The 57,006-nt window shown below is 61.7% G+C and carries 52 protein-coding genes (2 of these 52 cut by a window edge); 22 read left to right on the top strand and 30 right to left on the bottom strand.

Going from position 1 to position 57,006, the window contains the following annotated elements; all coding sequences use genetic code 11:
• Positions 1 to 520: the 3' portion of an aminomethyl-transferring glycine dehydrogenase gene (gene gcvP / locus ASC86_RS21750; protein WP_056326250.1), read on the top strand. It extends 2,351 nt beyond the left edge of the window; 520 of the gene's 2,871 nt are visible here — the last part of the coding sequence; its start codon lies off the left edge, out of view; its stop codon occupies positions 518 to 520.
• A 41-nt stretch (positions 521 to 561) separates the two neighbouring features.
• Here gcvP and ASC86_RS21755 read toward each other — a convergent pair whose 3' ends face one another.
• The 8 genes from ASC86_RS21755 to ASC86_RS21790 all read right to left on the bottom strand — a co-directional run bounded on the left by ASC86_RS21755 (position 562) and on the right by ASC86_RS21790 (position 9,171).
• The gene (locus ASC86_RS21755) at positions 562 to 2,061 is read right to left on the bottom strand and encodes an ATP-binding protein (protein WP_056326253.1); all 1,500 of its coding nucleotides are present in this window, start codon (positions 2,059 to 2,061) and stop codon (positions 562 to 564) included.
• 100 nt (positions 2,062 to 2,161) lie between these two features.
• Complete coding sequence (sufA, locus tag ASC86_RS21760; protein ID WP_056326255.1) at positions 2,162 to 2,554, bottom strand: Fe-S cluster assembly scaffold SufA; 393 nt, start codon at positions 2,552 to 2,554, stop codon at positions 2,162 to 2,164.
• A gap of 82 nt (positions 2,555 to 2,636) precedes the next feature.
• On the bottom strand, positions 2,637 to 3,017 hold the full coding sequence (locus ASC86_RS21765; protein WP_056326257.1) for an SUF system Fe-S cluster assembly protein: 381 nt from the start codon (positions 3,015 to 3,017) through the stop codon (positions 2,637 to 2,639).
• An 11-nt stretch (positions 3,018 to 3,028) separates the two neighbouring features.
• Positions 3,029 to 4,270 carry a cysteine desulfurase gene (locus tag ASC86_RS21770; protein WP_056326259.1) on the bottom strand — a complete coding sequence of 414 codons (1,242 nt, stop codon included), beginning with the start codon at positions 4,268 to 4,270 and terminating at the stop codon, positions 3,029 to 3,031.
• Between the two features lie 14 nt (positions 4,271 to 4,284).
• The gene (sufD, locus tag ASC86_RS21775) at positions 4,285 to 5,559 is read right to left on the bottom strand and encodes a Fe-S cluster assembly protein SufD (protein ID WP_056326262.1); all 1,275 of its coding nucleotides are present in this window, start codon (positions 5,557 to 5,559) and stop codon (positions 4,285 to 4,287) included.
• Between the two features lie 10 nt (positions 5,560 to 5,569).
• Positions 5,570 to 6,325 carry a Fe-S cluster assembly ATPase SufC gene (sufC, locus tag ASC86_RS21780; RefSeq protein ID WP_056326263.1) on the bottom strand — a complete coding sequence of 252 codons (756 nt, stop codon included), beginning with the start codon at positions 6,323 to 6,325 and terminating at the stop codon, positions 5,570 to 5,572.
• A 69-nt stretch (positions 6,326 to 6,394) separates the two neighbouring features.
• Positions 6,395 to 7,864, bottom strand: coding sequence for a Fe-S cluster assembly protein SufB (sufB, locus tag ASC86_RS21785; RefSeq protein WP_056326265.1), 1,470 nt, complete (start codon positions 7,862 to 7,864; stop codon positions 6,395 to 6,397).
• Positions 7,865 to 8,004: 140 nt separating this feature from the next.
• Entirely contained in the window at positions 8,005 to 9,171 is a 1,167-nt protein-coding gene (locus ASC86_RS21790) for a cysteine desulfurase family protein (RefSeq protein ID WP_056326269.1), read from the bottom strand.
• 222 nt (positions 9,172 to 9,393) lie between these two features.
• On the opposite strand from ASC86_RS21790, the gene ASC86_RS21795 reads away from it, so the two are divergent.
• From ASC86_RS21795 to ASC86_RS21805, 3 genes are all read left to right on the top strand, one after another.
• Positions 9,394 to 10,071: an alpha/beta hydrolase gene (locus ASC86_RS21795; RefSeq protein WP_056326272.1), complete on the top strand. Its 678-nt coding sequence runs from the start codon at positions 9,394 to 9,396 to the stop codon at positions 10,069 to 10,071.
• Between the two features lie 216 nt (positions 10,072 to 10,287).
• Positions 10,288 to 10,530 (top strand): DUF2188 domain-containing protein, encoded by a 243-nt coding sequence (locus ASC86_RS21800; RefSeq protein WP_056326275.1) that lies wholly within the window; start codon positions 10,288 to 10,290, stop codon positions 10,528 to 10,530.
• Positions 10,531 to 10,851: 321 nt separating this feature from the next.
• Positions 10,852 to 11,271, top strand: coding sequence for a DUF4864 domain-containing protein (locus ASC86_RS21805; protein ID WP_056326276.1), 420 nt, complete (start codon positions 10,852 to 10,854; stop codon positions 11,269 to 11,271).
• Between the two features lie 24 nt (positions 11,272 to 11,295).
• Here ASC86_RS21805 and tgt read toward each other — a convergent pair whose 3' ends face one another.
• From tgt to coaD, 5 genes are all read right to left on the bottom strand, one after another.
• Complete coding sequence (gene tgt / locus ASC86_RS21810; protein WP_056326278.1) at positions 11,296 to 12,429, bottom strand: tRNA guanosine(34) transglycosylase Tgt; 1,134 nt, start codon at positions 12,427 to 12,429, stop codon at positions 11,296 to 11,298.
• The gene (gene queA / locus ASC86_RS21815) at positions 12,426 to 13,514 is read right to left on the bottom strand and encodes a tRNA preQ1(34) S-adenosylmethionine ribosyltransferase-isomerase QueA (RefSeq protein WP_056326281.1); all 1,089 of its coding nucleotides are present in this window, start codon (positions 13,512 to 13,514) and stop codon (positions 12,426 to 12,428) included. Before queA ends, tgt begins: the two co-directional genes overlap by 4 nt.
• Positions 13,515 to 13,586: 72 nt before the next feature.
• Positions 13,587 to 14,096 (bottom strand): peptidylprolyl isomerase, encoded by a 510-nt coding sequence (locus tag ASC86_RS21820; RefSeq protein WP_056326284.1) that lies wholly within the window; start codon positions 14,094 to 14,096, stop codon positions 13,587 to 13,589.
• A gap of 25 nt (positions 14,097 to 14,121) precedes the next feature.
• The gene (locus ASC86_RS21825; RefSeq protein WP_056326286.1) at positions 14,122 to 14,691 is read right to left on the bottom strand and encodes a peptidylprolyl isomerase; all 570 of its coding nucleotides are present in this window, start codon (positions 14,689 to 14,691) and stop codon (positions 14,122 to 14,124) included.
• Positions 14,692 to 14,722: 31 nt separating this feature from the next.
• Positions 14,723 to 15,217 carry a pantetheine-phosphate adenylyltransferase gene (coaD, locus tag ASC86_RS21830; protein WP_056326290.1) on the bottom strand — a complete coding sequence of 165 codons (495 nt, stop codon included), beginning with the start codon at positions 15,215 to 15,217 and terminating at the stop codon, positions 14,723 to 14,725.
• Positions 15,218 to 15,438: 221 nt separating this feature from the next.
• On the opposite strand from coaD, the gene ASC86_RS26955 reads away from it, so the two are divergent.
• Together ASC86_RS26955 and ASC86_RS26960 are read left to right on the top strand one after the other, a co-directional pair.
• Complete coding sequence (locus ASC86_RS26955) at positions 15,439 to 15,561, top strand: hypothetical protein (protein ID WP_280136991.1); 123 nt, start codon at positions 15,439 to 15,441, stop codon at positions 15,559 to 15,561.
• A gap of 12 nt (positions 15,562 to 15,573) precedes the next feature.
• A complete protein-coding gene (locus ASC86_RS26960) occupies positions 15,574 to 15,705 on the top strand; it encodes a hypothetical protein (RefSeq protein ID WP_280136992.1) in 132 nt (43 codons plus the stop codon).
• A 104-nt stretch (positions 15,706 to 15,809) separates the two neighbouring features.
• Here ASC86_RS26960 and ASC86_RS21835 read toward each other — a convergent pair whose 3' ends face one another.
• The 4 genes from ASC86_RS21835 to gyrA form a co-directional block, all read right to left on the bottom strand.
• Complete coding sequence (locus tag ASC86_RS21835; protein ID WP_056326293.1) at positions 15,810 to 16,226, bottom strand: GFA family protein; 417 nt, start codon at positions 16,224 to 16,226, stop codon at positions 15,810 to 15,812.
• A gap of 17 nt (positions 16,227 to 16,243) precedes the next feature.
• Entirely contained in the window at positions 16,244 to 16,714 is a 471-nt protein-coding gene (locus ASC86_RS21840) for an SRPBCC domain-containing protein (RefSeq protein ID WP_056326295.1), read from the bottom strand.
• A complete protein-coding gene (locus ASC86_RS21845) occupies positions 16,711 to 17,040 on the bottom strand; it encodes a metalloregulator ArsR/SmtB family transcription factor (RefSeq protein ID WP_056326298.1) in 330 nt (109 codons plus the stop codon). Before ASC86_RS21845 ends, ASC86_RS21840 begins: the two co-directional genes overlap by 4 nt.
• A 124-nt stretch (positions 17,041 to 17,164) precedes the next feature.
• Positions 17,165 to 19,951, bottom strand: a complete 2,787-nt coding sequence (gyrA, locus tag ASC86_RS21850; protein WP_056326300.1) for a DNA gyrase subunit A — start codon at positions 19,949 to 19,951, stop codon at positions 17,165 to 17,167.
• Positions 19,952 to 20,179: 228 nt separating this feature from the next.
• Between gyrA and ASC86_RS21855 the strand changes: the two genes are divergently transcribed.
• Positions 20,180 to 20,809 carry a MarC family protein gene (locus tag ASC86_RS21855; protein WP_056326302.1) on the top strand — a complete coding sequence of 210 codons (630 nt, stop codon included), beginning with the start codon at positions 20,180 to 20,182 and terminating at the stop codon, positions 20,807 to 20,809.
• Positions 20,810 to 20,906: 97 nt separating this feature from the next.
• On the opposite strand, the gene ASC86_RS21860 is transcribed toward ASC86_RS21855, so the two are convergent.
• Positions 20,907 to 21,437 (bottom strand): single-stranded DNA-binding protein, encoded by a 531-nt coding sequence (locus tag ASC86_RS21860; protein ID WP_056326305.1) that lies wholly within the window; start codon positions 21,435 to 21,437, stop codon positions 20,907 to 20,909.
• Positions 21,438 to 21,694: 257 nt separating this feature from the next.
• On the opposite strand from ASC86_RS21860, the gene uvrA reads away from it, so the two are divergent.
• Genes uvrA through ASC86_RS21875 form a run of 3 tightly spaced genes read left to right on the top strand, consistent with a single transcriptional unit; the run spans position 21,695 to position 26,092 of the window.
• Positions 21,695 to 24,613 (top strand): excinuclease ABC subunit UvrA, encoded by a 2,919-nt coding sequence (uvrA, locus tag ASC86_RS21865; protein WP_056326307.1) that lies wholly within the window; start codon positions 21,695 to 21,697, stop codon positions 24,611 to 24,613.
• 5 nt (positions 24,614 to 24,618) lie between these two features.
• Positions 24,619 to 25,248, top strand: a complete 630-nt coding sequence (locus tag ASC86_RS21870; RefSeq protein WP_056326309.1) for a glutathione S-transferase family protein — start codon at positions 24,619 to 24,621, stop codon at positions 25,246 to 25,248.
• Between the two features lie 37 nt (positions 25,249 to 25,285).
• Positions 25,286 to 26,092, top strand: coding sequence for a DUF72 domain-containing protein (locus ASC86_RS21875; protein ID WP_056326312.1), 807 nt, complete (start codon positions 25,286 to 25,288; stop codon positions 26,090 to 26,092).
• Positions 26,093 to 26,122: 30 nt separating this feature from the next.
• Here ASC86_RS21875 and ASC86_RS21880 read toward each other — a convergent pair whose 3' ends face one another.
• Positions 26,123 to 27,604, bottom strand: coding sequence for a bifunctional ADP-dependent NAD(P)H-hydrate dehydratase/NAD(P)H-hydrate epimerase (locus tag ASC86_RS21880; RefSeq protein WP_056326562.1), 1,482 nt, complete (start codon positions 27,602 to 27,604; stop codon positions 26,123 to 26,125).
• A 337-nt stretch (positions 27,605 to 27,941) separates the two neighbouring features.
• Here ASC86_RS21880 and ASC86_RS21885 point away from each other — a divergent pair, with 337 nt between their 5' ends.
• Positions 27,942 to 28,280: a P-II family nitrogen regulator gene (locus tag ASC86_RS21885; RefSeq protein ID WP_056326314.1), complete on the top strand. Its 339-nt coding sequence runs from the start codon at positions 27,942 to 27,944 to the stop codon at positions 28,278 to 28,280.
• Between the two features lie 82 nt (positions 28,281 to 28,362).
• Positions 28,363 to 29,772, top strand: a complete 1,410-nt coding sequence (gene glnA / locus ASC86_RS21890) for a type I glutamate--ammonia ligase (RefSeq protein WP_056326317.1) — start codon at positions 28,363 to 28,365, stop codon at positions 29,770 to 29,772.
• 89 nt (positions 29,773 to 29,861) lie between these two features.
• On the opposite strand, the gene ASC86_RS21895 is transcribed toward glnA, so the two are convergent.
• Positions 29,862 to 30,893: a TAXI family TRAP transporter solute-binding subunit gene (locus ASC86_RS21895; RefSeq protein ID WP_056326319.1), complete on the bottom strand. Its 1,032-nt coding sequence runs from the start codon at positions 30,891 to 30,893 to the stop codon at positions 29,862 to 29,864.
• A 33-nt stretch (positions 30,894 to 30,926) separates the two neighbouring features.
• Positions 30,927 to 31,904 carry a hypothetical protein gene (locus ASC86_RS21900; RefSeq protein ID WP_056326322.1) on the bottom strand — a complete coding sequence of 326 codons (978 nt, stop codon included), beginning with the start codon at positions 31,902 to 31,904 and terminating at the stop codon, positions 30,927 to 30,929.
• Positions 31,905 to 32,045: 141 nt separating this feature from the next.
• On the opposite strand from ASC86_RS21900, the gene hspQ reads away from it, so the two are divergent.
• Positions 32,046 to 32,375: a heat shock protein HspQ gene (hspQ, locus tag ASC86_RS21905; protein ID WP_056326565.1), complete on the top strand. Its 330-nt coding sequence runs from the start codon at positions 32,046 to 32,048 to the stop codon at positions 32,373 to 32,375.
• A gap of 42 nt (positions 32,376 to 32,417) precedes the next feature.
• On the opposite strand, the gene ASC86_RS21910 is transcribed toward hspQ, so the two are convergent.
• Positions 32,418 to 33,212, bottom strand: coding sequence for an IS110 family transposase (locus tag ASC86_RS21910; RefSeq protein WP_082510378.1), 795 nt, complete (start codon positions 33,210 to 33,212; stop codon positions 32,418 to 32,420).
• Between the two features lie 266 nt (positions 33,213 to 33,478).
• Positions 33,479 to 34,108, bottom strand: a complete 630-nt coding sequence (locus ASC86_RS21915) for an invasion associated locus B family protein (protein ID WP_056326568.1) — start codon at positions 34,106 to 34,108, stop codon at positions 33,479 to 33,481.
• Between the two features lie 252 nt (positions 34,109 to 34,360).
• Between ASC86_RS21915 and ASC86_RS21920 the strand changes: the two genes are divergently transcribed.
• Entirely contained in the window at positions 34,361 to 36,175 is a 1,815-nt protein-coding gene (locus tag ASC86_RS21920; RefSeq protein ID WP_056326327.1) for an extracellular solute-binding protein, read from the top strand.
• A gap of 85 nt (positions 36,176 to 36,260) precedes the next feature.
• Positions 36,261 to 36,920 (top strand): DsbA family oxidoreductase, encoded by a 660-nt coding sequence (locus ASC86_RS21925; protein ID WP_056326329.1) that lies wholly within the window; start codon positions 36,261 to 36,263, stop codon positions 36,918 to 36,920.
• 145 nt (positions 36,921 to 37,065) lie between these two features.
• On the opposite strand, the gene mfd is transcribed toward ASC86_RS21925, so the two are convergent.
• Positions 37,066 to 40,581 carry a transcription-repair coupling factor gene (gene mfd, locus ASC86_RS21930; RefSeq protein ID WP_056326332.1) on the bottom strand — a complete coding sequence of 1,172 codons (3,516 nt, stop codon included), beginning with the start codon at positions 40,579 to 40,581 and terminating at the stop codon, positions 37,066 to 37,068.
• A complete protein-coding gene (locus ASC86_RS21935) occupies positions 40,581 to 40,889 on the bottom strand; it encodes a succinate dehydrogenase assembly factor 2 (protein ID WP_056326335.1) in 309 nt (102 codons plus the stop codon). The genes mfd and ASC86_RS21935 overlap by 1 nt, the downstream gene beginning before the upstream one ends.
• A 134-nt stretch (positions 40,890 to 41,023) precedes the next feature.
• Here ASC86_RS21935 and recG point away from each other — a divergent pair, with 134 nt between their 5' ends.
• Positions 41,024 to 43,129, top strand: coding sequence for an ATP-dependent DNA helicase RecG (gene recG / locus ASC86_RS21940; RefSeq protein WP_056326571.1), 2,106 nt, complete (start codon positions 41,024 to 41,026; stop codon positions 43,127 to 43,129).
• Here the strand turns inward: recG and ASC86_RS21945 are convergent.
• The 4 genes from ASC86_RS21945 to glmU form a co-directional block, all read right to left on the bottom strand.
• Positions 43,116 to 43,817: a DUF502 domain-containing protein gene (locus ASC86_RS21945; RefSeq protein ID WP_056326338.1), complete on the bottom strand. Its 702-nt coding sequence runs from the start codon at positions 43,815 to 43,817 to the stop codon at positions 43,116 to 43,118. The genes recG and ASC86_RS21945 overlap by 14 nt on opposite strands.
• A complete protein-coding gene (locus ASC86_RS21950; protein WP_056326340.1) occupies positions 43,814 to 44,323 on the bottom strand; it encodes an N-acetyltransferase in 510 nt (169 codons plus the stop codon). Before ASC86_RS21950 ends, ASC86_RS21945 begins: the two co-directional genes overlap by 4 nt.
• Positions 44,320 to 46,146 carry a glutamine--fructose-6-phosphate transaminase (isomerizing) gene (gene glmS / locus ASC86_RS21955; protein WP_056326344.1) on the bottom strand — a complete coding sequence of 609 codons (1,827 nt, stop codon included), beginning with the start codon at positions 46,144 to 46,146 and terminating at the stop codon, positions 44,320 to 44,322. Before glmS ends, ASC86_RS21950 begins: the two co-directional genes overlap by 4 nt.
• 216 nt (positions 46,147 to 46,362) lie before the next feature.
• Positions 46,363 to 47,730, bottom strand: a complete 1,368-nt coding sequence (gene glmU / locus ASC86_RS21960; RefSeq protein WP_056326347.1) for a bifunctional UDP-N-acetylglucosamine diphosphorylase/glucosamine-1-phosphate N-acetyltransferase GlmU — start codon at positions 47,728 to 47,730, stop codon at positions 46,363 to 46,365.
• A 221-nt stretch (positions 47,731 to 47,951) separates the two neighbouring features.
• Between glmU and ASC86_RS21965 the strand changes: the two genes are divergently transcribed.
• Entirely contained in the window at positions 47,952 to 49,700 is a 1,749-nt protein-coding gene (locus ASC86_RS21965) for a hypothetical protein (protein WP_244477672.1), read from the top strand.
• 3 nt (positions 49,701 to 49,703) lie between these two features.
• Here ASC86_RS21965 and ASC86_RS21970 read toward each other — a convergent pair whose 3' ends face one another.
• Positions 49,704 to 51,347 (bottom strand): Na/Pi cotransporter family protein, encoded by a 1,644-nt coding sequence (locus ASC86_RS21970; protein ID WP_056326350.1) that lies wholly within the window; start codon positions 51,345 to 51,347, stop codon positions 49,704 to 49,706.
• Positions 51,348 to 51,680: 333 nt separating this feature from the next.
• On the opposite strand from ASC86_RS21970, the gene ASC86_RS21975 reads away from it, so the two are divergent.
• The 5 genes in view from ASC86_RS21975 to glp are tightly spaced (at most 12 nt apart) and all read left to right on the top strand, a layout consistent with a single transcriptional unit that may run on beyond the window.
• Positions 51,681 to 53,570, top strand: coding sequence for a peptidylprolyl isomerase (locus tag ASC86_RS21975; protein ID WP_056326352.1), 1,890 nt, complete (start codon positions 51,681 to 51,683; stop codon positions 53,568 to 53,570).
• 12 nt (positions 53,571 to 53,582) lie between these two features.
• On the top strand, positions 53,583 to 54,611 hold the full coding sequence (gene trpD / locus ASC86_RS21980; RefSeq protein WP_056326354.1) for an anthranilate phosphoribosyltransferase: 1,029 nt from the start codon (positions 53,583 to 53,585) through the stop codon (positions 54,609 to 54,611).
• On the top strand, positions 54,608 to 55,423 hold the full coding sequence (gene trpC, locus ASC86_RS21985) for an indole-3-glycerol phosphate synthase TrpC (protein ID WP_056326357.1): 816 nt from the start codon (positions 54,608 to 54,610) through the stop codon (positions 55,421 to 55,423). The genes trpD and trpC overlap by 4 nt, the downstream gene beginning before the upstream one ends.
• The gene (gene moaC / locus ASC86_RS21990) at positions 55,420 to 55,905 is read left to right on the top strand and encodes a cyclic pyranopterin monophosphate synthase MoaC (protein WP_056326360.1); all 486 of its coding nucleotides are present in this window, start codon (positions 55,420 to 55,422) and stop codon (positions 55,903 to 55,905) included. Before trpC ends, moaC begins: the two co-directional genes overlap by 4 nt.
• A 3-nt stretch (positions 55,906 to 55,908) precedes the next feature.
• A protein-coding gene (glp, locus tag ASC86_RS21995; RefSeq protein ID WP_056326362.1) for a gephyrin-like molybdotransferase Glp crosses the window boundary here: on the top strand, positions 55,909 to 57,006 show its 5' portion. It continues 114 nt past the right edge of the window; the window shows 1,098 of its 1,212 coding nt (coding positions 1-1,098); its start codon is at positions 55,909 to 55,911; its stop codon lies beyond the right edge, outside the window.

A 57,006-nucleotide genomic window follows, 5' to 3' on the forward strand; every position in this document is an offset into this window, starting at 1 on the left:
CATCGCCGCCCGCCTGAAGGGCGCCTATGACGTGCTCTACAAGTCGGCCAAGGGCCGTGTCGCGCACGAGTGCATCATCGATACCCGCCCGCTGGTCGACAGCGCCGGCGTCACCGTTGATGACGTCGCCAAGCGCCTGATCGACTGCGGCTTCCACGCCCCGACCATGAGCTGGCCGGTGGCCGGCACACTGATGATCGAGCCGACGGAATCCGAAACCAAGGCGGAACTCGACCGATTCTGCGATGCGATGCTGGCAATCCGCGAGGAAGCCCGCGACATCGAGGAAGGCCGGATGGACCGGGAGAACAACCCGCTCAAGAATGCGCCGCATACGGTGGAAGACCTGGTCGGCGAGTGGGATCGTCCCTACAGCCGCGAACAGGCCTGCTTCCCGCCGGGTGCCTTCCGCGTCGACAAGTACTGGTCGTCGGTCAACCGCGTCGACAATGTCTACGGCGATCGCAACCTCGTCTGCACCTGCCCGCCGCTCGAAGAATATGCGGAAGCGGCAGAGTAAAGCATGAAATTTTGGCGCGCGGCTCTGTCGCGCGCCATCTCCTAGCCGCCCTGCTTGGGAGAGGCCGGGAGCGTCACGACGAAGCGGGCGCCATCCTCGAAGCTTGCATCAAGCTCGATCGAGCCCTTGTGGCTCTCGGCGATACGCTTGGCCAGCGAAAGGCCGATCCCCGTTCCCGGATAATGCGAATCGTCGCGGTGCAGCCGCTGGAAAACATCGAAAATCTTGGCGGCATAACGCGGATCGACGCCAATGCCGTTGTCCTCGACAACAAGTGTGGCGATGCCTTTCCTCGCCTCGCCATAGATCTTGACGATCGGCACCACGCCCTCGCGGCGATATTTCACGGCATTGCCGATCAGGTTCTGGCAAAGGCACTTCAACAGTTCGACATCGCCCCGAACCCGCGGCAGCGCGCCGATATCGATGATCGCACCGGCTTCACTGATGAAGCTGTCGAGATTGGCGATCGCCTCGCGCACCACCTCGGCTAGGCTCACCTGCTGCCAGTTGGTGATCTGATCGACGATCCGGGCATATTCGAGCAGACTGTTGATCAGCTGGTCCATGCGCCGCGCGCTCTGGCCTAAGTGCTGTGCATAGACTGGCAGCTCGTCCAGCTGGCCGGCGGCGACGTCCTCGGCGATCATGTCCGAAAACATCGACAGGTGCCGGAGCGGCGCTTTCAGGTCGTGCGAGACGGTCGCGGTGAACTGGTTCAGGGCTTCGTTCTTGCGTTGCAGCTCCGTGGTCTGCTCCGCAAGCCGGTCCTGCTGCGCCTTCAGGTCCGTAACATCGATGCGCAGGCTGACGATGTGGCCGTTGGGGGTCTTGAGGCTTTCTGACCTGATCCAGCGGTCGTCGCCGTGTCGGAAGACATCGGGGCCGGAAGGCGTGCGGTTATTTTGCCGCCGCCGCTCCAGCCATTCCGCCGCCGCCGGGCTTTCCGGCGGACAATCGAGATAGTTTCCGGCCGCCATGTTTGCTGACAGAATGTCGTTCAGCGTCGCCCCGACGAAGATGCTGTCGGCGGCCGCGCCGCACATCTCGCGATAGGCGCGGTTATAGAGGATCAGGGTCTCATTTTCGTCGAAGATGGCAAAGCCGACCGGAACGGCATCGAGCGCCGCATCCGTGGCTAGGGTCAGTGCCCTGCGCCGGCTGTCGCGAGTCAGGATGTGGGTGACATCGCGGATGACGCCGATATAGCCCTCCGGCATCCCGTCTTCGCCGATCACGCGGCTTCCGGTCAGCTGGCCGTGAAACTCGCTTCGATCCTTGCGGCAATAACGAAAAACGAGGTCATGGATCGTTTTCGGCGATTGCGACAGGAAGCCGTGTTCCAGAGCAAACCGGTATTCCGCCGCATCGGCATGGAGCAGGGAAAGATGCTGGCCGACGATCTCGCCGCCGTCATAACCGAACGCCTGGCAACCCGCCGCATTGAGGCCGCGGATCACGCCGTCGCCGTCGCAGAAGACTACCGTCTCGGGGTAGGCCTCATAGAGTGCGCGCGTAAAATTTTCTTTCGAATACGGCATATGACCAGCCTGCCCGGAAGAGGAAGACGCTGATCATACACAGGTCCTGAAAATTGCAATACCGCGCGACCGGCAGCCTCGCCGTAGCCGGAAAAACCGGTTATTCGGCGCGAACCGTAGCGCCGCCGGCAGCGGCAAGCGCCGCAAGATCGGCCGGTTTCAGCTCAACCGATTCGCCGCAGCCGCAGGCCGACGTCTGGTTCGGATTGTTGAAGGTGAAGCCCGAACGCATCTTCGTGACTTCGAAATCCATGTTGGTTCCAAGGAGGTAGAGCACGGCTTCCGGGGCGACCCAGACCTGCGCGCCATCGCGCTCGATCAGGTCGTCCTTGGGATTGGGCTCAGTCACCAGATCGACGGCATATTCCATGCCGGCGCAGCCGCCCTTCTTGACGGAAACACGGATGCCCCTGGCATCGCCGCCAGCATTTTCGACGATCGCCTTGACGCGGCCGGCAGCCGCATCGCTCAAGCTCATTATTGCAAAGCCCATCGGCTCATTCTCCTTACACAATCGGGTTCAAGGCCCGATGCTTCCAGAATCAAATGTAGTACCGGTCAGTTAACGGATCAACTCAGTACCAGCCGATCGCCACCTGCGCCTCTTCCGACATGCGGTCCGGGCTCCACGGCGGATCGAAGGTCATGGAGACCTCGACGCCCGAAACGCCCTCGACGGCGCCGACGGCATTTTCCACCCAGCCCGGCATTTCGCCGGCGACGGGGCAGCCCGGAGCGGTCAGCGTCATGGCGATCTTCACCATGCGGTCGTCTTCGATATCGATCTTGTAGATCAGCCCGAGTTCGAAGATGTCGGCCGGAATTTCCGGGTCGTAGACGGTTTTCAGCGCCGAGATGATGTCGTCGCTGAGTCGCGCCAGTTCATCGGCAGGAATGGCGGAATGCACGATGCCTTCGCGCACGTCGATCTTGTCTTGCGTCGTATCAAGGCTCATTGCAGTCTTCCTTACCCAAAGAATTTCCGGGCCTGATCGAGCGCTTCGACCAGAATGTCTACTTCGGCGCGGGTATTGTAGAGGCCGAAGGATGCACGGCATGTGGAGGTGACGCCGAAGCGTTTCAAGAGCGGCATGGCGCAATGGGTGCCGGCGCGCACCGCCACCCCTGCCCGATCGATCACCATGGAGACGTCATGGGCATGGATGCCTTCGAGTTCGAAGGAGAAGATGCCGCCCTTGCCCGGCGCATTGCCGATGACCCGCAGCGAATTGATGGTGGACAGCCGCTCATGGGCATAGGCGGCCAGATCGGCTTCATGGGCTGCGATTGCGGCGCGGCCGATGTTTTCCATATAGTCCAGCGCATAGCCGAGACCGATCGCCTGAACGATCGGTGGCGTGCCGGCCTCGAAACGATGCGGCGGCTCATTATAGGTGACCATATCCTCGGTCACTTCGAGGATCATTTCGCCGCCGCCCATGAAGGGCCGCATTTCCTTGAGGCGATCGGCCTTGCCGTAGAGGACGCCGATGCCGGAGGGGCCATAAAGCTTGTGGCCGGTCATCACATACCAGTCGCAGTCGATGTCCTGCACATCGACCGGCATATGGACGGCGCCCTGGCTGCCATCGACCAAGACCGGAATGCCACGCTCATGGGCGATACGGCAGATTTCCTTGACCGGAACGACCGTACCCAGTGCATTCGACATATGGGTGATGGCGACGAGCTTCGTCTTGTCCGTCAGGCATTTGACGAAATCGTCGATATGGAAGGTGCCCTCGTCATCGACTGGCGCCCAGACGATCTTCGCGCCCTGCCGCTCGCGGATGAAATGCCACGGCACGATGTTGGAGTGATGCTCCATGATCGAGATGACGATCTCGTCGCCCTCGCCGATCTTCGGCGTGCCGTAGCCGTAAGCGACCGTGTTGATCGCCTCCGTCGAGGATTTCGTGAAGACGATGTTGTCGACCGACGGCGCATTCAGGAAGCGGCGCACCTTTTCACGTGCGGCTTCATAGGCGTCCGTCGCGGCATTCGAGAGGAAATGCAGGCCGCGATGGACGTTGGCATATTCATTGGAATAGGCATGGGACACGGCATCGATGACCGCCTGCGGCTTCTGGGCCGAGGCGCCGTTGTCGAGATAGACGAGCGGCTTGCCGTAGACGGTCCGCGAAAGGATCGGAAAATCCTTGCGGATCGCTTCAACGTCGTAGGCAGGCGCCGGTACCGTGTGTTCCATGACAAATGTCCAAATCAGGCGTGTTTTTCAAGCCAGGCGGCGATGATCGCTTCGAGCGGCTCGATGATGGCCTCGTCTTCCAGTTCCTCGACGATCTCGTCGACAAAGGCGTTGACCAGCATGGTGCGCGCCTTAGCCTCGGGAATGCCGCGCGCCATCAGGTAGTAGAGGTGCATCGGGTTGAGGTCGATCACGGTCGCGCCGTGGCCGCACTGAACGTCGTCGGCGAAGATTTCCAGCTCCGGCTTTGCCGAGAAATCGGCGTCGTCGGAAAGCAGCAGCGTGTTGCAGGCCATGCGCGCATCGGTCTTCTGGGCATCCGGGGCAACCCGGATCTGGCCCTGGAAGACGCCCTTGGCACGGTTCAGCACGACGTTGCGGATGATCTCCGTCGAGGTCGTATGCGGAACGTCGTGGCCGAGCGTGAAGGTCACGTCCGTATGGCTTTCGTCGCCCAGCAGGTTGATGCCGCGCATCTGGAAGTCGGCGCCCTCACCGGTCGTCACGCCATGGACTTCCTGGCGCACCAGCTTGCCGCCGGCATTGATGACGAAGATACGCAGCTTGGCATCCGCGCCGAGGTCGAAATTGACTTGACCGAAATGGCTGTCGGCGGAACCCTGCTGCTGCAGGATAATCCAGGTGATCTCGGCGCCTTCGTCGATGATCAGGTCGCTGACGACGCTGACGAGGCTCGGCGCATCGTTGACCGAGAGGTGACGTTCGATAACGACGGCCTTGGACTTCGCACCGAAGGTCACCGGGAAGCGGCTGTGGCTCTGGCCGGCGCTCTGTACCAGCTGCAGTTCGAGCGGCTGTTCCAGCACTGTTTCTGCCGGGATTTCGATCTCGAAACCGTCGCGGACGAAGGTGCCGTTGATGCGGCCGATGGCGTCATCGGTCCCCCGCTCGACGAGGTCGGCAGCAGCCACGCCTTCGACAAGGCTTTCGCCGTAACGGCGAATATGGATGCCTTCCGGCGCACCGGAAACATCGGCCTTGCCGTTCAGGACCCGCACGACGGATGAGCCGGCAGCAAGCGGCTCGACACCTTCGGCAAAGGCCGCGGTATCGAAGGCCGGAACGCTGCGCAGCAGAGCGCGCAGGTCGCTATAGTGCCAGGATTCGATGCGGCGCGTCGGCAGACCTTCGGTCTTCAGGGCGTTGAGCAGCGCGTCGCGGGCCGAAAGCACCGCGCCGTCGCCCGGCAGTTCGCCAAGCTGGGCGGTATAGGCATCGACGAGAGCCGTCTCTGAGGCCGTCATCGTGATTGCCGTCTGGATGTTCATGGAAAACTCCTCAGGCAGCGGCGCCGATGATGTCGGCGTAACCATTGGCTTCGAGGTCGAGCGCCAGCGACTTGTCGCCGGACTTGATGACTTGGCCCTTGTAGAGCACGTGGACCGAATCCGGGACGATGTATTCGAGCAGGCGCTGGTAGTGGGTGATGACGATCACGGCGCGGTCGGGCGAACGCAGCGCATTGACGCCATCGGCAACGATCTTCAGCGCGTCGATGTCGAGGCCGCTATCGGTTTCGTCGAGCACGCAAAGCTGCGGCTGCAGCAGCGCCATCTGCAGGATTTCGGCGCGCTTCTTCTCACCGCCGGAGAACCCGACGTTCAGCGGGCGCTTCAGCATCTCCGGCGAAATCTTCAGCTCGGCGGCGGCTTCCTTGACGCGGCGCATGAATTCCGGCGTCGTCAGCTCTTCTTCGCCGCGATACTTGCGCTGCTCGTTCATCGCCACCTTCAGGAATTGCATGGTGGCGACACCCGGAATTTCGACCGGATACTGGAAGGCAAGGAAAATACCCTTGGCGGCACGCTCGGACGCGTCGAGTTCGAGGATGCTTTCGCCGTTGTAGAGGATATCGCCTTCGGTGACTTCGTAGTCTTCGCGGCCGGACAGGATGTAGGAGAGCGTCGACTTGCCGGAGCCGTTCGGGCCCATGATGGCCGCGACTTCGCCAGCCTTCACGGTGAGGTTCAGGCCACGGATGATCTCGGTGCCGTCTTCGGCGATGCGAGCGTGCAGGTTCTTGATTTCAAGCATTTCTATCGTCCCTTTGGAACAAACGGGGATGCGCGCCGGTGCGCGCCGGTTCAAATTCGGTAGCGGCGCTTAGCCCACGGAGCCTTCGAGCGAGATGCCGATCAGCTTCTGCGCCTCGACGGCGAATTCCATCGGCAGCTCCTGGATGACTTCCTTGACAAAGCCGTTGACGATCAAGGCGATCGCCGCTTCGGTGGGAATGCCGCGTTGCAGGCAGTAGAACAGCTGGTCTTCGGAAATCTTCGACGTCGTGGCTTCGTGCTCGAACTGTGCCGTCGAGTTCTTCGCCTCGATGTAGGGCACGGTATGGGCGCCGCACTTGTCGCCGATCAGCAGACTATCGCACTGGGTGAAGTTGCGGGCGTTCGATGCCTTGCGGTGGGTCGAGACCTGGCCGCGATAGGTGTTCTGGCTGAAGCCGGCGGCGATGCCCTTGGAGACGATACGGCTCGACGTGTTCTTGCCGAGGTGGATCATCTTGGTGCCGCTGTCGATCTGCTGATGGCCGTTGGAAACGGCGATCGAGTAGAATTCGCCGCGGCTGTCGTCGCCGCGCAGGATGCAGCTCGGATATTTCCAGGTGATCGCCGAGCCGGTTTCGACTTGCGTCCACGAAATCTTCGAGCGCGCACCACGGCAATCGCCGCGCTTGGTAACGAAATTGTAGATGCCGCCCTTGCCGTTCTTGTCGCCCGGATACCAGTTCTGGACGGTGGAATACTTGATTTCGGCATCGTCAAGAGCAACGAGTTCGACCACGGCGGCGTGCAGTTGGTTTTCATCGCGCTGCGGCGCGGTGCAGCCTTCAAGGTAGGAGACGTAGGCGCCCTCTTCCGCGATAATCAGGGTGCGCTCGAACTGGCCGGTGTCCTTCTCGTTGATGCGGAAATAAGTCGACAACTCCATCGGGCAACGCACGCCCTTCGGCACGAAGACGAAGGAGCCGTCGGTGAAGACAGCCGAGTTCAGCGTCGCATAATAGTTATCGGTGGTCGGGACGACCGAGCCCAGATACTTTTTCACGAGATCTGGATGCTCGCGGATGGCTTCCGAGATCGACATGAAGATCACGCCGGCCTTCTTCAGCTCTTCCTTGAAGGTGGTGACGACGGAGACCGAATCGAAAACGGCATCGACGGCGATCTTCGAGGTCTTCACGCCGGCCAGCATTTCCTGTTCGCGGAGCGGAATGCCGAGCTTCTCGTAAACCTTCAGGAGTTCCGGATCGACTTCGTCGAGCGACTTCGGGCCGGTCTGGCCCTTCGGTGCCGCGTAGTAGTAGATGTCGTTGAAGTCGATCTTCGGATATTCGACGCGCGCCCACTTCGGCTCTTCCAGAGTCAGCCAGCGGCGATAGGCGTCAAGGCGCCATTCGAGCATCCATTCCGGCTCCTGCTTCTTGTCCGAAATGAAGCGGATGATATCTTCGGAAAGGCCCTTGGGCGCCTTGTCCATCTCGATCTTGGTTTCAAAACCGTATTTGTACTGGTCCACATCGATCAGCGCGACCTGATCGATCGTTTCCTGGACAGCTGGCATGTCGTTCTCCAATCTTGCCGGATACAAGGTCCGGTAGCTTGTCATTCCGATACGTTTCTGCGTATCGCTTATGTAATGGCTAAAGGGCGATTTTCACCCCGTTTGCCAAGCGGAAAATTCCATTTCCGCAGCTTTTCTGATCAGGCGGCCGCGACCGGAAGCCGTCGCCGCCCGGAAATCTTCGCAAAGACCGCCGCGCAGCGGTCGATCTCGGCATCCGTGGTGCCCGGCCCGATGGAAATTCGAAGCGCGCCCTGCCCTGCATCATGGCCCATGGCCGTCAGCACGTAGCTCTGCCCGACCTTGCCCGAGGAGCAGGCCGAGCCGGCTGACAGTGCGACGCCTTCAAGATCGAAGGCGATCTGCCCGGTCTCCGCCTTCAGGCATGGAAGCGTGAAGAAAGAGGTATTGCCGATGCGCCGATCACCCTTGCCATGGATCAGCACGTCAGGGGCTGCCGCAAGCATGGCTGCTTCCAGCCGATCGCGCTTAGCAGCAATCGCAGCCATACGCTCATCGATGCCTTTGGCCGCAACATCTGCTGCAGCGCCAAAGCCAGCGATGGCCATCGGGTTTTCCGTTCCCGAACGATGGCCCTTCTCCTGCCCGCCGCCGCGGATCAAGGCGGATGGCATCAAGATTTCACCGCGGGCGACAAGTGCGCCCGCACCCTTCGGGCCGCCGATCTTATGGGACGAGACGACCATGAAATCCGCCCCAATCACTTCGATCGACAGCGGCACGCGGCCCGCAGCCTGCACCGCATCGACCACGAAGATACCGCCGACCTCTTTCACCAGCGCCGCCGCAGCCTCGACCGGCTGGATGATGCCGGTCTCGTTGTTGGCGAGCATCACGGCGACCATCGGCAAGCCACCCGCGCGGTCATGCGAGGCAAGGGCCGCCTTCAGCGCATCGAGATCGATCATGCCGGCGGGCGTGACCGGAACCTCCTGCACGTCATTTTTGGCGAAACGTCCGCCTTCGCGCAACGCTGGATGCTCGATTGCGGAAACATAAAGCCGGCCGATCTTCAGCGGCGTCTTGCCCATGCGGAAATCCGGGGTGAGCACCAGATTGGCGGCTTCGGTCGCGCCGCTCGTAAAGATCACGCTGGCCGGAGAAGCGCCGCAAAGCGCCGCTACGGAGCGGCGCGCATTTTCGATCATCATGCGTATCCGCCGGCCCTCGGCATGAACGGAAGAGGCATTGCCGACGAGATCGAGCGCGCTCACGCAGGCCTCACGCGCTTCGGAAAGAAGCGGCGCCGTCGCATTCCAGTCCATGTAGATGCGCGCCTGCGTCATGATCCTTGCCAAACAGCGGCCCCAACCCATCTAAAGGCAAACGGCCGATGCATTTTTCTTGAAATTTTCGCTTCGCTTGCCGTAAGAGACGACACCCGCCACGGAAGTCCGTGACCAGTTTTGAACGGTTCTAAACTGAGTTCTAGAAAAGCTGACTGTATTCGTCAAGACAGTTCAGCCGCTGAAACGGCTTTTAGAACCCGATCCATACCCGGAGTAACAATGCCCGAAGTCATTTTCAACGGCCCCGCCGGACGCCTTGAAGGCCGCTACCAGCCTTCCAAGCAGAAGAATGCACCGATCGCTATCGTGCTGCATCCGCATCCTCAGTTCGGCGGCACGATGAACAACCAGATCGTCTACCAGCTGTTCTATATGTTCCAGAAGCGTGGCTTCACCACGCTCCGCTTCAACTTCCGCTCCATCGGCCGCAGTCAGGGCGAATTCGACCACGGCGCCGGCGAGCTTTCGGATGCCGCGTCGGCCCTCGATTGGGTGCAGAGCATGCACCCAGATTCGAAGAGCTGCTGGGTCGCCGGCTATTCCTTCGGCGCGTGGATCGGCATGCAGCTCCTGATGCGCCGCCCGGAGATCGAAGGCTTTATGTCGATCGCGCCGCAGCCGAACACCTATGACTTCTCGTTCCTGGCGCCCTGCCCGTCCTCCGGCCTGATCATCAATGGCGATGTCGACAAGGTGGCGCCGGAGAAGGACGTCAACAATCTCGTCGAAAAGCTGAAGGCGCAGAAGGGCATTCTCATCACCCACAAGACGGTGCCGGGTGCGAACCACTTCTTCAACGGCCAGGTCGAAACGCTGATGACCGAGTGCGAGGATTACCTCGACCGCCGCCTGAACGGCGAGTTGACGCCGGAACCGGCGGCCAAGCGCATCCGCTGAGAACAGCCGCAAGGAATGTCATCGCCTCTGCTTCTTCTGGGGTGATGACCTGTGCGAACTTGAAAATCGCCTGCTTCGGCAAACCATGTTAGGATATGATTTGCTGAGCGGAAGACGGCCGATACGGACGAAAGCGCCGGAACGATATGCATCTCCCGGCCGTTCCCAGCCAGACGACAATGCAAAAGACGTTTGAGATGGCACAGGGAGAAAAACATGACCAGAGTTGTCTATTCGATCGTGGAGCATGATGGCGGCTGGGCCTACAAGCTCGGCAGTGTCTTTTCCGAAAGTTATCCCACCCGCGAACACGCGCTGGCTGCAGCGAAGGCTGCGGCGGCCGAGCAGCAGGTCGGCGGCGAGGATGAGGAAATCAGCTTCCAAGACGACAAGGGGCTCTGGCACTACGAGCATGCCGAAGGCGGCGACCGGCCGGAAGCAATCGTCGAAGACAAGTAAACGGCAAAATAAGGCCCTTCTCCGTGACCGGAGAAGGGCAATATTGTTTTGGTGCTGAAAAACCGAAGTCGCCCTCGGCAAGTTCATATCGCGCCGAACGAAGCACTTCTGCAAGCGTTACCCAAAATTAACCTTCACAGGTAGGGTTAACGCCGATGGGCTGAAACGCCCCTATACGAATTTTCGACATCAGATCAGATGCTTGAGGCGGCAAGCTCATAGAATTTATTTACATCAAATCGTAAGTATTATCGAAGCGTTATCATTCGCAAGCTGTCTTCGTTTGGGACATGAACCGTTGTGGGACGGGAGGAATTGGACATGACGTTCAATACGAGACATTTCGTCGTTCTGGCCGCCCTGCTGCTGCCATTCAGCGCCCACGCCGTGGAGCCCGTCGACACCGCGCAATCGATCATCCAGCACCAGATCGAGGCCTTCCTTGCCGACAACAAGGCGGAGGCCTATTCCTTCGCCTCGCCGCAGATTCGCAGCAAGTTTCCGAACCAGGATATCTTCTTCGACATGGTAAGGCGCGGCTATGCGCCGGTCTATCGTCCCGGCAACTTCGCCTTCGGCCGCAGCAAGGTCGTCGGCGGGACGATCGTACAGGAGGTGCTGATTTCGGCACCCGACGGGAAGGACTGGACCGCTCTCTATTTTCTCGAAAAGCAGCCTGATGGCAGCTACAAGATCAACGGCGTACAGATGCTGCAACAGGCGCCGGGGCCGGAAATCTGAGCCCCGCGCCTGCTCCGGTTTGCCTTATTGGCGGTTTATGGCCTCGCCGCGCGCCCAGCCTTCCTGCGTCTCGGCCATGAAGTCGGTATAGCGGCCTTCCTCGATCGCCTTGCGGATGCCGGCCATCAGATCCTGGTAGTAGGAAAGATTGTTCCAGGTTAGCAACATGCCGCCGAGCGCCTCGTTGGCGCGCACGAGGTGATGCAGGTAGGCGCGCGAATAATCCCGCGACGCCGGGCACGCGGACTGGTCGTCCAGCGGCTGCAGGTCTTCGGCATGACGGGCATTGCGGATGTTGATACGGCCATGGCGGGTGAACGCCAGACCATGGCGGCCCGAGCGGGTCGGCATGACGCAGTCGAACATATCGATACCGCGGGCGACCGATTTAAGCATATCATCCGGCGTACCGACGCCCATCAGGTAACGCGGCTTTTCAGTCGGCAAATGCGGGCTTGTCGTGTCGATCATGTCCAGCATGACGGCCTGCGGCTCGCCCACGGCAAGACCGCCGATCGCATAGCCCTTGAGGTCGAGCCCTGCCAGCGCCTGCGCGGAGCGCACGCGAAGCTCTGGGATATCGCCGCCCTGCACGATGCCGAACATCGCCTTGCCCGGTTGATCGCCGAAGGCGACCTTGCAGCGTTCGGCCCAGCGATAGGACATTTCCATCGCTCGCTCGATGTCCTTCGGCTCCGCCGGCAGGCGCACGCATTCGTCGAGCTGCATCTGGATATCGCTGTCCAGCAGGCCCTGAATCTCGATCGAGCGCTCCGGCGACATATGGTGCAGCGAACCGTCGACGTGGCTCTTGAACGTCACGCCCTGCTCATCGAGCTTGCGCAGGCCCGACAGCGACATGACCTGAAAACCGCCCGAGTCCGTCAGGATCGGATATGGCCAGCGGATCAGGTTGTGCAGGCCGCCGAGGCGCGCGACACGCTCCGGGCCGGGGCGCAGCATCAGGTGATAGGTGTTGCCGAGGATGATATCGGCGCCGACCTCACGCACCTGGTCGAGATACATGGCCTTGACGGTACCAACGGTTCCAACCGGCATGAAGGCCGGGGTACGGATCGTGCCGCGCGGCATGGATACTTCGCCGCGACGGGCCTTGCCATCGGTCGCAAGCAGTTTGAATTCGAAATTCTCGGTCATCGGGTATCCCGGAAAAGCAGGCTGGAATCGCCATAGGAATAGAAACGGTAGCCGGAAGCGATGGCATGGGCGTAGGCCTCTTGCATCGTCTCCAGCCCGGAGAAGGCCGAAACCAGCATGAACAGCGTCGATTTCGGCAGGTGGAAATTGGTCATCAGCATATCGACGGCGCGGAAGCGGTAGCCGGGCGTGATGAAGATGCCGGTCGAGCCCGACCAAGCCTCGACGCGGCCGTCTTCCTGCGCGGCACTTTCGATCAGCCGCAGCGAGGTCGTGCCGACGCAGACGATGCGATTGCCCCGCGCCTTCACCGCATTCAGCCGGGCAGCAACATTGGTGCTCACATGGCCGACCTCGTGGTGCATCACATGGTCGTCGGTATCGTCGACCTTCATCGGCAGGAAGGTCCCTGCCCCGACATGCAGCGTCACGAAATGCCGCTCGATGCCCGCGGCATCAAGCGATTCAAACAGCCGGTCGGTGAAATGCAGGCCCGCCGTCGGGGCGGCAACAGCGCCCTCTTCGCGGGCATAGACGGTCTGGTAGTCCGTGCGGTCCTTTTCGTCTTCCGGGCGCTTGGAGGCGATATAGGGCGGCAGCGGGATATGGCCGACGGCCGCGATAGCCTCGTCCAGCGACGGGCCGGAAAGATCGAAACGCAGGGTGACTTCACCCGCCTCGCCCTTTTCCTCCACCGTCGCATCGAGCGTTCCGAGCATGCAGGCCGAAGCGTTTTCATGACCGAAGGAAATCCGATCGCCCTGCTTCAGCCGCTTTGCCGGCCGCGCGAAGGCCTTCCAGCGATCGGGCGCGACGCGCATGTGCAGCGTCAGCGAGACGGCCGTCGCCACGTCCTCGCCACGGCGTCTGATACCTTCGAGCTGCGCGGGAATGACCTTGGTGTCGTTGAACACAAGGGCATCGCCGGGGCGCAGATAGGAGGTCAGATCGAGCACGCCGCGGTCTTCGATAGCCGGCGTTTCGCCCGGCTTGACGACGAGCAGGCGGGCGCTGTCGCGCGGGCTTGCGGGCCGGAGCGCAATGTTTTCCTCGGGCAGATCGAAATCGAAAAGATCGACACGCATGACAGTCTTCTTCAAATGGCAAACCCGCCCCGGCACCTCACGCGCCGGAGCGGGTTTTTGGAATAGCCCGGATCAGGCGTTGGCGGCAACCTTCATCGAGATGATATGGTCCGGGTCCTGTACCGGCTCGCCGCGCTTGATCTTGTCGATATTTTCCATGCCTTCGATGACCTGGCCCCAGACCGAGTACTGCTTGTTCAGCCACGGGCTGTCGGCAAAGCAAATGAAGAACTGCGAGTTCGCCGAGTTCGGCATCTGGCTGCGGGCCATGGAGCAGGTGCCGCGCACGTGGCTCATGTTGGAAAACTCGGCCTTCAGGTCCGGCTTGTCGGAGCCGCCCATGCCGGCGCGCGCCGGGTTGAAGCTTGCGCCACCCTTCTTGCCGTACTGGACGTCGCCGGTCTGGGCCATGAAGTCGTTGATGACGCGGTGGAACACGACGCCGTCATAGGCGCCTTCATTAGCAAGTTCCTTGATGCGCGCGACGTGGCCCGGTGCCAAATCCGGCAGAAGCTGGATGACGACCTTGCCCTGCGTCGTTTCCATGATGATGGTGTTTTCCGGGTCCTTGATCTCGGCCATGGCTTTTCTCCTTGGTGTTATGGGTTTACTTGCCGACCTTGACGCTGATCATGCGGTCGGGATCGGTAACGGAGCCGTTGTTGGCTTCGTCGCCCTTCTTGATCTTGTCGACATTCTCCATGCCTTCGACCACCTGGCCGACGACCGTGTACTGGCCGTTCAGGAAGTCACCAGGGGCGAACATGATGAAGAACTGGGAATTGGCGGAGTTCGGGTCCTGCGAGCGGGCCATGCCGACCGTGCCGCGCTCGAACGGAACATCTGAGAATTCGGCCGGAAGATCAGGCTTCGAGGAGCCGCCCATGCCGGCCATGCCCGCCTGGAAATCCTTTTCCATGTTGCCGTACTGGACGTCGCCGGTCTGGGCCATGAAGCCCGGAATGACGCGGTGGAAGGCGACATTGTTGTATTCGCCGCCGGCTGCGAGTTCCTTCAGGCGCGCGACGTGCTTGGGCGCCACATCCGGGCGAAGCTCGATCACGACCGGGCCGTCCTTCAGCTGGATCGTCAGATAGTCCTTTGCCTGGGCAAAGGCGCCGCCCGTGACGGAGGCAAGAACCAAGGCGCCGGCAAAAGCGAGTTTGAGGATTTTCATGATAGCTCCCGTGAGAATAACGCCAAGGGCGTCAGGATTTGCGTCGGGCGGCAAGCGCCTGATAGACGGCGGCCGGCACGAAGGCGCTGACATCGCCGCCCATGGCCGCGATCTGGCGGACCAATGTGGCGGTAATGGGCCGGGAGGCCGCACCTGCCGGCAGAAACAGGGTCTGGATATCCGGCGCCATCTGGCGGTTCATGCCGGCCATCTGCATTTCGTAATCGAGATCCGTGCCATCGCGAAGACCGCGCACGAGCATGGTCGCGCCATGCGCACGCACCGCATCGACGGCCAGATTGCCGAAGGACACGATATCGATATCGCCGGCGCGTTCAGGCAACGCCTCGCCCAGCGACTGGCGGATCAGCGCCGCGCGCTCATCGAAGGAAAACAGCGGCGTCTTGCCGGGGTGGATACCGATCGCGACGATGACCTTCGAAGCGACATTGAGCGCCTGCATCAGCACATCGAGATGTCCATTCGTCATCGGATCGAAGGAGCCGGGATAGAAAGCTGTCGTCATCGCGCCTGTTCCGTTTGACAGCCTTTTGTCACGGACTGTCCTCAACCGCAAGGGAGTGCGCCGATGCCTTTACTCTTGTTCCCATGGAAACAGCGCGATCCATTCCTGAACGGTAGATAAAGGGCACGTTCAGCGAAGCTTCAAGGGATCAAGACTAGGGTGAAGCTCAAGGACGGAACTTTCTGACGGTCAGGCCGTTATGGCTCGAAAGGAACACCGCCATGGGACTTATACTTCTGTCGATGACTATGTTTTTCGCAATGCTGTTTGCGACCGTCCACGCAATTCGCGACGAAGCGCGGGACGATCGTAATGACGGTATCCGCAAGATCGCCTTCAAGTAAGGAACATCAGCGATGGCAATAGCAATGATGATTGCATCCGCGGTGATCAGTATCGTGTTTCTCGCCGATTTCGCAACAACCATCTTTCAACTGCAACGCGACCGCGCTGCCCTCAAGATGAATGATACCGGCTTCCAAGTATGAGCCGGACGAGCCCTTTTTCCTGTGGCAACCTCCAGTGCCGCATCATTAAAAAACCGGACGGCATCCCTGCCCGTCCGGTTTTTTTATTGGACTATGCTCCAAATCTATCCTCGCGGTGGCATCTGCTCGAATTTCGGCAAAGCCGGATCGAGATGATCCCAGGCATGGCCGGCAGCCGTCCAGGAAACCAGTTGCGGCTGGTAGCGGCCCGGATCGTCGAGGCTTGCCGGCGTGACGATGAAGACCTGGGGCATGTCGGGAAAAGCCAGATAGACGGGCGAACCGCATGTCGGGCAAAAGCCGCGTTGCTTGACAGTCCCGCCATCGCCGACAGTCTGGAAACGCGAGGCCTCCCCCTCGACCGTCACGTCGGCGGCGACAAAGGTCATGTGCGATTGATGGCCGGTGCCGCTGTCGCGCTGGCATTGCCGACACTGGCAATCGACCATGACGGCCGGCTCACCTGAAATCTCGTAGCGGATCGCGCCGCAGGCGCAGCCGCCGGTATAGGGCTTGCTCATCTCTTTCTCCTCCTCGTTCAATGCAGCGTTTGTGACGATTCTTCAGCGACAACCGTGTCGAGCCTCTTCACCACCTTCTTCCATCCCTCACTCATATTGCGATAGGCGCTGTCGTTCTTCGGCAGAACAAAGCCGGAATGAACGAGCCGCAGCCGCGTGCCGGCCTCGGCTTTCGAAAGAGTGAAGGTCACCACCGTCTCCAGCTTCGAGCCATAACCCTCATTGCTGTCGTGACCACCCTTCCAGCTATAGGACAGCCGCTCGTTCGGCACGATCTCCAGCACTTCGCAGTGGATGGTGCCATCCCATGCGCCGGCGGGCGTCGTCTGGAAGGTGAAGCGGTTGCCGGCGATCGCCTCGAAACCCTTCGGCTCCATCAGCCAGCGGCTTATCAGGGCACCGGATGTCAGAGCCTTCCAGATCGTTTCAGGCGCATGTGGGAAGACTTCATCAATTACGATGGCTTCCTGGCTGACCGTTTGGTTCATGGATCGAGTTCCTTCAGCAGGTTTCTGAGATCGGCAAAACGTTCGCGCCAGAAGACGCCGTAATGACTCATCCAGTCAGCCAGCGGCGCAAGGCCCTCCGGCGCGGCGCGGTAGTAGACATTTCGCCCCTCGGGGCGCTCGCTGACGAGGCCAGCCTGCTTCAAGGCCTTCAAGTGCTGGGATATGGCCCCCTGGGTGACGCTGCTGGCGCGGGTCAGTTCGACGACGGTGATTTCATCGGAGTTGACGATGCGTTCGAATACGGCCCGCCGCGTGGGATCGGCAAGGGCGCGCATGACGGTCGTTATGGTTTCGGCCTCGATCATGGGAAATTGAATAGCAATAACTAATCAATTAGTCAATACTATTTAATTTGACATTCCTCCCAAATGCACGAAGGGGCAGCTTTCGCCACCCCTTCGGTCATCATATCCGTGGTGTTTCAGGGCGTCAGGCTTCGCCGCCGTTTCCAGCGTCGGAGGCTTCCGATTCAGCCACTGCCTCCACAACACCTTCTTCGTCCTCTTCGCTTTCCGGCTCGCTGATGCGCTCGACCGAAACGACCTTCTCATCCTTGGCGGTGGAAAAGATGGTGACACCCTTGGTCGCGCGGCTGGCGAGGCGGATGCCGCCCACCGGCACGCGGATCAACTGGCCGCCATCCGAGACCAGCATGATCTGGTCGCCGTCATCGACCGGGAAGGCTGCGACCAGTTCGCCGATTTCCGAGGTCTTCGAGGTATCGGTGGCGCGGATGCCCTTGCCGCCACGGCCGGAGGTGCGGAAGTCATAGGTCGAGGAGCGCTTGCCAAAGCCCTTGACGGAAACCGTCAGCACGAACTGCTCGCGGGCCTTCAGTTCCTCGTAACGTTCGTCGGAAAGCTGGCCTTCTTCCGTGACCTCTTCGCCGACGAGGGAGATTTCTTCCTCCTCGCCCGTTGCTGTACGGCGTTCGGCAGCGGCGCGCTTCAGATAGGCGGCCCGCTCCCACGGCTCGGCATTGACATGGCCGACGATGGTCATGGAAATGATGCGATCGCTTTCGCCCAGCGAAATGCCGCGCACGCCGATAGAATTGCGCCCGGCGAAGACGCGGACGTCATCGACCGGGAAGCGGATGCACTGGCCGAGCGCCGTGGTCAAAAGCACGTCGTCCTGATCGGTGCAGGTCTCGACGGAGAGGATTTCGTCACCCTCCTCCTCGAGCTTCATGGCGATCTTGCCGTTACGGTTGACCTGGACGAAATCCGACAGCTTGTTGCGGCGCACCGTGCCGCGGGTGGTCGAGAACATGACGTCGAGGTTTTCCCAGGTCGCCTCGTCCTCGGGCAACGGCATGATCGTGGTGATGCGCTCGCCCGGCTCCAGCGGCAGCATGTTGATCAGCGCCTTGCCGCGCGATTGCGGCGTGCCGATCGGCAGGCGCCAGACCTTTTCCTTGTAAACGATGCCGCGCGAGGAGAAGAACAGCACCGGCGTATGGGTGTTGGCGACGAACAAGCGCGTGACGAAATCCTCGTCTCGCGTCGCCATGCCGGAGCGGCCCTTGCCGCCGCGGCGCTGCGCCCGGTAGGTCGTCAGCGGCACGCGCTTGATATAGCCGAGATGCGACACGGTCACGACCATGTCTTCCTGGGCGATCAGGTCTTCGTCGTCCATTTCCGGGCCGCCGAGGGTGATCTCGGTGCGGCGCGGCGTGCCGAATTCGTCGCGAACGGCAGCAAGCTCGTCCTTGACGATCGTCATGATGCGAACGCGCGACGACAGGATTTCGAGATAGTCACTGATCTCGGCGCCGATCTTGTTCAGTTCGTCGCCGATTTCATCACGACCGAGCGCCGTCAGGCGGGCAAGGCGCAGTTCGAGGATGGCGCGGGCCTGCTCCTCGGACAGGTTGTAGGTCAGGTCCTCGTTGATGCGATGACGTGGGTCGTCGATCAGGCGGATCAGGCTTTCCACATCGGCGGCCGGCCAGCGGCGGGTCATCAACTGTTCGCGCGCCGTCTGCGGATCGGGCGCCTCGCGGATCAGCTTGATGATTTCATCGATATTCGCGACGGCGATGGCAAGACCCACCAACACATGGGCGCGCTCGCGCGCCTTGCGCAGCAGGTACTTGGTGCGGCGGCTGACGACATCCTCGCGGAAGGCGACGAAGGCGCGCAGCATGTCGAGCAGCGTCATCTGCTCCGGCTTGCCGCCGTTCAGCGCCACCATGTTGCAGCCGAAGGAGGTCTGCAGCGGCGTGTAGCGATAGAGCTGGTTGAGGATGACCTCGGCATTGGCGTCGCGCTTCAGCTCGACAACGACGCGGTAACCCTGGCGGTCGGACTCGTCGCGAAGGTCGGAAATGCCCTCGATACGCTTGTCCTTCACCAGTTCGGCCATTTTCTCGATCATCGTCGCCTTGTTCACCTGATAGGGAACCTCGGTGATGATGATCTGCTCGCGGTCGCCGCGCATCGGCTCGATGGTGGCGCGGCCGCGCATGATGACGGAGCCGCGGCCTGTCTCATAGGCAGAGCGGATGCCGGAGCGGCCGAGGATGAGCGCAGCCGTCGGGAAATCGGGACCCGGAATGATTTCCATCATTTCCGGCAGCTCGATGCCCGGATTGTCGATCAGCGCGATACAGCCGTTGACGACCTCGATCAGATTGTGCGGCGGGATGTTGGTCGCCATGCCGACGGCGATGCCGCCGGCGCCGTTCACCAGCAGATTCGGGAATTTTGCCGGAACGACCATCGGCTCGCTCAGCGTGCCGTCATAGTTGTCGCGAAAATCGACCGTTTCCTTGTCGAGATCGTCGAGCAGCGAATGGGCGGCCTTTTCCAGCCGGCATTCGGTGTAGCGCTCGGCCGCCGGCGGGTCGCCGTCGATCGAGCCGAAATTGCCCTGGCCGTCGATCAGCGGCAGCCGCAGCGACCACGGCTGGGCCATGCGCGCCAAGGCATCGTAGATCGCCAGGTTGCCGTGCGGGTGATATTTACCCATCACGTCCCCGGTGACACGGGCGCACTTGACGTATTTCTTGTTCCAGTCGATGCCGAGTTCGCTCATCCCGAACAGGATGCGGCGATGCACCGGCTTCAAGCCGTCACGGACATCGGGAAGCGCCCGGCTGACGATGACGCTCATCGCGTAATCGAGATAGGAGCGCTGCATCTCCTCCATGATGGAAATGGGTTCGATGCCTGGTGGGTTCTTGCCGCCGCCGGGTGTGCTTTGTTCAGTCAATTTCGATCACGATCTTTGTTCAGAATCAGACAGATTTTTATAGCCGAATGCGCTTGATAGCGCCAATTTCGGGGACGGGTTTTGAACAGGTTTCGGCCCTCACGCCGTTGAAACGGCATTTAAACGGCAAAAGCGTGGCGGCCCGGCCCCGGACGGCTTCCCTTCCCTGCTGCGCTCGCCTACCAATAGGGCAAACGGCCGCCGAAACAGAGCCGCAGGGGAAGCCGCATGAACCATCTCGATCTTCTGATCAACGCGCTGACGACCATCCTGGTGACGATCGATCCGCCGGGCCTGGCGCCGATCTTCCTCAGCCTGACAGTCGGCATGAACAGGCACGATCGCTATCTCGTGGCCCGGCGCGGCACGCTGATCGCCTTCTTCATCCTTGCCGCCTTCGCGCTGTTCGGCGACCGGATTCTCGGCCTGCTCGGCATCTCGATCGGTGCATTCCGCATTGCCGGCGGCATGTTGCTCTTCTGGATCGCGTTCGAGATGATTTTCGAGAAGCGCAACGAACGCAAGGAAAAGACTGGCGAAGTCGCCATCACCCGCGACCACATTCACAATATCGCGGTCTTCCCGCTGGCGCTGCCGCTGATCGCCGGCCCCGGCGCGATCTCCGCCACCATCCTGCTCTCCGGCTCGTTCTCGTCGACGGTGGACCGCATCGAACTGATCGTCGTCATAGCGGTCTGTCTGCTGGTGCTGTTTGCGTCGCTTGTGGTTGCCGAACGTATCGACCGCTTCCTCGGCGTCACCGGCCGCGCTATCCTGACACGCCTTCTCGGCGTCATCCTCGCAGCCCTTGCCGTCCAGTTCGTCGTCGACGGCGTTCGCTCGGCATTTTCGATCTAGCGAATAGCGAATAGCGAATAGCGAATAGCGAATAGCGAATAGATGCTGTTCGGCCAAAGGCCCGATGTCTACGCTATTCGCTATTCGCCCAATTCAATCAAAACGGAATGTCATCATCCATGTCGCGCGAGAAATTGCTCGGGCTGCCACCGGAGCGGCTCGGCTGTGCCGCCGGACGATCGTAATCGTCGCCGCCATAATTGCTCGAACCACCGCTGTAATTGCCCTGGCCGCCGCCGAAATCGGAAGCGCCACGACCACCGCCGGCGCCGCCGTCACGGCCGTCGAGCATCGTCAGCGTCGAACCGAAGCCCTGCAGCACCACTTCCGTCGAATAGCGGTCCTGACCGTTCTGGTCCTGCCACTTGCGGGTCTGCAACTGGCCTTCGATATAAACCTTGGCGCCCTTCTTCAGATACTGCTCGGCCACCTTGCAGAGACCTTCGTTAAAGATCACGACGCGGTGCCACTCGGTCTTTTCCTTGCGCTCGCCGCTGTTGCGGTCGCGCCAGGTTTCCGAGGTCGCGATGTTCAGGTTGGCGATCGGCCGGCCATCCTGGGTGCGGCGGATTTCCGGATCTGCTCCGAGGTTTCCGATCAGAATAACCTTATTGACACTGCCAGCCATCTCGCTCTTTCCTGTTTCTTACGCCGCCCAACAGACGGCTTTCCCTGTGGCGCGCATAGTAGCGCCTGGATTTCGAGGATACGCCCCGCCATTTCGCGTATCCACATGATTATGAATTTTTGTTCTTTCTTTGTTCTAGTTTATGGCTATTATCCTGTCAACTGACTCGTAAAGGCCTGCTGTTTTTTGGATTGGCGCTCGACATGAGCTTTGCCGATCTTAAATAGAGACTTTCGAATTCCCAGAAGCTGAGCACCATGAGCGAACTGAAGACCATTTCCATCCGCGGCGCGCGCGAGCACAATCTGAAGGGCATCGACCTCGATCTGCCGCGCAACAAGCTCATCGTCATGACCGGCCTGTCGGGCTCCGGCAAGTCTTCACTTGCCTTCGATACGATCTATGCCGAGGGACAGCGGCGTTATGTCGAGAGCCTTTCGGCCTATGCCCGCCAGTTCCTGGAGATGATGCAGAAGCCGGATGTCGACCAGATCGAAGGACTTTCCCCGGCAATCTCCATCGAGCAGAAGACGACCTCGCGCAACCCGCGCTCGACCGTCGGTACCGTCACCGAAATCTACGACTACATGCGCCTGTTGTTTGCGCGCGTCGGCGTTCCCTATTCGCCGGCAACGGGCCTGCCGATCGAAAGCCAGACGGTTTCGCAGATGGTCGACCGGGTGATCGATTTCGGCGAAGGCACGCGTCTTTATATCCTCGCGCCGATCGTGCGAGGCCGCAAAGGCGAGTACAAGAAAGAACTCGCCGAACTGATGAAAAAGGGTTTCCAGCGCGTCAAGATCGACGGCCAGTTCTATGAGATTGCCGAAGCCCCGGCGCTCGACAAGAAATACAAGCACGATATCGACGTCGTCGTCGACCGCGTTGTCGTGCGCAGCGACCTGAGTTCGCGCCTTGCCGACAGTCTTGAAACCTGCCTCAAGCTCGCTGACGGCCTGGCAATCGCCGAATTCGCCGACAAGCCGCTGCCGCCGGAGGAAACCTCGGCCGGCGGCTCGGCCAACAAGTCGCTTAACGAAACCCACGAACGGGTAATGTTCTCCGAAAAATTCGCCTGCCCCGTTTCCGGCTTCACGATTCCGGAAATCGAGCCGCGGCTGTTTTCATTCAACAACCCCTTCGGCGCCTGCCCGACCTGCGACGGTCTCGGCAGCCAGCAGAAGATCGACCCGGCGCTGATCGTGCCGGAAATCGACCGCACGCTGAAGAACGGTGCCATCGCACCGTGGGCGAAATCGACTTCTCCTTATTATAACCAGACGCTGGAGGCGCTTGGCCAAGCCTTTGGATTCAAACTGTCGAACAAGTGGAGCGACCTGTCCGCCGCCGCGCAGAACGCGATCCTGCAGGGCACCGAGGAGAAGATCACCTTCCACTATGTCGACGGCGCGCGCTCCTACAACACGACGAAGAACTTCGAAGGCATCATCCCGAACCTCGAGCGCCGTTGGAAGGAAACCGACAGCGCCTGGGCGCGCGAGGAAATCGAGCGTTATATGTCGGCGGCCCCTTGCCCGGCCTGCAACGGTTATCGCCTGAAGCCGGAGGCCTTGGCGGTCAAGATCAACAAGTTGCATATCGGTGAAGTCACCGAAATGTCGATCCGTGTCGCCCGCGACTGGTTCGAGGCTCTGCCCGCGCAGATGAACGCCAAGCAGAACGAGATCGCGGTCCGCATCTTCAAGGAAATCCGCGAACGCCTGCGCTTCCTCAACGATGTCGGTCTCGAATATCTGAGCCTGTCGCGCAACTCCGGCACCCTGTCCGGCGGCGAAAGCCAGCGTATCCGTCTCGCCTCGCAGATCGGCTCAGGCCTGACAGGCGTCCTTTACGTGCTGGACGAGCCGTCGATCGGCCTGCACCAGCGCGATAATGCCCGTCTGCTCGATACGCTCCGGCATCTGCGCGACATCGGCAACACCGTCATTGTCGTCGAGCATGACGAGGACGCTGTGCTGACGGCGGACTACGTCGTCGATATCGGCCCTGCCGCCGGCATCCATGGCGGCGAGATCGTGGCACAAGGCACACCGCAGCAGATCATCGACAATCCGAATTCGCTGACCGGCAAATATCTGTCCGGCGAGCTTTCGGTCGCCGTGCCCGCCGAGCGCCGCAAACCGAAGAAGAAAAAAGAAATCACCGTCGTCGGCGCTCGCGCCAACAATCTGAAGAACGTCACCGCGTCCATCCCGCTCGGCGTCTTCACGGCGGTTACCGGCGTTTCCGGCGGCGGTAAGTCGACCTTCCTGATCGAGACGCTCTACAAGGCTGCCGCGCGTCGTATCATGGGCGCCCGTGAAAATCCGGCGGAGCATGATCGGATCGATGGTTTCGAGCACATCGACAAGGTCATCGATATCGATCAATCGCCGATTGGCCGCACGCCGCGGTCTAATCCGGCGACTTATACCGGTGCGTTCACCCCTATCCGCGACTGGTTCGCCGGTCTGCCGGAAGCCAAGGCGCGCGGCTATCAGCCGGGCCGTTTCTCGTTCAACGTCAAGGGCGGCCGCTGCGAGGCCTGCCAGGGCGATGGCGTCATCAAGATCGAGATGCACTTCCTGCCGGATGTCTACGTCACCTGCGACGTCTGCCATGGTAAGCGCTACAATCGCGAAACCCTCGACGTGACCTTCAAGGGCAAGTCGATCGCCGATGTGCTCGATATGACAGTCGAGGAAGCCGTCGAGTTCTTTTCGGCCGTGCCGGCCGTGCGCGACAAGCTGCAATCCCTGTTCGATGTCGGCCTCGGCTACATCAAGGTCGGCCAGCAGGCGAATACGCTCTCGGGCGGCGAGGCGCAGCGCGTCAAGCTGGCCAAGGAGTTGTCGAAGCGCTCGACCGGCCGCACACTCTATATTCTAGACGAACCGACGACCGGCCTGCACTTCCATGACGTCGCCAAGCTTCTGGAAATGCTGCACGAGTTGGTCAACCAGGGCAATTCCGTCATTGTCATCGAGCACAATCTCGAAGTCATCAAGACAGCCGACTGGATTATCGACTTCGGCCCCGAAGGCGGCGATGGCGGCGGCGAGGTCATTGCATCCGGCACGCCGGAAGATGTGGTCAAGGTCGAGCGGTCCTATACCGGGCAGTTCCTGAGGGAGCTTCTGGAGCGCCGGCCCATCCGCAAGGCTGCCGCGGAGTAAAGGCGATGATCCTGATCGGGCAATATGATTCCTCGTTTGTCCGGCGCGTCGGGATCGCCTTGAGACTGTACAACCTTCCCTTCGAACACCAGCCGTGGTCGGTGTTTTCGGAGGGTGACAAGGTGCAGTCCATCAATCCGTTGATGCGGGTGCCGACGCTGATTCTCGATGGGGGCGATGTGCTGGTCGATAGTCCTTCGATGCTCGATTACCTCGATGGCCTTATGCCGGAAGATCAGAGGCTGTTTCCGGCCCATGAGCCGGAACGGCGGCGGGCGATGAGGATCGCGGCCCTTGCAACGGGATTGGCCGACAAGGGTGTGAGCCTGTTCTATGAGCTGCGGTTGCATGAACAGCCGGCCATGGGATGGGTTGGCCGGTTGAGGGAGCAGATACTTGCAGCTACCGCAGCCCTTGAGGAATGGCGGAGACACCTGGTTGGCGGCGATTTCTGGGGCGGTCGCAGCATCGGCCATTGCGACATCGCTGTCGCCTGTGCCTGGCGGCATGTGAGGGAGGCCCATCCCGACCTTCTGGATGAAGCGCTTTATCCGAAGCTGGCGGCCTTTTGCAGCCGCCTCGAAGGTTTACCGGTTTTCCGGGAGATTTCGCAGCCTTTCATTGCGCCGGCCTGAGGCTGCCGGCGCTGCCAATTCGCGAGGAGACGATTGCATGACCAAGGCCGGAACTATCCGCATAGGTATCGGTGGCTGGACCTTCGACCCATGGGAGGGTACGTTCTACCCGGAAAAGCTCTCCAAAAAACGCCAGCTCGAATATGCCAGCCGTCAGCTGAAGGTTATCGAGGTCAACGGCACTTATTATAGCTCGCAAAAACCCGAGACCTTTGCGAAATGGGCCTCCGAGGTGCCGGAGGATTTCATCTTTTCCCTGAAGGCCAGCCGGTTCACGACCAATCGCAAGGTGCTGGCTGAGGGGGCAGAGTCGATTGAAAAATTCCTCGGACAGGGCCTGACGGAGCTGGGTTCGCATCTCGGTCCCATTCTCTGGCAATTCATGCCGACCAAGAAATTCGATCCGGATGATTTCGGCGCGTTTCTCGCCCTGCTTCCTGAAAAACGGGATGGCTTGACGCTCCGCCACGTCGTCGAAGTGCGCAATCCAACGTTCCGCACCCCCGAATTCCCGGCTTTACTTGCCAAGCACAATATCGCGGTCGTGTTTGCCGACCATCATGAATATCCGATGATCGCCGATGTCACGGCCGATTTCGTCTATGCCCGCCTGCAGACCGGCAGCGACGACGTCGCCACATGCTATGATGAAAAGCGCCTCGATCTCTGGGCGAAACGGCTGGAAAGCTGGGCTTCCGGCGGCGCCGTCGAGCAGCTGGAGCATGCAGATCCGGCGCGGAAAGTCGAGAAGAAGCCGAGGGATGTCTTTGCTTTCTTCATCACCGAAGGAAAAGTGAATGCGCCGAACGGCGCCAGGGCGCTTCAGGCCAAGATCGACGGCTGACGCCGTTTCTTGTCGGAACCTTCGATCGGGTCATTCCTGGTCCAGCGGCACGATGTGAGCAGCCAGATCCTCGGCGGTCAGGCCCTCGCCCAAGGCCGCCGCGGTCTTGCCGTGACGCCAGACACCTGCGGTAGCGGCTTCGAAGGCCGGCATCCCCTGGGCCAGATGGGCGCCGATGATGCCGGCGAGAACATCGCCGGAACCGGCCGTCGCAAGCCATGGCGGTGCATCGGTATTGATCGCCGCGTGTCCATCCGGGCTGGCGATGACGGTATCGGCGCCTTTGTAGACGATGACGGCGTTGCTGCGCCTTGCGGCGGCCAGGGCGCGGTCGATCTTCGAGAGACCGGCATCCTCTGAGAGATCGGGAAAAAGCCGGCGGAACTCGCCTTCGTGCGGCGTCAGAATGAGACGGGTCTCGCTGCCCGCAAAGGCATCGAACAAGGTCTCCGGGTTCTCGCGGAAAGCGGTGATACCGTCGGCGTCGAGAACGAGCGGACGTGCTGCCAGCAATGGGACATATCTGCGCGCCTTTTCCAGGTCGCCAAAGGCTGGGCCAAGCACGAAGGCGTGGATGCGGGCATCCTGCAGCCACTCCGAAAGATCTTCCGCTTTTTCGACCGGCTTCATCATCACGGCCGTCAGGTGCGCGGCCTGGGCGGAAAGCGCCTTTGCCGCCCCGGCGACCGTCACCAGACCGGCGCCTGCCTTGAGGCCTGCTGTTGCGGACAGGCGGGCCGCGCCGGTCGCAAAGGGACCGCCGGAAAAGACGGCGAGATGGCCGCGCGTGTATTTATGGGATGCCGGATCAAGGGCGTTACCGCTTCCACGCCATAGATGCGGCCCGTTTTCATAGAGCCTGCCAGCTGCGGCCATCAGGATGCGGCACGGAATGCCGATATCGAACACCTCCATCTCGCCACACAACGTTCGTCCCGGCAACAGCAGGTGACCGGGCTTCAGCGCCATGAACGTCACCGTCTTGAGCGCCTTGAAACTCGCGCCCAACACCTGCCCGCTGCGTCCGTCGACACCCGATGGCAGATCGACCGCGATTACCGGAACATCCGCCACCGTGACGCGGGCGATGACATCAGCCACTTCAGGCGGGACGGGACGCGCCAGCCCTGCCCCGAAAAGGCAGTCGAGCACAACATCACCCTCCCTGGATTGGTAGGCCGCAAGCGCGGCGACGGGGCGGGAAAAAGCGGAGAAGGCGCTTGCGGCATCGCCTTTCAGCCGCGTTGGATCGCCGAAGGCGTAAACGGCTACCTCTACACCGGTCGACAAAAGCGCCCGCGCTGCGACATAGCCGTCACCACCATTGTTTCCCGGCCCGCAGAGGACGACGAAACGTCGGGCGCCGGAAAATTGCCGCAGCGCGGTGGCCGCGACCGCCTCGCCTGCACGCAGCATCAAGCCGAAACTGTCGATGCCCGACAACGCCGCGGCGACGTCGGCAGCGCTCATCTGCTCCGGTGTGAAAAGGGTATGAATGGGCTTCTGAGGCATGAGGGAAGCATGGCTTTCCACAAGAGGAAGAACAAGCCCCATTTTTCACCGTCCAGTGCGCGTTTTTTGTGCATTTGCATATATTTACTGCGCGTTTTTGCGTGCATTTGCCGGCGGGGGTAGCCCGATCGGCGTGCGGTAGCAATCGCTGTTAAAAAATCACAAAAAATAGGCAAAAGCGCGTGATTATTCGCCGCAAAGACGTATGATCACCGTCGAGGGGGAGGTTTTCGCGTGATTTCGCGCAGAATCTTTCATATCTGGCATGCAAATTGCGTGTCGTCGTCGGCGCGGGTTCGAACCCGCCACAACGGGAGAAGCGGAGAGACATTTTCTCATGAAAAAGATCGAAGCGATCATCAAGCCTTTCAAACTCGATGAAGTTAAGGAAGCGCTGCAAGAGGTCGGGTTGCAAGGTATCACCGTCACGGAGGCCAAGGGCTTCGGCCGCCAGAAGGGGCATACGGAACTTTATCGCGGCGCGGAATACGTCGTCGATTTTCTTCCGAAGGTGAAGGTCGAAGTGGTGCTGGCGGACGAAAATGCCGACGCCGTCATCGAAGCGATCCGCAACGCCGCCCAGACCGGCCGTATAGGCGACGGAAAGATCTTCGTTTCCAACGTCGAGGAAGTCATCCGCATCCGCACAGGCGAAACCGGCATAGACGCCATCTGAACCCATCCGCCGGGCCGCTCGCGCCTGGCCTCACGTCTTCATCAAAACAAGACCTCGTCATCTCAAAAAGGACGTTCCAAAAATGACGACTGCAAGTCACATTCTCAAGCAGATCAAGGAAAACGACGTCAAGTTCGTCGACCTGCGCTTTACCGACCCCAAGGGCAAGCTGCACCATGTCACGATGGACATCGGCTGCGTCGATGAAGACATGTTTGCCGATGGCGTCATGTTCGATGGCTCCTCGATCGGCGGCTGGAAGGCGATAAACGAATCCGACATGGTGCTGATGCCCGATCCGGCGACGGCCCATATGGACCCGTTCTTCGCCCAGTCGACCATGGTCATCGTCTGCGACATTCTCGATCCCGTCTCTGGCGAAGCTTACAACCGCGATCCGCGCGGCACGGCCAAGAAGGCAGAAGCCTATCTCAAGGCCTCGGGCATCGGTGATACCGTCTATGCCGGCCCGGAACCGGAATTCTTCGTTTTCGACGACGTCAAGTACAAGGCCGATCCGTACAATACCGGCTTCAAGCTGGATAGTTCCGAACTGCCGTCGAACGACGACACCGACTACGAGACCGGCAACCTCGGCCATCGTCCGCGCGTCAAGGGCGGCTATTTCCCGGTTCCGCCGGTCGATTCGTGCCAGGATATGCGCTCTGAAATGCTGACGGTTCTCACCGAAATGGGTGTCACCGTCGAAAAGCAGCACCACGAAGTGGCCGCCGCCCAGCACGAGCTTGGCGTCAGGTTCGATACGCTGGTGCGCAGCGCCGACAAGGTGCAGATCTACAAGTACGTCGTGCATCAGGTCGCCAATGCCTATGGCAAGACGGCCACCTTCATGCCGAAGCCGATCTTCGGCGATAACGGCTCGGGCATGCACGTGCATCTGTCGATTTGGAAGGACACCAAACCGACCTTCGCCGGCGACGAATATGCCGGTCTATCGGAGAGCTGCCTCTATTTCATCGGCGGCATCATCAAGCATGCCAAGGCGATCAACGCCTTCACCAACCCGACCACGAACTCCTACAAACGTCTCGTTCCGGGTTATGAAGCGCCGGTGCTGCTGGCTTACTCGGCGCGCAACCGCTCGGCATCCTGCCGCATCCCGTTCGGCACGGGTCCGAAGTCCAAGCGCGTCGAAATCCGCTTCCCCGATCCGCTCGGCAACCCCTATCTCGGCTTTGCCGCCATGCTGATGGCCGGCCTCGACGGCATCAAGAACAAGATCCATCCCGGCAAGGCCATGGACAAGGACCTTTACGACCTGCCGCCGAAGGAACTGAAGAAGATCCCGACGGTCTGCGGCTCGCTGCGCGAAGCGCTGGAAAGCCTCGACAAGGATCGCAAGTTCCTGACCGCCGGCGGCGTTTTCGACGACGACCAGATCGATTCTTACATCGAACTGAAGATGGTTGAGGTCATGCGCTACGAAATGACCCCGCATCCGGTCGAATTCGACATGTACTACTCGGCGTAATCAGTCGCTTCTTTCCGGCGTCCTTCGGGGCGCCGGACACGAAAAAGCCCGGTCTCTTGCGAGGCCGGGCTTTTTCATGGGCAATCGTTCTATTGCTTTTTCAGCCGTTGCTTGAGCAGGTTCAGATATTCCTCATTGGCGTCCGGCTCGCTCTGCGCAGGGGCGGCACAGGCTGTCTTGTAATCCATCGCCATTCCCGCCTTGACGCAGATCCCCACCTGCCAGCCCGGCGGCAGGGCCGTCAGGTCGACGCTCTTCCATTTCGGATGACCGGTTTCCTTCAGGCGGTCGAGATTGTTGAGAATGAGGCTCGAAAAGTCCGACACGGCCTTGCAGCTTTCGCGCTGATAGGCGTTGCGTTTGATGTCGTAATCATAAGTCATCATCACCGCCTTCACCGCGATCAGGTCGACCGGTTCCCTCTGGAAGCCGTAGGTGCCGGCATCGATACGGGCGGCCGTGTAGGTCGCCAGCAGCGGCGCTTCGGTGATCGGCAGCAGATGGAATCTGGCGCCGTCTATGGCATCGCCGGCAAAGAGCGGCGCAGGCGCGCCGGCAACATAGAAGAAGGCGTCGATTTCGCCGGCAAGCAGTTTGGGCAGCGCAGCGTCGGGATTGAGCGGCAGCTTTTCGGTCGGCTTCACCTGCAGGATGTCAAGCACGAGGGAGGCGGTCAGGAAGGTGCCGCTGTCCTTGACGCCGACAGCGACCTTCTTGCCGGCCAGATCCTTGAGGCCGGCGATGTCGCGGCGCGCCAGCACATGGATTTCCTCGTCATAGAGCGGAAACATGATGCGCACCCCCCTCACCGCCTGCTGCACCTCGGGATCGTTGGCCTCGAAGGTTTTCAGGTATTCCAGCACATCGCTCTGGACGATGCCGAACTGGGTGTTCTTGCGGTTGCGCACGCCGACGAAATTTTCCAGCGAACCGGCGCTTTCGCGCACGGTCAGCGGGAGCCCGCAGCTTTCGCCGAGCCCGGCGATGTCGCGACCGATGCGGATATAGGTTCCCTGTGGGCCGCCGGTCATGATGTTGCGCTCGAAGGCGGCGGCATGGGCGGGAAAAAGCCCGACGAGGAGCAGAAGGAAAAGGATACGGGCTTGCTGGCGAAAGGACATCGGGCTCTCCATCATCTGTTCGCGCAAGGCGCGTCAGCAGTCGCTTTTCAGTTTTCGCATGAGGTCGCGCATCACGACCAGCGGCACCTTGTCAAAGACGCTTTCCAGCGCGTCCGTCACGCAGGCGCCGGAGGCAAGTTCGTTCTGAAGCCGGCGACGCTTGCCGTCATCAAGCCGGCCGAGTCCGCGCTGGGCGGCAAGCAAGGCGGAGATTTCGGCATCGTCGCGCGGCTTGCGGGCAATGTCGACGGGCGTTTGCTTGTCGGCCTGCGGCTGTTCCTGGGCTTCATCGGCCGCGGGCGTGGAAAGCCTGGCAAGCTGCCGTTCGAGGGCGGCGGCGCGCGCCTTCTCCGCGGAAAGCGCCTTTTCCAGTTCCAGCACGTGTTGGTTCAAAGCCTCAAGTTTCGACTTCGCGGCCGCGGCCTCCGATTGGGCCGCCTTCAGAAGCGTTTCCGTACGCGAGCGCACATCGCCGAAGTCGCCGCTTTGCGCCTTCAGTTGCTCCAGCTCTCCAGCCAGCTTCTGGGCTTCGGACCGCAAGTCGCCGATGGTTTGCCGGCTGCCTTCAGCCTCGGCCGTTGCGGCCTGCAAGTCGGCTTCGAGACGGGTCTTGTCCGCCGCGGCATTTGCTTTCAAGGCATCGAGCTGTTTTTCCAGCGCGGCGATGGTCGCGTCGCGCTTGTCGAGAAGCCGGTTGAGTTTCGGGACCTCGTTGAGCTGGAGATCGGCATAATCCTGTTCGAGCTTGCCCGCCCATTGGCCGGCATTGCGCTTCAGGGCATCGATGTCGTCGGACAGCCCTTTTCGGTCGGCCTCGGTCTTAGCGAGCTTGGCGGAGAGTTCGGAATTGGAGGCTGTCAGTTCGGCAATTTCCGACCGGAGGTTTTCACGCGCGAACCAGCCATAGGCACCGGCGCCGATCAGAACGAGGCAGAGCACGGCTGCAAGCAGGAAACCGGCGGACGAGCCGCCGCGCGGCGTTTGCGTGTTTCGGCCCCATTGATTGTTCATGCTTATCCGCTGCACCGGAAATCCTGAAACAATGAGGTACGCTGAAACGGATGATGTGGCAACCTCACCGCCATGCGCCGCGAAGCTATTGATGTTCGCGAAAAACCGCCCACATTATATGGTGGAAAGGAACCGAACATGTTGAAACAAAGAGACGCGAAATTTCAGATCGGCCAAGTGGTCCGCCACCGCGTGTTTCCGTTCCGCGGCGTCGTCTTCGACGTCGATCCGGAATATGCCAACACGGAAGAATGGTGGAACGCCATCCCTGCCGAAATCCGTCCTTCCAAGGACCAGCCGTTCTATCATCTGCTGGCGGAAAACGACGAGACCGAATACGTCGCCTATGTCTCGGAACAGAACCTTGTTTCCGATGACAGCGGAACACCCGTGCGCCACTCCCAGGTGCAGGCGTTCTTCGATCCGGCGAGCGTCGGCCAGTACAAGCCGAAGACCGTGATGCGCCACTGACGCGCCGGCTTCCGAAATCATTCCATGAAAAAAGCAACGGTGTTAGGCGTCAAGTACGGTTGCTCGATGGTCTCGCATTCTGGCATTGAGGATGACGATCATCTTTCGCATGACGGCGACGAGGGCGACCTTTCCCGGTTTGCCCTTTGCCTTGAGACGTAGGAAGAGCGCCTTCATATCCGGATCGAAGCGGATTGCCGGCAGGGCCGCGACATAGAGCGCGTCCCTGACGGGCCTTCGTCCGCCGGCGATCATCCGCTTGCCACGCATCAGGCCGCTGTCGCGGTTGATCGGTGCAACCCCGACCAGCTTGGCGACCTGCCCCTCGTCCATGAACCCCAGTTCCGGCAGGCCGGCGATCAGGAAACAGGCTGTGCGCAAGCCAATACCCTTGAACGACATCAGCACATCGGCCCTGCTTTTGAGAGTTGCATCCGCCTTCAGGCAGGCGGTCATCGCCTCGACGACCGACTGGCGCTGTTCCAGCAGAAAATGCAGGCTCTCCTCGATCCATGCCCGCGTCCTGCCGTCGGCCTTTCGGGCCAGCTTTTCCTGGCGGTTCTTCTCCTGCACGATCATGTGCGACAACTGCCTGTAACGCGACACCAGATCGGCCAGCTCCGCCTGTCCGGGCGAGGACGGCGCCAGAACCGTTGTCTCCATGCGCCGGCCATAGTCGGCCAGCACGAAGGCATCGATCCTGTCGGTCTTGGAGAGCTGGCCACAGGCGCGGGCAAACTGCCTGACCTGCTGGGCATTTACCTTGGCGACAGGCAGTTGTGCGGCCAGCAGGGCCGAGACGACAAGCCGCTCATAGCCGCCGGTCGGCGCTAGTATGGGTCACGAGGCCAGTCTCCCTTATACGCGAGCGCGAAGCTCTCTCAACGGTTCGACGAAACCTCGAAATGCGCAAAGGGTTCTGCTTTTTTACGAACGAAAATTCAGGCCCGGAAGGACCAACCGCTTTGCGCATCGTCACAAAGGTGTTGCGATCGCCCCAATGACAAACGAGGCCGGTGCATCATAACCGATACACCGGCCTCGCAATGTATAAGGCCCGGACAAAATGCCGGGCCTTTATTTTTGTCGCTGATAGCGAAGGATCAGTTCTGCTTGGCAGCCTTCTGGGCTTCTTCCAGCTTCTTGCGGGCGTCTTCAGCCTTCTTCTGCATTTCTTCCTGCAGCAGGCGCTGACGCTCTTCGAGCTTCGACTGCTCGATCGGCTCGCCGTCATAAATGCCAGTGAAGCCTTCGAGCGAAAGCTTGATCGGGTTCGGGGCGCGCTGGAAGTTGACGGAGGTGAACACCACCTCTCCGCCCTTCTTCAGGCTGGCCAGAACAGCATCCGACAGCGGCACTTCGGCAACGCACTTGTCGGGCATGCAGACGGCGTAATCGAGCTTGGCGCCCTTGCCGCCGTCGATCTGCATCTGGATGCCGACGGGAATCAAGCGGGCGGAGGGAACGGAAACCTGCAGGATCTTGCGGTTGACCTTGCCCTTGACGTCGATCAGGCCGACGGCGGTGATCAGTTGGCCGTTATTGGCGGTCAGCAGGTTCTGGACGATGCAGACATCGTTGTCTTCCTGCTTCGTGCAAACCTTGAACCAGCCCTGCGGACGGCCGCCGTTTGCCTGCTGTGCAGACGATACCGCCGGCATCGCCGCCACGGCAACGGTGCCCGCAAATGCCGCCAGCGCAGCCTTTTTCGTGAAGTTTGACTTGAAGATCATAGCGATATCCGTCTCCTGAATTGCGGTCATCGAGCGATCCGGAGCCGCTCGTCGTCTGTGGTCAGTCGCCCGCTCTCCTGTTGGGAAAATAAGGCAATTGCATGACCCCCTGTTTCGGACACACCTGTTACAATGCAAGCGGCCGGATATCCAGTCCCTCCGTCCATGAATTTGGCCGGCAGCAATTGGAAATGTGCCGTTCCATGCTAGTTTGCGGGGAATCACAGGACATGTTGCGGCGGGAGGTGACCTTTGCGCGCTTTGGTTTTCGGCTTGTTTTCGCTCGCAGCTTCGGTTGCGGCAGGCCCCGCGGCGATGGCCGAACCCCTGCATGGCATCGCCATGCACGGCCAGCCCGCCCTGCCCGCCGATTTCAAGCACTTCCCTTACGTGAACCCGGACGTGAAGAAGGGCGGCAAGATCGCCTATGGCGTGGTCGGCACCTTTGACAGCCTCAATCCTTTCATCCTGAAAAGCATGCGCACGACAGCGCGCGGCATGCTCGACCCGGAATACGGCAATCTCATCTATGATTCGCTCATGCAGCGATCGCGCGACGAGCCCTTCGCGCTCTATCCGCTGCTGGCGGAGACCGTCGAATGGGATGACGACCGCAGCTTCATCCAGTTCAATCTCAACCCCAAGGCCAAGTGGGCTGACGGCCAGCCGGTGACGCCGGAAGACGTGATCTTCACCTTCGAGCTTTTCCGCGACAAAGGCCGCGTGCCCTTCAGCACCCGCATGGCCAAGGTGGCGAAGCTGGAAAAGGTCGGCGATCACAGTGTGCGCTTCACTTTCAACGATCAGGCCGACCGCGAGTTTCCGCTGTTGATCGCGATGACGCCGATCCTGCCTAAGCATGCGACCGATGTCGCGACCTTCGACCAGTCGACGCTGAAATTTCCGCTGGGCTCCGGCCCTTATCAGGTCGCCGAGGTGAAGGCCGGCGAGCGCATCATCTACAAGCGCAATCCGGATTATTGGGGTAAGGACCAGCCCTCCAAGGTCGGCTTCGACAACTACGACGAGATTTCCGTCGAATATTTCCTGCAGGACAATTCGCTGTTCGAGGCCTTCAAGAAGGGCGAGATCGACGTTTACCCCGAAGGCAGCCCGACCAAATGGGCGCGCAGCTATGATTTCCCGGCCGTCAAATCCGGTACGGTCGTCAAGGACCAGTTCACGCCGAAGACGCCGTCGGGCATGCTCGGCTTCGTGTTCAACACCCGCCGGCCGGTGTTTGCCGATGCCAAGCTGCGGCAGGGGCTTGCCATGGCCTTCGATTTCGAATGGGTGAACAAGAACCTGTTCGACAACGCCTATACCCGCACCCAGAGCTTCTGGCAGAATTCCAGTCTCTCCTACCTCGATACGCCGGCGGACGATCGCGAACTCGGGCTCCTTGGCGATATCAAAAACCGCATCAATCCGAAGGTGCTGGACGGCACCTACCGCCTGCCCGTCACCGACGCCACCGGCCGCGATCGAAACGTGCTGCGCGAGGCCGTGACCCTGCTGCGCGAGGCCGGCTATACGATCAAGGACGGCAAAATGGTCGATGCCAAGGGAATGCCGCTTGCCTTCGAGGTCATGACCCAGAACGAAGGCCAGGAAAAGGTCGCGCTTGCCTATCAGCGCTTCCTCGCGGCGCTCGGCATCGGCGTCTCGGTCCGCACCGTCGATGATTCGCAGTATCAGCAACGCAGCCAGACCTTCGATTACGACGTGATCGTCAAATCCTTCCCCTCCTCGCTCTCGCCGGGCATCGAACAGGTGAGCTATTGGGGATCGGTTTCGCGCGACCGGCAGGGCAGCTCCAACTTCGCCGGCGTCGCCGACAAGGATGTCGATACGCTGGTGAACGACATCCTGCAGGCCCGCACGGTGGAGGATTTCACCGCCGCCGTGCGCGCGCATGACCGGCTGCTGGTATCGAGCTTCTATCTGGTGCCGCTCTATCACATCTCGGCCCAGTGGGTGGCTCGCAACAAGCACATTGGCCGTCCCGAAACCGTGCCGCTCTATGGCTATCAGCTGCCGGCGTGGTGGGACCAGAGCGCGCAGTAACGGGCGGTATACTTCAGGTAACGCATTGAACGCGGTTGGCTGATCTCCTATGTCGCGTGGATACGCTGGATAAGGAACAAGCAGCATGGAACAAATCGTCGTTGACGTCGTATCGGACGTCGTGTGCCCCTGGTGCTATCTCGGCAAGGCACGGCTGGACCGGGCGATCGCCGCGGTCTCGGGCGAAATGCTTGTCACCGTCAACTGGCGTCCCTACCAGCTCAATCCTGACCTGCCGCCGGAAGGCGTCGATCACAAGGCGCATCTGGCCGCCAAGCTTGGCGGTGCGGCAGCCGTCTCGCAGGCACATGACCGCCTGACGGCTCTCGGCAAGGAAGATGGCATCGCCTTCGATTTCGCTGCGGTGAAGATCAGCCCGAACACGCTCGATGCCCATCGCCTGCTGCGCTGGGCGGCGGCCGAAGGCCGGCAGAACGAGGTCGTCTCCGCCCTCTTCCACGCCTATTTCGAAGATGGCCGCAATGTCGGCGACCGCGCGGTGCTACATGATATCGCTGCGAAAAATGGCCTCGATCCGGCCGTCATCGACGCGCTGTTCGCCTCCGATGCGGACAAGGACAGCGTCGGCGAGGAAATCGGCATGGCGCGCGACATGGGCGTCAGCGGCGTGCCCTGTTTCATCATCGACAGCCAGTATGCCGTCATGGGCGCGCAGCCCGTTGACGTGCTCGCCAATGCTTTCCGCGAGATCGCGGCGATGAAGGACCCGAAGCAGGTCAATTGAGCCGGCAGCTGGCGGTCAACGCCGCCTACCCTCAACGCCCTCCTTCGTAATGGTCGGGCTTGTCCCGACCATCTGCCGGCCTCTCCATTTTTGCGGAGAGGCTGGAAGATCCTCGGCACGAAGCCGAGGACTATGACGAAGGAGGTCAGGTCTCCCTGGCCAGCGCAGCCAGTTGCGTCATCACGACTGCCGCGCCGGAAAGGCGCTTTTCCGGCGTCGGGAAGTCGCGCTGCAGGAACAGGCTTTGGTCGGGCCTGATCTTCGCCAGCGTGCCCTGCTTGCCGATATAGCCGACAAGCGCTGCCGGGTTCGGGAATTCCTTATTGCGGAACTGCACGACGACGCCCTTCGGGCCGGCATCCAGTTTTTCCACATTGGCGGTGCGGCAGAGCGACTTGATGTAGACGATCTTCAGAAGATGCTGCACTTCGAGCGGCAACGGCCCGAAGCGGTCGATCAGTTCCGCGCCGAAGGCATCGATTTCCTGGAGATCGGTGATCTCGCCAAGTCGGCGATAGAGGCCAAGCCGCAGATGCAAGTCAGGCACGTATTCGTCGGGGATCATGACCGGCGTGCCAACGGAAATCTGCGGCGACCAGCCGGTGTCGATGATCTCTTCCTCGCCCTTCAACTCCGCCACCGCCTCCTCCAGCATCTGCTGGTAAAGCTCGAAACCGACTTCCTTGATATGGCCGGATTGCTCGTCGCCGAGCAGGTTGCCGGCGCCGCGGATGTCGAGATCGTGGCTGGCAAGCTGGAAGCCGGCACCGAGCGTATCGAGCGATTGCAGCACCTTGAGGCGGCGCTCCGCGGTCCCGGTCAGCTTCTTGTTGACCGGCAGCGTGAACAGCGCAAAGGCCCGCACCTTCGAACGACCGACGCGGCCGCGCAACTGGTAAAGCTGGGCCAGGCCGAACATATCGGCGCGGTGCACGATCAGCGTGTTGGCGGTCGGCACGTCGAGACCCGATTCGACGATCGTGGTCGAGAGCAGCACGTCGTAACGCCCTTCATAGAAGGCGTTCATGATGTCTTCGAGTTCCGTTGCCGGCATCTGGCCATGGGCGACGGCGACCTTGAGTTCCGGCACGCTCGATTGAAGGAATTCGTGGATTTCCGAGAGATCGCTGAGACGCGGGCAGACATAGAAACTCTGGCCGCCACGGTAATGCTCACGCATCAGCGTTTCGCGGATTACCAGCGCATCGAAGGGCGAGATGAAAGTGCGCACTGCCATGCGATCGACCGGCGGCGTGGTGATCAGCGACAGCTCGCGCACGCCCGTCAAGGCGAGCTGCAGCGTGCGCGGGATCGGCGTTGCCGAAAGGGTCAACACGTGCACGTCGGACTTCAGCTCCTTCAGCCGCTCCTTGTGCTTAACGCCGAAATGCTGCTCCTCGTCGATGATCAACAGGCCGAGATTGGCGAAGCTGATCGAGCTGCCGAGCAGCGCATGGGTACCGACGACGATATCGGTTTTGCCGTCGGCCACTTCCTTCTTGGTCAGCGCCAGTTCCTTGGAGCCGACGAGGCGCGAGGCCTGCGCCACCCGCACTGGAAGCCCGCGGAAACGCTCCGAGAAGGATTTGAAATGCTGGCGGGCGAGCAGCGTCGTCGGCACGACGACGGCGACCTGTACCCCGTTCATGGCGGCGATAAAGGCCGCCCGCAGCGCCACCTCCGTCTTGCCGAAGCCGACGTCGCCGCAGACGAGGCGGTCCATCGGCCGCCCCGCGCCGAGATCGTCGCGGACGGCTTCGATCGAGGTCATCTGGTCTTCGGTCTCGTCATAGGGGAAGCGGGCGGCAAATTCGTCGTACAGGCCTTCCGGCGTCGTCAGCACCGGTGCGCGGCGCGTCAGGCGCTCGGCGGCGATGCGGATGAGGCCACCGGCCATATCGAGCAGGCGCTTCTTGAGCTTGGCCTTGCGCGCCTGCCAGGCGACACCGCCGAGCTTATCGAGGATCGCGTCCGTGCCTTCCGAGCCATAGCGCGACAGCAGGTCGATGTTTTCGACTGGCAGGAACAGCTTGGCGTCATCCGCATAGACGAGTTCGAGACAGGCATGCGGCGCGCCGGCCGCCTCGATGGTGCGAAGGCCGACGAAGCGGCCGATGCCATGCTCGGCATGGACGACGATGCTGCCTTCGTCGAGACCCGCGACTTCGGCGATGAAATCGGCGCCCCGGCGGCGGCGCTTGGAACGGCGCACCATGCGGTCGCCGAGAATGTCCTGCTCCCCGATGACGACGAGATTGCCCGTCTCAAAACCGCTTTCGAGGTTGAGAACGGTGGACGCCGCTTCGCCCTGCCTCAGACGAATGACATCGGCCATTTTGGCGACAGGCTGGATATTGCCGAGACCATGCTCGGACAGCACCTGTAGCAGGCGATCGAGCGAGCCTTCGGACCAGGCAGAGATCAGCACCTTCGCGCCCTTGGAGCGGCGGTCGGCGATGTATTTCACCGCCTGATCGAAAACGTTGACCCGCTCGTTATCCGGGGTGGCCTCGGTGGCGTTCTTCGCCCAGCGCACGCCGAGCCGCGCGTCAATGGTGATGACCTGCCGGGCTTCGCCCTCATGCTCGACGAAGGGGGAAAGCCGCACGGCCTGCCGCGAGACGAGCGCCGCATTGAAGCTTTCGGCGTTGAGATAGAGCATTTCCGGGGGGATCGGCTTGTAGGGCGTTCCCTGCGAGATTGCGGTCTTGCTCGGCGTCGCCGATTCTTGCCGGGCCTCGTAATAATCGTGGATCAGCTTGCTGCGCTCGGCCGCCGCTTCGCGGGCAACATGGTCGGTGACGATGCGGAAGCCGTTGAGATAGTCGAAGACCGTTTCCAGCCCGTCATAGAACAGCGGCAGCCAATGCTCCATACCGGCGTAGCGCCGGCCTTCCGAAACGGCCTGATAGAGCGCGTCGTCGCGGGTTGCCGCGCCGAAGAGCGAGAGATAGCCGGTGCGGAAATGGCTGATCGTCTCCGGTGCCAGAGAGACCTCGCTCATCGGGTTCAGGTCGAGCGAGCGGGCCTGGCCCGTCGTGCGCTGGCTTGCTGGATCGAAGGAACGGATCGATTCCAGCGTATCGCCGAAGAAATCGAGGCGCACCGGCTGCTCGCTGCCGGGCACGAAGACATCGAGAATGCCGCCGCGCACGGCGAATTCGCCGACTTCGCGCACTGTCGGCACGCGGTCGAAACCGTTTCGCTCCAGCCGTGCGGCGATATCGTCCATACGCACGGTATTGCCGGGCCGGGCGGAGAAGCCGAGGCTGTCGATGACCGATTGCGGCGCCATCTTCTGCAGCGCGGCATTGACGGTGATCAGCACGATGGCCGGATGCGGCTTTTTCGCATGGGCGACGAGGCCGCTCAGCGCGGTCAGGCGGCGGGCGGAGATATCGGCGCTCGGAGAAACGCGGTCGTAAGGCAGGCAATCCCAGCCCGGCAGGGTCAGGACGGGGATATCGGGTGCGGCGAAGCCGAGCATCTGCTCGAGATCGCCGATGCGCTGGCCATCGGACAGGATATAGGCGACCGGGCCGTTTTCCCGCACCATTTCGGCAAGCAGCAGCGGTTCGACGCCCGAGGGAACGGGACCGATGGTCAGCTCCCGCGTGGCGTTGGTGATTTTTCTGGGATCAAAACCTGCGACGATAGACATCAGCCCTTCCTATCGGGATGGCTCTCTTCGAAATCCGGGCGGTAGGAGGCGATGCGCTCGAACAGGGGCGTGCGATATTGCTCGGGCACCGGCTTTTCGCCCGTAATCCATTTGACGAGGTCGTTGTCTTCCTCGGCCATGATCGTTTCCAGCTCGTCCAGCGCCTCATCGGGAAGTGCTGCGATCTCGGCTTCGGCAAACTGGCCGAAAACCAGATCCATCTCGCGGATGCCGCGGTGCCAGCAGCGATAGAGAATGCGGCGGCGGCGCGGATCGAGATCGGCGCTGGTGCGCGAAATGCCAGTCATGAGCCTTAAATCCTTCCTGCGGCGGGCATCCTTGAAGCGTGAAGCTGCGCCAGCGGTTCCGTCAGGCTCTATAAACACTGAAAAGCCGATTGTCAGCCTTGCCAAAGCCCGATTCCTCGTTTCAGTCTCCGGCCATGCGACCTCTTCTGCTCGATCCCCTGTTTGCGCCGCTCGATACGCTTTCCGGCATTGGCCCGAAGGCCGGCGAACTTTATGCCCGCCTGCTCGGCCGCGAGAGCATCGAGGATTGCCGGGTCGTCGATCTCGTCTTCCATGCGCCCTACGGCCTGATCGACCGCCGCCAGCAGCCAGGGATCGCCAATGCGCCACAGGGCGCGATCGTCACGATCAAGGCGCGGGTCGATCGCCACCAGCCGCCGCCACCGGGGCGAAACAACAATCCCTACCGCGTATTCCTGCACGACGATACCGGCGAGCTGGCGCTGACCTTCTTCCGCGTCAAGGGAAACTGGCTGGAAAAGGCGTTGCCGGTCGACGAGACCGTCATCGTCAGCGGCAAGGTGGATTGGTTCAACGGCCGTCCATCGATGGTGCATCCGGATTACATGGTGCGCGAGGCCGAGGCCGGCAACCTGCCTTTGGTCGAGCCGGTCTACAGCCTCACCGCCGGCCTTTCCGCCCGGCTGCTGCGCAAGCAGATCGAAGCAGCGCTGCAGCGCGTGCCCGCCTTGCCGGAATGGCTTGACGATGCGCTGATGACGAAGCAGGGCTTTGCCTCGGCGCAGGAGGCTTTTCTCCAGCTCCACGAGCCGCGGGATGCGACCGATCTCGACCCGCAAGCGCCTGCTCGCCGGCGGCTTGCCTATGACGAATTCCTCGCCGGGCAGCTTTCGCTGGCTTTGGTGCGCCAGCGGCTGCGGAAAGTTGCAGGCACACCGGTTCACGCCACGGGGCGCCTCAGCCGTCCAGTGCTCGATGCCCTGCCCTTTTCGCTGACGGGCAGCCAGACGGCGGCTGTTGCCGATATCCTCGCCGACATGGCCGGAGACGAACGCATGCTTCGGTTGCTGCAGGGCGATGTCGGCTCGGGCAAGACGGCGGTGGCGTTGATGTCGATGCTGGCGGCAGTCGAATCGGGCGGCCAGGCGGTGCTGATGGCGCCGACGGAGATTCTTGCGCGTCAGCATTTCGCGACGTTATCGAAGATGGCGGCGCCTGCAGGCCTGACGATCGATGTCTTGACCGGCCGCACCAAGGGGCGCGAGCGGAGTGCCATCGAGGAGCGCATCGCCTCCGGCGAGACCGACATCGTCATCGGTACCCACGCGCTGTTTCAGGATAGCGTCAGCTACAAGAACCTGCTGTTGGCTGTGGTGGACGAGCAGCACCGCTTCGGCGTGCACCAACGCTTGCGGCTGACGGCCAAGGGGATTTCGCCGCATATGCTTGTCATGACGGCAACCCCCATTCCTCGAACGCTGGTGCTTGCCGCTTTCGGGGATATGGATGTCTCCAAGCTCACGGAAAAGCCCGCAGGCCGCAAGCCGATCCAGACGGTGACGATTCCCGGCGAGCGCACCGGCGATATCATCGACCGGCTCCGCTCGGCCATCGCCGAGGGCAAGAAGGCCTACTGGATCTGCCCACTGGTCGAGGAATCGGAAAATTCCGCTCTGATGTCGGTCGATGAGCGGTTCCAGATTCTGAAAAGCAGCCTCGGGCCGCATATCGGCCTTGTGCATGGACGCATGAACGGCGCGGAGAAAGATGCCGTCATGCTCGCCTTCAAAAATGGCGAGTTTCGGGTTCTGGTGGCGACGACGGTGGTCGAAGTCGGCGTCGATGTGCCGGATGCGACGATCATGGTCATCGAACATGCCGAACGCTTCGGGCTGGCGCAGCTGCACCAGTTGCGCGGCCGCGTCGGGCGCGGCGACGAGGCTTCGACCTGCATCCTGCTTTACAAGGGGCCGCTCAGCGAAAACGGCCGCGCCCGCCTTTCCATCCTGCGGGATACGGAGGACGGTTTCGTTATCGCGGAGGAAGACCTGAGACTGCGCGGTGAAGGCGAACTTTTGGGGACGCGCCAGTCCGGCACGCCCGGTTTCCGTATCGCCAGCCTTGAAGCGCATGGCGACCTGCTGGAGATCGCGCGAAAGGACGCGGCCTATGTTCTGGAAAAGGACCCCGAATTGATGTCGGAACGGGGAGAGGCGTTGCGCACCCTGCTCTATCTCTATCGCCGCGACGAGGCGATCCGCTTCCTCAGGGCCGGTTGAGGAAGCGGCGCGGCTTTGCTTCCGCCTGCGGCTGCAGCGCTGCCGGCAATTGTTCCGGCACGACGAGGCCGCCGGAAATCAGCATCTTCGCCGCATCCTCGGCGCTCATGTCGAGCAGCACGATCTTCTCCCGCGGCACGAAGATCAGGAAACCCGCGGTCGGAACCGGCGTCGGCGGCAGGAAGACCGCCACCATATCGAGGCCGCGGTCGCGGAATTTGACCGCAAGCTCGCCCCTGGCATCGGTTGCGACGAAGACCAGCGACCAGAGGCCGGGGCTCGGATATTCGATCAGCCCGGCCTTCTTGAAGGAGTTGGAGCGCTCTTCCAGCACCGTCTGGAAGAGCTGCTTCAGGCCCTTGTAGATGGTGCGGACGAGCGGTGTTCGCGCCAGCAGCGACTCGCCGAAATTGACGATGCTGCGGCCGATCAGGTTTGCTGCAAAAAAGCCGACCAGCGTGATCAGCACCAGCGCCGTCAACAGCCCGAAGCCGGGGACCCGAAAGGGCAGGAAATTATCGGGATTGTAGTCGAAGGGTAGATAGGGCTTGACCCAGCTGTCGGCCCACAAGATAGACGACCAGCTGATCCAGGCGGTGATCGCCAGCGGCGCGCAGATGATCAGGCCGGTCAGGAAATAATTCCGCAACCGGGTTGCCAGAAATCCGCGGGCCGGCTTGTCCGTCATGCTCTTTCGCTACCGCCATAAAAGGCCGGGTGATACGTCACCATGCCGAAGGCCGGGGCCGAGGACAAGGGCAAGGCCAGAAAATATTGCGGCGCACAATCCTGGAGTGTCAGAGCCGCATCGGCGCGGAAACCAAAACGTTCGTAAAAATGCGGATCGCCAGCCAGGACGCAGCCGGCAGCGCCGGTTTCCTTGAACCAGTCGAGGCCCTTTTTCGTAAGGGACGAGCCGATTCCCCTGCCCTGCCATGCGGGCAGAACCGAGATCGGGCCGAGCCCGAACCAGCCCTCGGCCCCGTTCTCGATCCCGACCGGGGAAAAGGCGATATGGCCGATCACCGCACCATCTTCCTCGGCAACGAAGGAGGCCGAAAGAACGCCCGCCTGCCGCAGGCGCTCGATGATGGCAGGCTCGCTGCCATCGCTGTGGGGATGGCCGTCGAAGGCGGCTCCGGTCAAGGCGTGGATTGCCGCCCGATCTTCATCCTCCTCCGCTCGAACGATCATTCGACGGTGACCGATTTTGCCAGATTTCGCGGCTGGTCGACGTCGGTGCCCATGAAGACGGCCGTGTGATAAGCAAGCAGCTGGATCGGCAGTGAGAAGATCATCGGCGCGATGATCTCGTCGACATTCGGCAAGACGATGGTGCTCATCGTTTCGAGCTTGGAAGCGGCTGCCCCCTTCTCGTCGGTGATGAAGATGATCCGGCCGCCACGGGCGGCGACTTCCTGCATGTTCGAGACCGTCTTTTCGAAGAAGCGGTCATGTGGGGCGATGACGATGACCGGCATGTTTTCGTCGATCAGCGCGATCGGGCCGTGTTTCAACTCGCCGGCGGCATAGCCTTCCGCGTGGATATAGGAGATTTCCTTGAGCTTCAGCGCGCCTTCCATGGCGAGCGGGAAGCTGGTGCCGCGGCCGAGATAAAGCACGTCGCTGCATTTCGACAGTTCACGCGCCAGGCTCTCCATCTTCGGCTGGATGGTGTTCAGCACCTTGGACATGATGCGCGGCATTTCCGCGAGATGGCGGACCAGCCGGTTTTCCTCCAGCTGCGAGATCGTGCCGCGCGCCCGTCCGGCGCCGATGGCGAGTGCGGCCAGAACCGAAAGCTGGCAGGTAAAGGCCTTGGTCGAGGCAACGCCGATCTCCGGCCCGGCCATGATCGGGAAGACGGCGTCGGATTCGCGGGCGATGGTCGATTCCCTGACATTGACGACCGCGCCGATCTTCAGCCCCTCATCCTTGCAGTAACGCAGAGAAGCGAGCGTATCGGCCGTCTCGCCGGACTGGGAGATGAAAAGCGCGGCGGCATTCTTGGACAGCGGGATATCGCGGTAGCGGAATTCAGAGGCGACATCGGCTTCCACCGGCAGGCGGGCGTAGCGCTCGAACCAGTATTTGCCGACCAGGCCGGCGAGATAGGCCGTGCCGCAGGCCGAAAGGGCAAGGCTCTGCACCGAGGCGAAATCGATTGCCAATGCATTCGTGTTGATACGGTTCTCGATCAGATCGACATAATGCCCAAGTGCGTGGGAAATCACTTCCGGCTGCTGGTAGATTTCCTTTTCCATGAAGTGGCGATGGTTCCCTTTGTCGACCATATAAGCGGCCGCAACCGAAACCTGCTTGGGACGTTCAACGCGATTTCCATCATGATCGAAGATCGCGACGCCCTTGCGGTCGAGGATCGCCCAGTCGCCATCGATCAGGTAGGTAATCTCATTGGTGAAGGGGGCGAGCGCAATGGCGTCGGAGCCCAGGAACATCTCGCCCTTGCCATAACCGACGGCCAGCGGCGGGCCGCTACGGGCAGCCATAATCGTATCGGGCAGATCATGGAAGAGCACGGCGAGTGCATAGGCGCCTGTCACCCGCTGCAGCATGGTCTGCATTGCCTGGCGCGGCTCCATGCCGTCGCGGCGATAGCGGGCAAGCAACTGCGCCACGACTTCCGTATCCGTCTGGGTACTGAAGCTTGCGCCGGCCGCGATCAGTTCGTCCTTGATCTCGGAAAAGTTCTCGATGATGCCGTTGTGGACGACGGCGACGCCATCGGTGAAATGCGGATGGGCGTTTGTCTCGGTCGGCGCACCGTGGGTCGCCCAGCGGGTATGGGCGATGCCGATATCACCCGCAAGCGGTTCGGCATGAAGTTTGGTTTCGAGATTGAAGAGCTTGCCTTCCGCCCTTCGGCGCTCCAGCTTGCCGTCGCGGATAGTGGCGACGCCAGCGGAATCATAGCCGCGATATTCGAGCCGCTTCAGCGCATCCACAAGCCGCTCGGCTACCGGCCGATCACCGACGATGCCCACGATACCGCACATATCTTTCTCCGCACTTCTGGCAGTCCCTGCCGCCGCTTTCCGCCCCAAACACCCCCGCTGGAAGCGTAAGGATGCAATAACACTCTGAATCTCTACATATTTTAGCCTTCGTATCCATTCAGATTTAAGGCGTAGCGCAGTGGTAGCCAATTTCCCGAAATGCACAATCGGGCCTGAACTCACTTTCAGTTTCAGATTTTAACAGCGCCCGAGCTGCTACTCGGCGCTGGTTTTCTTCCGTTCGGCCTTTTCCGCCAGATAACGCTCGCGCAGCAATTTTGCCCGACCGGGCTTGATCGTCTGCTGCGCGCGGCCGAAAGCAACGGCATCGCCGGGCACGTCTTCGGTGATCACGCTGCCCGACGCGACCAGCGCGCCGTCGCCGATCGACACCGGCGCGACCAGCGCCGAATTCGAGCCGATGAAGGCGTTCGCACCGATATTGGTGATGTGCTTGTTCACGCCATCGTAATTACAGGTGATGGTGCCCGCGCCGATGTTGGTTTTCGCGCCGACGAAGGCGTCGCCGATATAGGTCAGGTGGTTGACCTTGGCGCCTGCGCCGATCTCGGCCTTCTTGACCTCGCAGAAATTGCCGACCTTGGATTCGGGGCCGAGGTTTGCGCCGGGCCGCAGGCGTGCGTAGGGGCCGACGGTCGCATCCTTGCCGACGACCGCCCCTTCGAGATGCGAGAAAGCATGGATGACGGCGCCGGTTTCGATCGTGACGCCGGGACCGAAGACGACGTTCGGCTCGATCAGCACATCCGGCGCGATGGCCGTGTCATACGCCAGGAACACGGTTTCCGGCGCGATCATCGATACGCCCGACAGCATCAGCTCGTGGCGACGGCGGCGCTGCCAGACCGCCTCTATAGCGGCAAGCTCAGCGCGGTTGTTGCAGCCCATGAGTTCGGTTTCCGGCGCTGCGACCGCAATCGCCTTGCCGCCATTCGCCTGGGCGACCTCGACGATATCCGTGAGATAGAATTCACCCTTGGCATTGGTGTTGCCGATCTTTGCCAGCAGCGACAGCGCCTTGCGGCCGTCGATCGCCATCAGGCCGCCGTTGCAATAGGTGATCTTCCTTTCCGCTTCGGTAGCATCCTTTTCCTCGCGGATCGCGACGAGCGCCCCGTCCTTGACGATCAGGCGGCCATAGCCGAACGGTTTTTCCGTTTCGAAGCCGATGACCACGACATCGTTGCCTTCGGCCAGGCCCTTTCGGGCGGCCTTCAGCGGTTCGGCCGTAACCAGCGGCGTGTCGCCGAAGACGACGAGGATATCGTCATAGCCTTTTGCGATTGCCTCGCGGGCGGCGAGAACGGCATGTGCGGTGCCGAGCCGCTCCGTCTGCAGAAAGGCCGAAACCGTCATCTCGCCGCGGCGCGCCGCCTTTTCCACGACCTCCGCATCGCGGCCGAGGACAAGGGCTGCGGAGGAAATGCCGGCCTGCACCAGCGATTCCATCACATGGGCGATCATCGGGCGCCCGGCGATCGGATGCAGCACCTTCGATAGGGATGACTTCATGCGGGTGCTTTCGCCCGCCGCAAGCACGATCGCCAGACATGAACGTTCCATGCCGCTTCTCCTTAAATATCGCTGTCGGACGCGTCGCGGCGTCTCTGGATTGCCCGGTTCCATAGCAGGAAGAGATTGCAAGAACCATAATTCTCATCGCGGTTGAGGCCGTTAACCCGGCTAAAACCCGATCCTGCGATAAGGTTTCGATACCGATCACATCCGCCAGCACCGGCAGCGCGCTGAGACGGCGACGCCCCAAGGCGCGCAAGGAGATGAGAATGCAGGTTTCGACCGGGCTCACGCCGGCCCTCGACCGCAAAGGCAGCCTGAAAACGATCGTTTTCAGCCCGATATTCTTTTTGATCGCCGTCGCCTTCGTTCTGGTGCCGCTGGCGCTTGTGAAAACCATCCCGATCCCGCTCGGCGCGATGTTCTGGGACCAGTATCTCTACATCGACGCGGCGAATCGCATCGCCGACGGACAGGTGCCGGCGATCGATTTCTTCGCGCCGGCCGGAAGCCTCGGCTACTATCTCTTTGCCGGCTGGATAAAGCTGTTCCCGCAAGGGGCGATCCTGCTGCTTGCCAGCTGGTCGCTGCTGGCCGTGACCGCGCCGCTTCTCGCGCTGGTGCTCTACGACGTCCAAAAGCGGTCACAGACAGCGGCCTGGGCGCTGATGCTGCCCTTCCTGTTCTTCTCGCTCCTGCCCTTCAATACCGGAGACTTCTATCCGTTTCCCGGAACGGACGGTTTCGGCATCTATAACCGGCAGGTCAGCCAGTTGCTCTATGTGCTGGCGGCAGCACTTTGCTTTGTGCGCGCGCCGGTTCTGCTCGGTATCGTGGTGGCGCTGGCAATGCTCGCCCTGCTGTTCATCAAGGTCACGGGCGTCGTCTCAGGCGTGCTTCTGTGCCTGATGGCCTTTGTCGCCGGTCGCCTGCCCTTCCGCGTCGCGCTGTTCGCCGGCCTTGCCTTCTTCCTGTCCATCGGCCTTCTCGAAATCACCACAGGCATCGTCTCGGCCTACGCCGAAGACATGACCGCCCTGCTCATCCTGAACGACACAAGCTTCGTACCGCGGCTTCTGCAGGGGGCCTCGATCAATTTCGGCATCCTGGCCTGCGCCGGACTTCTCGCGGTGTTCCTGCTGATCGCCGACCGCCGCGACGTCGCGGCCGACTGGCGCGCCTTCCGTCAGACCCCGACCGCCGCGAGTTTCTCGAAGCTTTTCGATCAGGACTGGCTGTGGCTTGCCGTCTTCCTCATTGCCGGCCTTCTCTTCGAAAGCCAGAACACCGGCAGCCAGGCCTTCATCTTTCTCTGGCCGCTGGTGCTGGCGATCCTGATCCGCGCCTATCGCAGCCACGGCCCTTCCCCGGCTTTCGCCGCCGTCGGCGTGCTGGCCATGGCCAGCATGCTGCCACCGGTCGTGATCGTCGTTCAGAAGGCGGCGCGGTCGGCAGTCGGCAGCCTCGTCGACGTCGTCCTGCAAAACCGCAACCTGAAAACCTTCGGCGCCGTTTCGCTGCGTCCGGTTTTCGTGACACGGGCGGAGCGCATGCTCTCGAACTACGTCGCCCATCGCGAAACCTATGAGGCAATCGTCCAGTCGGGCGAGCTGCCGGCAAACCTGCTCTATAGCGATTTCGACTTCTACTGGCTGTGGATGCAGACGATGGCCGACGCGATCGACGCCATCCGGGCCTATGAGACGGCCGGAAACGTGCGTTTCGATACGATCATGTCGATCGATTTCACCAATACGTTTCCATGGCTGATGGACCGGCGCGCACCGCATGCGATCACCATCGGCGCCGACCCGTTCCGCGCCGTGCCGCCGCCGGATGACAAGGTCGCCGCGGCCGTCGCGGCCGTCGATCTCGCTCTTCTGCCGACATGCCCGCCGACGACCGGGCGCGCGGCGCTGCTGCGTCTTTACGAGCCGTTCCTGAAACAGGGGCACACGCGCATCCAGCTCACCGGCTGCTACGACGCGTTCGTGCGCAACGAGCTGCTGGCGAAATAAGGTCTACTCCGGCAGCAGGCGGCTTTCGGAGAGAAGACCGCTTTCATCGAGAATCGGATAGGCGACCGAAACGACATGGGCATTGATCCGCTTCAGGTCGCGCAGCATGTCGAGATGAAGCGTGCTGGTCTGCAGGCTATCCGTGCGCCCGTCGCGCAGCCGCTCCAGATGGCGCTCGGACGAGCGCTTTTCCATGTGGCGAACGCTGACCTTGACCTCGACCAAATGACGGGCGAGATCGGCATTACGGGTTACGAAAATCGTCTGGGCGATGCGCAGGTTGTCGATGGTCAGGTTGAAGAGGCTCTTCAGTTCCTGATAGCCTTCCTCCGAAAACGTCAGGCCGCCGTTGACCTTCTTCGTCACCTGATCGACCAGGCCCTTTTCGATGATATCGCCGATGTGCTCCAGATTGATGGCGTAATCGATGATGACGATCGAGCGGCGGCCGTTTTCCTCATCGAGGCCACCTCGGCCGAGGCGGGAAAGATAGATCTTCACCTCCTGCTGCAACCGGTCAACCTCGCCTTCGAGCTTCGGCACGTCGCGCAGCGGGTCGAGATTATTGCTGTTGAAGGCGTCCATGGTGTGGATCAGCATGGATTCGATCAGGTCGCCGACCCGCAGCACTTCACGCGTCGCGCCGGAAAGGGCGATCACCGGCGTCGCCAACGCCTTTTCGTCAAGGAAACGAGGCCCCGCCTCCGGTTTTACCTCATCCGGGAAGATTTTCAGCATGACACTGGAAAGCAGCGGCGAAAACGGCCAGGCGAGGATGGCGAGCGCGACATTGAAGGCAAGGTGAATATCGACCGGCAGGCTTTGCGCCGGGACGTGCAGGCTCTGCAACAACTCGGACAGCAAAGGCGCGGCCGGCAGCGCGATAACGCAGCCGATGGCGCGCACCAGCAGGTTTCCGGCCGTGACGCGCCGCGCGGCAGGCGTTGCCCTGAGCGTCGCCACGAGCGGCGGCACGGCGCCGCCGAGGTTCGCACCCAGCACCAGCGCCACCGTCAACTCCGAGGATAGCGTCTGCGTGGCCGACAGCGACAGGATCAGCACCACGACGGCAAGGCTGGACGACGAAAGGAAGGCAAGCACCGCGGCGAAGATCATGGCAACGGGCAGTGCGCCGCCGAGCAGGCCGATGAAGGCGCCGAGCGCGGGCGAATCCCGCATCGGCTCCGTGGCGAGGCCGAGCAGATGCAGTGACAGCAACATCAGGCCGATGCCGACGAGCGCGGCGCCGCCGCCCTGCCGGGCGCTGGAGCGGCTGCTGCGATGCAGGATCACGCCCGCCAGGATGAGCAGCGGCGACAGCCACTCGACGCCGCGCGACACGATCCAGGCCGTGACCGCCGTGCCCACATTGGCGCCGAGAAGCACGATCTGCGCCATGCGCGCCTGCACCAGCCCCTTTTCGACGAAGGAGGTGATCATCAGCGCCGTTGCGGTGGAACTCTGCAGTGCGACGGTTGCGACGAAGCCGCCGAAGAAGGAGCGCAGCGAGCCGCTGGTGCCGCGCGCCAGCCCGGTGCGCAGCTTGATGCCGAAGGCACGCGTCACCCCGTCCTTGACCTGCGACAGGCCGAACAAAAGAAGCGCGATCGCGCCGAACAGGTTTATCATGATCACGGTCGAGCCCATGGGCTGGTCCACTGCCTCCTGCTTGCGATCACCTTGCCGGCGATTCGCCCCCCCCTAACCATCTTCATCACCGGCGATATCTGCGCAACTGCCTGCGGTACAGCCATTTTTTGAAAGATATTCGATTGCCGGCTAAACTTTCCGACAGATTGCGACCTGTGTGCGGCGGATATGCGGCTATCACCCGCGCAAGCCTTCGCGATGCCCCGGTATGCGCCGGTTACACGCGATTTTTGAGCCTTCCGATACTTCTCATCCGTTCGGCTTTGTTTTAAGGAACGGGACCACTCGTCATCCGACGGTCACGAAATACCATTGAGGTTATGCAATCCGATGCTCGAAATCCTGAGAACCGCCTCGAAGACCTGGGTCTTCAAGGGCTTGTTGATCCTTCTTGTGGTCTCCTTCGGCATCTGGGGTGCGCGGACATCGATCGTTCAGTCGGGCTCGGACGCGGTCGTCACGGTCGGCGACGTCAAAGTCTCGCCCGGCGATTTCCGTCTCGCCTATGAGCGCCAGGTCGCCCAGCTTTCCCGCCAGTTCGGCACGCGGCTGACGCGCGAGCAGGCCCGCGCCTTCGGCGTCGAAGCCCAGGTCTATTCGCAGCTCGTCGCCGGCGCGACGCTCGACCAGCTGTCCGACGACATGAGCCTCGGGCTTTCGCAGGACCGTCTCGCCGCGCTGATCGCCGACGATCCGGCGTTCCACGGCGTCAACGGCCAGTTCGACCGCCTGACCTTCTCCAGCGTGCTGCGCAATGCCGGCCTGCGGGAGCAGGATTACATCAACAATCGCAGCCAGGTCGCCGTGCGCTCGCAGGTCGTCGAGGCTCTCTCCGACGGTTATACGGCCCCGAAAATCCTCGTCGATGCCCTGCGCCAGTATCGTAACGAAGCGCGCGACGTCGATTACCTGCTGCTGTCCAATGCCAATATCGACCCGATCAAGGCCCCGGCCGACGAAGTGCTCGCCCCCTGGTTCGAAACCCACAAGGCCGAATACCGCGCCCCGGAATTCCGCCGCATCTCCTATGTGAAGCTTGAGCCGTCCGACATCGCGGATGCAAAGACGGTGACCGACGACGAAATTCGCGCCGATTACGACCGCCGCAAGGACAGCTTCCGCACCGCCGAAACCCGCACGATCGAACAGCTTGCCTTCCCCTCGCGCGAAGCTGCTGATGCCGCTGCCGCGAAGCTTGCCGCCGGCACCTCCTTCGACGATCTGGTTGCCGAACAGGGCAAGACCAGCGGCGATGTTCTGCTCGGTGATTTCACCCGCGACCGCGTGCCGGACGCCAAGATCGGCGATGCCGCCTTTGCCGTTACGCTGGAAGGCAACGTCACGCCGGTCGTCGACGGCTCCTTCGGCCCGGTCATCCTGCGCATCACCAACATCAAGCCGGAAACGGTTCGCAGCTTCGACGACGTTAAGGAAGAGCTTCGCCAGGAGCTTGCGCTTTCCAACGCCGGCAATGAAATCATGGGCATCCACGACAAGTTCGAAGACGCACGCGTTTCCGGCGCCAGCATGCAGGAAGCGGCAAGTCAGAGCGGCCTGAAGCTCGTCACCGTCAATGCGATCGATGCTCGCGGTAACGATCAGGACGGCGAACCGGTTGCCGGCATTCCGGAAGCCAAGTCGCTGCTGGAGGAAGCCTTCAAGGCTGACGTCGGCGGCGAAACCCTGCCGGTCAATCTCGGCCGTGACGGTTACGTCTGGTTCGATGTCGAGGAAATCACTCCGGCGCGCGACCGCACGCTGGACGAGGCCCGCGAAAAGGTCGTGGCCGACTGGACCGCCGAGCAGCAGCGCAAGGCGCTTGCCGCCAAGGCTGAAGAGCTGAAGGTCCGCGTCCAGAAGGGCGAGACGCTGGCGACCATCGCGACCGAACTCGGCATTGCCGTCGAAACCAAGACCGGCCTTCGCCGCGCTTCCGACGATGCGGCCTTCAGCCCGGCTGCGGTGACCGCCGCGTTCAGTGGCCCAGAAGGTACCGTTGCCAACGCAACCGGCGTCGGTGGCGACGGCCAGATCCTCTTGAAGGTCACCTCCGTCAATGAAGACAACATGGTCGACGCGCTCGACAACGAAGACCGGCAGATCGACGCCGTCGCCCGCGCCAGCGGTGACGACATCCTCGACCAGATGGTCACCGAGCTGCAGACCGGCTATGGCGTCTCGATCAACCAGCAGCTCGCCGAAACCGCGCTAAACCGCTAAAAGGATGTTCCCATGCCGGATTTGAAGCCTTTCATCGCGAAGGCAGCCTTAGGCGAAGCGCTCGATCGTACCGATGCCCGTGCCGCCTTCGAGATCATCATGTCCGGCGAGGCGACGCCTTCGCAGATCGGCGGCTTTCTGATGGCGCTGCGCGTGCGCGGCGAAACGGTCGACGAAATCGTCGGCGCCGTCGGGGCGATGCGGGCGCGCATGCTGACCGTCGAGGCCCCGGCCGATGCCATCGATATCGTCGGCACGGGCGGCGATGGTGCGGGCACCTACAATATCTCGACGCTGGCGGCGCTGATCGTCGCCGGCGCCGGTGTTCCCGTCGCCAAGCACGGCAACCGGGCGCTCAGCTCGAAATCCGGCACGGCGGACGCCCTCTCCTGCCTCGGCGTCAAGCTCGATATCGGCCCGGAAGCGATTTCCCGCAGCATTCGCGAGGCCGGCCTCGGCTTCATGTTCGCCCAGCAGCATCATTCCGCGATGCGCCATGTCGGGCCGACCCGCGTCGAGCTTGGCACCCGCACGATCTTCAATTTGCTGGGACCGCTTTCCAACCCGGCCGGCGTCACCCGCCAGTTGGTCGGCGTCTTTGCGCCGCGCTGGGTGGTTCCGGTCGCGGAAGTGTTGCGCGATCTCGGCTCCACCAATGTCTGGGTGGTGCATGGCGATGGCCTTGACGAAATCACGACCACCGGCACGACGCAGGTCGCCGCACTCGAAAACGGCGAGATCAGAACATTCGAATTGACGCCTGATGATTTCGGGCTGCAAACTGTGAGCCTCGATGTCCTGAAGGGCGGCGACGGCGCGCATAACGCGGTGGCGCTGCAGGGCGTACTGGACGGCGATGCGACGCCATACCGCGATATCTCGCTCGCCAATGCCGCCGCCTCGCTGCTGATCGCCGGGCGCGCGAAAACCCTTGGCGAAGGCATGGAGATCGCGCGCCAGGCGCTTTCGAGCGGAAGCGCCAAGACGACGCTCGAAAAGCTCGTGGCATCGACCAACAGCCCGGCGGGAGAACAGCCGTGACCGATATTCTGCGCAAGATCGAACTCTACAAGCGCGAAGAGATCGCCGCCGCCAAGGCCAGGGTTTCGCTTGCGGACCTGCGGGCCATGCAGGCCGATCAGGAAGCGCCGCGCGGCTTCATGGCAAGCCTGCGCGCCAAGAAGGCCGAAGGCGTGTTCGGCCTGATCGCGGAAATCAAGAAGGCCAGCCCTTCCAAGGGGCTGATCCGCGCCGATTTCGATCCGCCAAGCCTTGCCAAGGCCTATGAAGCCGGCGGTGCGGCCTGTCTTTCGGTGTTGACGGATACGCCGAGCTTTCAGGGCCAGCCCTCGTTCCTGACGGCGGCGCGTGCGGCCTGCTCGCTGCCGGCGCTGCGCAAGGATTTCATGTTCGATCCCTATCAGGTGCAGGAAGCCCGCGCCTGGGGGGCCGATTGCATCCTGCTGATCATGGCGTCGCTCGGCGACGACGATGCTCGCCGGCTGGAGCATGAAGCTTTTTCGCTAGGCATGGATGTGCTGGTCGAGGTGCATGACGAGGAAGAAATGGAGCGCGCGCTAAAGCTTTCCTCCAAACTCGTCGGCATCAATAACCGCAATCTGAAGACCTTCGAGGTCGATATCGCGCTTTCGGAAAAGCTGGCGCCGATGGTGCCGCAAGACCGTCTGCTGGTCGGCGAAAGCGGCATCTTCACCCATGATGAATGCCTGCGGCTGCAAAAGGCCGGAATCAGCACCTTCCTCGTCGGCGAAAGCCTGATGCGCAAGGACGATGTCGCGGCTGCAACCCGCGCGCTGCTGACCGGCTCTTCCGCCGCCCTGGCTGCCGAATGACGACCTCCCTCACCCATATCGACGCCGCTGGCGCTGCCGGCATGGTGGATGTCGGCGACAAGAGCGAGACCGTTCGCATCGCCGTCGCGGAAGGCTATGTCCGCATGAAGCCGGAGACGCTGGCGCTTATTCTGGAGGGGAACTCCAAGAAGGGCGACGTGATCGCGACGGCCCGGCTCGCCGGCATCATGGCCGCCAAACAGACGTCGAACCTCATTCCGCTCTGCCATCCGCTGATGCTGAGCAAGGTCGCCGTCGATATCACGCCCGATCCCGATTTGCCGGGATTGCGCGTCGAGACCATGGCGAAGCTCACCGGACGCACCGGCGTCGAGATGGAAGCGCTGACGGCGGCAAGCGTCGCCTGCCTCACCGTCTACGACATGGCGAAGGCGGCCGATCGCGAGATGGAAATCGGTGGTATCCGGCTCGTCAGCAAATCCGGCGGCCGCTCCGGCGACTACCGACGCACAGAGGCCTGAGCAATGTCCCTTCTTCCCGTCGATGAGGCCCTGTCACGATTGCTGGCCCTTGCGCCGGGAAAACCACGGACGGAGACCGTAGACCTCACCGCAGCCGAAGGCCGGGTGCTGGCACAGGATATTGCAGCCCGCCTCACCCACCCTGCCTTCGACAACTCGGCGATGGACGGCTATGCCGGCCGGCACGAGGATCTGGCTGAAGTCGGGGCTGAGTTGCGCGTCATCGGCCAGTCTGCCGCCGGCCACGGTTTTTCCGGGCGGGTCGCGCCGGGTGAAGTCGTCAGGATTTTCACCGGCGCGCCGATCCCGGCCGGCGCCGATACGGTGCTGGCGCAGGAAGATGCCGAAACCCTCGGCGATGGCCGAATCCGCACCCATTTCGCCCTGACCAAGGGCAGGCATGTCCGCCCGAAGGGACAGGATTTCACCGAAGGCGACGTGATTCTCCGCGTTGGCGAACAGATGACGCCGGCCCGGCTGACGGTCGCGGCCGCCATGAATCACCCGGTGCTGCCGGTCGTCGTCCGCCCCAAAGTCGCGATCATTGCGACCGGCGACGAATTGCTGCCGCCGGGATCGACGCCCGGACCGGACCAGATCATCGCCTCGAACAGCTTTGGCGTTGCGGCCATCGCCCGCGAAAACGGCGCCGAGGTCATCGATCTCGGTATCATCGGCGATAACCGGGCAGCAATAACAGCCGCCGTGCGCAAGGCGGTCGACTCGGGCGTGGACGTGCTGGTGACGCTCGGCGGCGCTTCGGTCGGCGATCACGATCTGGTGCAGCCTGCGCTTGTCGATGCCGGCATGGTTCTCGATTTCTGGAAGATCGCCATGCGGCCGGGAAAGCCGCTGATGGTCGGCTCGCTCGGAGGAACGGTGGTGCTTGGATTGCCGGGAAATCCGGTTTCAAGCGTCGTCTGCTCCTATCTTTTCCTGGAGCCGTTGCTGCGCCATCTCGGTGGTTTGCCTGCCAGCGATCGCCGCGCCCGCGCCCGTCTGAACGGCGCTCTGCCGGCCAATGACGGCCGGCAGGACTATGTTCGCGCCCGCCTCGGCAAGGCCGATGACGGCAGCTGGACTGCCCGGCCCTTCGCGAAG

It is taken from the genome of Rhizobium sp. Root1212, assembly GCF_001424985.1.
Lineage (GTDB): Bacteria > Pseudomonadota > Alphaproteobacteria > Rhizobiales > Rhizobiaceae > Pararhizobium.

Coding starts and splice junctions, on each gene's coding strand:
- ASC86_RS21755 (WP_056326253.1), bottom strand. CDS start 2,061: ATGCCGTATTCGAAAGAAAATTTTACGCGCGCACTCTATGAGGCCTAC.
- sufA (WP_056326255.1), bottom strand. CDS start 2,554: ATGGGCTTTGCAATAATGAGCTTGAGCGATGCGGCTGCCGGCCGCGTC.
- ASC86_RS21765 (WP_056326257.1), bottom strand. CDS start 3,017: ATGAGCCTTGATACGACGCAAGACAAGATCGACGTGCGCGAAGGCATC.
- ASC86_RS21770 (WP_056326259.1), bottom strand. CDS start 4,270: ATGGAACACACGGTACCGGCGCCTGCCTACGACGTTGAAGCGATCCGC.
- sufD (WP_056326262.1), bottom strand. CDS start 5,559: ATGAACATCCAGACGGCAATCACGATGACGGCCTCAGAGACGGCTCTC.
- sufC (WP_056326263.1), bottom strand. CDS start 6,325: ATGCTTGAAATCAAGAACCTGCACGCTCGCATCGCCGAAGACGGCACC.
- sufB (WP_056326265.1), bottom strand. CDS start 7,864: ATGCCAGCTGTCCAGGAAACGATCGATCAGGTCGCGCTGATCGATGTG.
- ASC86_RS21790 (WP_056326269.1), bottom strand. CDS start 9,171: ATGACGCAGGCGCGCATCTACATGGACTGGAATGCGACGGCGCCGCTT.
- ASC86_RS21795 (WP_056326272.1), top strand. CDS start 9,394: ATGCCCGAAGTCATTTTCAACGGCCCCGCCGGACGCCTTGAAGGCCGC.
- ASC86_RS21800 (WP_056326275.1), top strand. CDS start 10,288: ATGACCAGAGTTGTCTATTCGATCGTGGAGCATGATGGCGGCTGGGCC.
- ASC86_RS21805 (WP_056326276.1), top strand. CDS start 10,852: ATGACGTTCAATACGAGACATTTCGTCGTTCTGGCCGCCCTGCTGCTG.
- tgt (WP_056326278.1), bottom strand. CDS start 12,429: ATGACCGAGAATTTCGAATTCAAACTGCTTGCGACCGATGGCAAGGCC.
- queA (WP_056326281.1), bottom strand. CDS start 13,514: ATGCGTGTCGATCTTTTCGATTTCGATCTGCCCGAGGAAAACATTGCG.
- ASC86_RS21820 (WP_056326284.1), bottom strand. CDS start 14,096: ATGGCCGAGATCAAGGACCCGGAAAACACCATCATCATGGAAACGACG.
- ASC86_RS21825 (WP_056326286.1), bottom strand. CDS start 14,691: ATGAAAATCCTCAAACTCGCTTTTGCCGGCGCCTTGGTTCTTGCCTCC.
- coaD (WP_056326290.1), bottom strand. CDS start 15,217: ATGACGACAGCTTTCTATCCCGGCTCCTTCGATCCGATGACGAATGGA.
- ASC86_RS26955 (WP_280136991.1), top strand. CDS start 15,439: ATGGGACTTATACTTCTGTCGATGACTATGTTTTTCGCAATGCTGTTT.
- ASC86_RS26960 (WP_280136992.1), top strand. CDS start 15,574: ATGGCAATAGCAATGATGATTGCATCCGCGGTGATCAGTATCGTGTTT.
- ASC86_RS21835 (WP_056326293.1), bottom strand. CDS start 16,226: ATGAGCAAGCCCTATACCGGCGGCTGCGCCTGCGGCGCGATCCGCTAC.
- ASC86_RS21840 (WP_056326295.1), bottom strand. CDS start 16,714: ATGAACCAAACGGTCAGCCAGGAAGCCATCGTAATTGATGAAGTCTTC.
- ASC86_RS21845 (WP_056326298.1), bottom strand. CDS start 17,040: ATGATCGAGGCCGAAACCATAACGACCGTCATGCGCGCCCTTGCCGAT.
- ASC86_RS21855 (WP_056326302.1), top strand. CDS start 20,180: ATGAACCATCTCGATCTTCTGATCAACGCGCTGACGACCATCCTGGTG.
- ASC86_RS21860 (WP_056326305.1), bottom strand. CDS start 21,437: ATGGCTGGCAGTGTCAATAAGGTTATTCTGATCGGAAACCTCGGAGCA.
- uvrA (WP_056326307.1), top strand. CDS start 21,695: ATGAGCGAACTGAAGACCATTTCCATCCGCGGCGCGCGCGAGCACAAT.
- ASC86_RS21870 (WP_056326309.1), top strand. CDS start 24,619: ATGATCCTGATCGGGCAATATGATTCCTCGTTTGTCCGGCGCGTCGGG.
- ASC86_RS21875 (WP_056326312.1), top strand. CDS start 25,286: ATGACCAAGGCCGGAACTATCCGCATAGGTATCGGTGGCTGGACCTTC.
- ASC86_RS21880 (WP_056326562.1), bottom strand. CDS start 27,604: ATGCCTCAGAAGCCCATTCATACCCTTTTCACACCGGAGCAGATGAGC.
- ASC86_RS21885 (WP_056326314.1), top strand. CDS start 27,942: ATGAAAAAGATCGAAGCGATCATCAAGCCTTTCAAACTCGATGAAGTT.
- glnA (WP_056326317.1), top strand. CDS start 28,363: ATGACGACTGCAAGTCACATTCTCAAGCAGATCAAGGAAAACGACGTC.
- ASC86_RS21895 (WP_056326319.1), bottom strand. CDS start 30,893: ATGTCCTTTCGCCAGCAAGCCCGTATCCTTTTCCTTCTGCTCCTCGTC.
- ASC86_RS21900 (WP_056326322.1), bottom strand. CDS start 31,904: ATGAACAATCAATGGGGCCGAAACACGCAAACGCCGCGCGGCGGCTCG.
- ASC86_RS21915 (WP_056326568.1), bottom strand. CDS start 34,108: ATGATCTTCAAGTCAAACTTCACGAAAAAGGCTGCGCTGGCGGCATTT.
- ASC86_RS21925 (WP_056326329.1), top strand. CDS start 36,261: ATGGAACAAATCGTCGTTGACGTCGTATCGGACGTCGTGTGCCCCTGG.
- mfd (WP_056326332.1), bottom strand. CDS start 40,581: ATGTCTATCGTCGCAGGTTTTGATCCCAGAAAAATCACCAACGCCACG.
- ASC86_RS21935 (WP_056326335.1), bottom strand. CDS start 40,889: ATGACTGGCATTTCGCGCACCAGCGCCGATCTCGATCCGCGCCGCCGC.
- recG (WP_056326571.1), top strand. CDS start 41,024: ATGCGACCTCTTCTGCTCGATCCCCTGTTTGCGCCGCTCGATACGCTT.
- ASC86_RS21945 (WP_056326338.1), bottom strand. CDS start 43,817: ATGACGGACAAGCCGGCCCGCGGATTTCTGGCAACCCGGTTGCGGAAT.
- ASC86_RS21950 (WP_056326340.1), bottom strand. CDS start 44,323: ATGATCGTTCGAGCGGAGGAGGATGAAGATCGGGCGGCAATCCACGCC.
- glmS (WP_056326344.1), bottom strand. CDS start 46,146: ATGTGCGGTATCGTGGGCATCGTCGGTGATCGGCCGGTAGCCGAGCGG.
- glmU (WP_056326347.1), bottom strand. CDS start 47,730: ATGGAACGTTCATGTCTGGCGATCGTGCTTGCGGCGGGCGAAAGCACC.
- ASC86_RS21965 (WP_244477672.1), top strand. CDS start 47,952: ATGCAGGTTTCGACCGGGCTCACGCCGGCCCTCGACCGCAAAGGCAGC.
- ASC86_RS21970 (WP_056326350.1), bottom strand. CDS start 51,347: ATGGGCTCGACCGTGATCATGATAAACCTGTTCGGCGCGATCGCGCTT.
- ASC86_RS21975 (WP_056326352.1), top strand. CDS start 51,681: ATGCTCGAAATCCTGAGAACCGCCTCGAAGACCTGGGTCTTCAAGGGC.
- trpD (WP_056326354.1), top strand. CDS start 53,583: ATGCCGGATTTGAAGCCTTTCATCGCGAAGGCAGCCTTAGGCGAAGCG.
- moaC (WP_056326360.1), top strand. CDS start 55,420: ATGACGACCTCCCTCACCCATATCGACGCCGCTGGCGCTGCCGGCATG.